This window comes from Planococcus sp. BI3 (genome assembly GCF_056680115.1).
This window is the reverse complement of record NZ_CM155266.1, coordinates 2,963,311-3,019,880: the sequence shown is the minus strand read 5'-3', so window position 1 is coordinate 3,019,880 and position 56,570 is coordinate 2,963,311. Positions and strand designations below refer to the sequence as shown.

Sequence of the window (56,570 nt, the reverse complement as noted above, 5' to 3'; positions counted from 1 at the left end):
ACAGATCCACACCAAGCTCTTCCAGCCGCTGCTGCTTTTTCTCCAATGGCATCAAATAATCGACTTGCACTTTGCCTTTCGACAACACACTTTTCGGGTGTGGGAAAAAGCTCATGACCGACAACGGCAATCCCAGCAAGTCCGCTTTCTTCTTCGCTTCTTCAATCACGGTCCGGTGGCCTTTATGCAATCCGTCAAAAAATCCAAGGGCGATGACATGCGGCAGAAGCTCAAGCTGGTGCTGACGCAGATTTGCGTAATCGATTTCAATTGTTTTCATGAGAGTTCGCCTCTTTTCCCCTTATTTTGCTTCGATGGTGATATTGTTCAATTCCTTGTCCTGCACTGAATCTCCCCAATACGTATTGCCGACTGCCCGATCTTTCATCGTCCATTCCACCGGCTCCCAGTCGGGTTCGAAGATCAAATAGCCGCCGGTGAAGAGTTCTACGCGGAAACCGCTGCCCGGATCCATGACGTACAAGTAAAGCGCCTGTGAAATGCCGTGTTTTCCTGGACCGATGAACTCGATATTGTTTTCGCTGAGAATATCCGCCGCCCGCAGGATATCCTGTGAATCATCGGACCAATAGGAGATGTGATGGATGCGGGCCGGTGACGGCAAGGACGGCTTTTGTGCAATGGCCACATCGTGCACCAATTGCGTAACGCTCATCCAGCCTGCAATGATATCTCCATTGTCGTCCCGCAAATACTCACGCATATTGAATCCCAGCTCCTTCAGGAATTCGTAGGTGATGCCGGCATCCGTCGTCGTGTGGATATTGACGTGGTCCAAGCGTCTCGGTGAAATCCCTTTTGCCCAGGCTTTGTAAGTCTGGTTTTTCAAGACCGATTTCCGGTGTTCTTCCGGTGCCGGGCGCTCGATATCGTAATACAATTCAAACGTATGGCCGCTTGGCAGCTGGAATCGGATCGCTTCGCCGATGCCAGGCGTTTCACCAGCTGCGTAATACTCCACTTTCACGCCATCTTTTTCCAGCAGCTCCCGGAATTCCTCGACGTCCTTACGGTTTTTCGTCCGCCAGCCGATGTATTTCACATGGCCGCTGTCCCCTTTTTCAATGGATAAGGTATGGTGCTGAAAATCTCCCCATGCCCGTAAATAATGGACGCCATCAATTTCAGTCGTTTCTTCAAGCCCGATCACTTCTTTGAAGAAGTGCAGGGATGCCTCTAAATCTGGTGTCACCAACGACACATAGCCCAATTTTGCAATTTCCGGATTCGCCATTTTCTTTTCGCCCCTTTGTATGCGTTTACAATTATTTCTCTCTGACTAATAAAATTTGTAGAATATACTGAAATATTACACAAATCATTTCTAGCATACTAGAGTAGAAATTATCCGTATTGAAGGTTGTTTTCCGGTAATTTTTATTAGTTTTTCAAACAGAATCGTTTTGATATCGAATAAAATGCAGAAAAAAACGCTGTAAAGAGGGTCTCTCTCCAGCGTTTCCAATTTTTTCTATATTAACTGCTCTTTATTGAGCCTTCTTCGCCGCAAAACTCTGGGCAACATCATAAATCAAATCTTCCTGCCCACCCACTGCCTTCATGCGGCCGAGTTCCACGAGGATATCCCGTTCATCGACACCGAACTTTTGTGCGGCTGTCTGTGTATGGAGCAAAAAGCTCGAGTAGACGCCCGAATAGCCCATGATCAGGCTGGAGCCGGTAATTTCCTGTGGCCGCTGCATGAACGGGGCTACGACTTCATTCGCCACATCCATGATTTTGTATAGATCGATTCCGGTATTATAGCCGAGGCGTTCCAGAACCGCCACCATCACTTCAGTCTGTGTGTTGCCGCTGCCGGCGCCAAGCGCGCGCAGGCTGCCGTCGATATAGGTGGCACCGGCTTCAACCGCCGCTACGGTATTGGCCATCGCCATCGACAGGTTGTTATGGCCATGAAAGCCGATTTCACAGCCCACCGATTGCTTTAATGCCGTAATTCGTTCCGTCACTTCATGCGGCAGCATATATCCCGCCGAATCGGTCACATAAATCACTTCAGCACCATAGCTTTCAAAAAGCTTGGCCTGCTCGACGATTTTCTCGACACTCGCCATATGGGCCATCATGAGGAAACCGACCGTCTTCAACCCCAGTTCCCGGCCAAGTGCGATATGCTGGGCCGCAACGTCCGCTTCCGTAACATGCGTCGCCACACGGACCATTTTCGCCCCGGCTTTCACTGCCTCCTGCAGGTCTTCTGTAATGCCGATTCCAGGAATCAGCAGGACCGATACTTTTGACGTTTTGCAGACATCCGCTGCCGCCTCGATCAGCTTCAGCTCGTCCACTTTCGACAATCCGTATTGCAAGGAAGAGCCGCCCAGGCCATCGCCATGGGATACTTCGAAATAATTGACGCCTGCCAAATCCAGCCCTTTAGCCGTATCGCGGACATGCTGTTCCGTAAATGCGTGCTTCATTGCGTGACTGCCATCCCGAAGTGTCACGTCCAGTATTTCAAATGACCGTTGCGTCATTGGATTCTCCTCCTAAACCTCTGCAGCCATCAGCTGCTTCGCCATTTCGTTTGCCACTTTCGCCGCTGCTGCAGTCATGATATCCAAGTTGCCTGAATAAGGCGGGAAAAAGTCGCCCGCCCCTTCCACTTCCAAAAAGACCGAAACTTTACGGCCGTCAAATTGCGGTTCCCCACGCAGACGATAGCCAGGCACATAGCTTTGCACGTCCTTCACCATGTCATTGATCGATGCGATGACTGCCTGTTCCTGCCCTTCGTCAGCCATGAGCGCGTGAACGGTATCCCGCATCAGAATCGGTGGTTCTGCCGGATTCAGGATAATGATCGCTTTGCCTTTTTTCGCTCCGCCCACCTGCTCGATCGCCTTAGAAGTAGTGTGGGTGAATTCGTCGATATTGGCACGTGTTCCCGGACCTGCACTTTTGCTGGCGACGGTTGCGACAATTTCTGCGTATTCGACTTCCACTACACGGCTGATGGCATTGACGATCGGAATCGTCGCCTGCCCGCCGCAAGTCACCATATTCAAGTTCGGTTTCTCAAAATGCTCATCCAAATTGACAGTCGGCACAGTGAACGGACCGATCGCTGCCGGTGTCAGGTCAATGACTTTTTTACCGGCGGCCACCAACAGTTCGCTGTGATGTTGATGCGCTTTTGCAGATGTTGCATCGAAAACGATATCGACAAGCTCCAGTTTTTCCATCAAGCCGTCAATGCCGTTCGCCACCACTTCATAGCCGCGGTCAGCCGCACGCTTCAACCCTTCCGATTCCGGGTCGATGCCCACCATGACGCTCATCTGCAACGCATCGCTGCGCTCGATTTTGTACATCAGGTCCGTTCCGATATTGCCGGATCCAATAATGCCCACTTTCAGCTTTTTCACACCCGCTCACCTTCCCTTACAAACGATACCGACACATCGCCAAGTTCCCCGAAGTCAGCTGTAAAATTTTCATCCGCTTCAAAAGGAACCGCTTTTGACAACGCACCCGCCAGGATAAAATACCCCGCACGCAAAGTGATGCCGTATTCCGCTACCGCATTGGCAAGCCAGGCTACCGCTTTTGCCGGATGTCCCATCACCGCTTCACCAGTAGCTGAATCAAACCAGTCGCCATTTTTATAGGCGTTCATTTCGACAGCAGCCAAATCCACATCTTTCACATAGGTCCGTTTGCTGCCGAATACCGCTCCCGCTGAAGAACCATTGTCTGCGACGGTATCTTCAAACTTGAATTTCCAGTCTTTGATGCGGCTGTCGATGATTTCGATGGCTGGCACGACGTAGTCAGTAGCTGCCAGGACATCTTCCACTGTGACATTCGGCCCCTTCAATTCATTCTTCAGGACAAAGGCAATTTCAAACTCGACTTTCGGCTGGATAAACTGCTCCACATTGACAGAGCTGCCCTGCCCGAAAACCATCGAATCCAGGATATGGCCATAATCCGGCGTATCCACATTGAACATGTCCTGCATGACTTTGCTGGTCAGCCCGACTTTCAAGCCTTTGATTTCTGCGCCCTGCTCTACTTTTTCCTGAATCTGAAGCAATTGGATCTGGTAGGCCTCTTCAACAGAAATCGCTTCTGTTGAAGAGGTGAATGGAGCAATTGGTGCTTTGTTTTTTTCAGCTTGCTTCAGCTTTTCTGCCGCTGCTTGAATATCCATCGAATTCCACTCTCCCTTATACGACTGGTGCTTTTTCGGCTAACGCATGGTATTGGCCGCTGAAGTAAATCAACGGATTGCCTTCTTCTATTTTGAGGTCCAGGACTTCGCCGATCAATAAGGTATGGTCTCCTTCGACATGTTCCGCAACCAGTTTGCAGCTGACCTGTACTAATGCTTTCGGAATGACTGGATTGCCTGCCAACTCACCAAATGCGACTTTGCTGTCGTCTTTTACCTGCCCAGCAAACATACGGGAGTAATTTTCCTGATCCGCAGCCAGTATATTCACCGCGAATTTTTGGGATTCCTGCACTTTCGCCAGGAAGCGTGCCTTGTGCCCGATTGATACGACCACCAGCTTCGGTGTCAATGAAACCGACATAAAGGCATTTGCTGTCATGCCGGCCGGCTCGTTTTCAAACTCTGTCGTCAACACGGTAACTCCTGTTGTGAATTTGCCCATTGCATCTCGGAATAAACGATCATCCATGATGATTCCTCCTCTATTTTCGGTTTATTTTTCAGGCTTTAATGGTCGGATTATTTTCTGTCTTGGTATCTGTCTGGTCGCCCCAGTAGGTGAAACCAACGTCCATTTCGTCAAGTGTCCAAACAATCGGCTCCCAGTCCGGTTCAAAGATCAGGTAGCCGTTGGTGAAGATTTCAACACGCACTCCACTGCCTGGATCGATGGCGTAAATATACATGGCCTGCGAAATGCCGTGCTTTCCTGGCCCTACAAAATGAATGCCGTGTTCTGTCAGGATATCCGCTGCCCGCAGCAGATCCTGCGCATTGTCCAGCCAATAGGAAATGTGGTGGACTTCATTGGTGGAAGCGGCATTCGGGTCATGGCTGATGGCGATGTCATGCACTAGTGCTGTGACACTCAACCAGGCGCCAACCAAACTGCCGTCCGGTGCCTGTACGCATTCACGCATTTGGAAGCCCAGTTTGTCCATCAGGAAATCTGCCAGTTCATTGGCTGGCAAGGAAGACAGCAAATTGACATGATCGATCCGTCTCGGCGATACACCGCGCGCCCATGATTTATGCGATTGGTTTTTCAGTACTGAACGGCTTTTCGGATCTGCCAGGGTTTTTTCCATATCGTAATAGATCTCCAATGTATGGCCGCTTGGCATCTTGAAGCGGAACGCTTTGCCTTGGCCGGCTTCGATGCCTTCTTCGTTCCACGTGACGGGAGTGCCTGACTCTTCCAGAATTTTCGCAAAGCCTTCCACGTCCTCCGGTTTTTTCGTGCGCCAGGCAATATGGTCCAGTTTCGCTTCGTCTCCCTGACGAATGGTTAGGGTATGATGTTCGAAATCGCCCCACGCCCGCAGGTAATGGACGCCGTCCCGCTCTTCCGTTTCCTCTAAGCCCAATATTTCTTTAAAGAACCATAAAGATTTCTCCAAGTCCGTTGATACTAATCCAAAATGCCCCAATTTTGCGATTTCCGGTTTGCTCATCCCAAATTCCTCCTCTTGAGTCCCTTTATATACTGAAATTTCAATCTTATTTATTTAAACGAAATACGTATTCGGCTCCTGGCCGCACATGACTCTGCCGTATGTCTCGATCAAGCTGGATGGTGTGATGAAGCCGTGCAGGTGCATCGACAGGAAATCTCGGTAGACCAGTTGGAACAGGTTGTTGTTATAGGAGAACACCGAACCGGCTCCTTCTGTCAGCAAGTCGATCGCTTCTTTGCAGAGTTGGTTGACGTAGCCGAAATCAGCTTTCATGCGGATGCCTTCCTCCATCGTCAATTGCAGTCCCCGAACAGAATAATCATCCAGCATATCGACCGCCCGGTACAGATGAAGCTCAGCCGAATCGATTTTCAGCTGCGCTTGCGCCACTTGCATGTGGGTGATCGGCGCTTCGCTCATTTTTGCATAGAAAGTATTGCCGATGCCCGCTTTTTCGACGCGCTCCATATGAAGATCCATCGCCGCCTGCGCCAGTCCAAGTGCAGGAGCCACAATCGACAAGGTCAATGAAGGGACAAAAGGCGTCTGATATAAAGGAATGTCACGCAGCTGCTCGATCATGTATTCCCCTTGTCTCGCCAGGCGATCCAGCGATACGCGGTGCTCCGGGAGGAAGACATTCTCGACTTTCACGCTATTGCTTCCCGATCCCCTCAAACCCATGACATTCCAGTCATTCAGAACCGTCACTTCATGTCTCGGCAGCACCATGATGGCCATTTCCATGCCGCCTTTGCCGTCATCCACTGGGAATCCGAAATAGAACCAATCGGCATGCGGGCTGCCGGACACGAATGGCCACTGCGCTTCTTTAATCATGTAGCCGCCTTCCGTTTTCTCGATTTCACATTTGATCGGTTTAAAGTTCCCAGCCAAGATGACATCCTGTCCTTCACCAAAAATTTCATCGAGTGCCAATTGGCCGAATGCATAGGAAATCATATAATCCCGGATATTGCTAAGTGATACGAACCAGCCCGCCGAACCGTTGCCGCGGGAAATTTCCGTCACCACTTCTGTATAGGTGCGCATATTCGTCTGGTAGCCTCCGAAGATTTCCGGACGCAGGACCTTCAACAGCCCATTGCTGCGCAGCTCCTCAATCACTTCATCAGATAATTCACTATTGCGGTCAATTTCCAAGCTCAGGTCCCTTAACTTCGGAATCAACGCAGTTCCGCTTTCCACCAGCATCTTTTTGGTATCTGTCGCCATTTGAGTCAATATAAACACCCCTTATCCAATTTTTATGCGCGGTTCAATACTTTATTGCGGTTGAAGAAATCCTGGGTCAGTTTGATGAAATTCTCTCTCTGTTCGATCTGTGCCCAGTGCCCACATTGCTTGAAGACATGCAGTTCAGCATTTTCCAGGTATTCCATTACGTATAGGCTGCTTGCCAACGGAACGAAACGGTCCTGGTGTCCATGGATCAGGAAGAATTCGTGCTTCATGCGTTTGAGCGCAGAAGGCGGAACCAGCATATCGGACAATTGCGTCTTCCCGAAGTTTTCTTCGTAGGATTTGCGTACTTCCGGACGGTTGAACAGCTCCATTCGTTCTTCTACAATGCTGTCCAGTTTGTCTTCCATGCCGGTCATATCATACAAGAACCAGCTCAATAAGTTGCGCAGCGCTTTGGCAGTCGGATCTTTGTGGAAGTTCGCCAGCTTGCTGAGTTCCGGTGTCGGTTCAGTCAAACCGCCGCCAGCGCCCATTAAGACAATGCGGTCGAAACGGTCTGGTGTGTCCATCGCCAGGAACAGGGAAATGACGCCGCCCAGTGAATTGCCGACCAGATGAACCTTCTCCAGGTCCAATGCATCCATTAAATTCAATACCTGCTCGATTCGCCAGTTCATCCACTGCGCTCCGTTGGCCGGATACTCTGTCGGGTGATCCGTTTCGCCAAATCCAAGGATGTCAGGAGCTACAACATGATAATTCTCAGCGTATTCCGCCAGAACACCTTGCCAGTTCGAACTTGCACTCGCTCCAGGGCCGCTGCCATGAAGGAAAAAGATCGTCTCGCTATTGCCGGCTCCTCCCTCGTGTATAAATGTTTCATATGCACCTGTCTGGACTTTCCGTTTCGTGATTGTCATTCTGTCCACCCCTTAAGTAAAATTTTAGATAATTATATTCAAGCTTCTTTTCTACAGATTCAGTCTGTATTTCCTTATTTTATGGTCAACTAATATTTCAGTGTGTCTATACGTAATCCTTTTCCGATAAAACCCCAAAGCTTCTGTTTTCTGCTTGCAGCCTCCCTTCCATCTTCCGATCCATTCCATGTCCGCTTCAGTAAAACGCTTACATTGTTCTTGTAACTGATTCTATGCGGAATAAACTAAACTTTCAATGATATTTGAAAACTCAATAAATAGTTATCTAATTCCATTCGGTTTTCTGTATATAACCTACTAAAAACGGTCTTGATATCTGCAAGATTCAATCCATATGTCCGTATTTACCAATAATAAATTGCGCAACCCGCTTCAAATGCTTTTTCATCAGCAGCTCTGTCAGCTTTGAATCCCCATCGCGCAGCGCATAATAAATCATGCGGTGCTCAGCCTGCGACTGTTCACGGTTGGCTCCCCGAAACAAGGTTTCGGAAGCATTAAGGTAATTCAGGTAATCCCAATTGATTTTATTTGTCTGAAATGCATAACTATTGTTGGCTGCCCGGCAGATCATTGTATGGAAATCCCGGTTCAAGTTTTCGTAATCACCCGGTTCAATGGAAGGCTGTTCCATCGCTTCGAGCAGTTTCTTCAATTCCTCAAGCTGAAGCTCGTTGATGGATTTAGCCGCCTGCTCTGCCAGAAAGACATCGATATTGACGCACAGCAACAGCCTTTCCTGCACTTCCCGGGCATCTGGCCGACGCACAAAAACACCGACCTGCGGCGTAATGGTGATATAGCCTTCCCGCTCCAAACGCGACAACGCCCGGTGAATCGGCGTGCGGCTCATCACCAACTTTTCTGCCAGACGATTGATGCTGATCGCTTCTTTGACGGAGAATTTCCCCTCAATGATCATTTTCTTGATTTGCTTGTATGCCTGCTCTTCTTTCATAGTTATGGCCCCCCGCTTTATTTATGTAATGTTCAGACTTTAAGTTGAACTATAGTCGGCAATTCTCTCACTTGTCAATAACGCATTTTGGCAAAAGCAGCCAAAGGTTTTCAAAGAAACTGCTTGATTGTCCAAAAATCAAAGACAGTCTCCAGCCATGCTATACTGAAAGGACTCACTAGTGAAAGGATGATTCTTTTGTTTGAACTGACACATTTCAATGCCCAGGGCCGCGCCAAGATGGTCGATGTCTCTGATAAGAAAGACAGCGTCCGCACAGCCCGCGCCACCACTTCCGTTCTGCTGAACAAAGCAATTTACCAGCAGATCAAAGAAGGCACCAATAAAAAAGGTGATGTTTTCGCCGTCGCGCAGGTAGCCGGCATCATGGCCGCCAAAAATACTGCCCAAATCATCCCGATGTGCCATCCGTTAGCTCTTAGCGGCGTCGATATCGAATTCCAATGGAATGTCGATGAAGATGCCAATCATTTTGAAGTCCTTCTGACAGCAGAAGTTAAAACGAAGGGGCCAACAGGTGTCGAGATGGAAGCTCTCACAGCCGCTTCCGCTGCTGCTTTGACGATCTACGATATGTGCAAAGCCGCTGGCAAGGAAATGGTCATCGGTCCGACCATGCTGCTCCAGAAAACCGGCGGGAAATCAGGCGATTACGCACGAGGCTGAAGAAGCAAAGTTACAGGGCTCAGCATCGCCGCTCCATCAATTCCGCAAAAAAAGCCTATGGATCCGTCAGTTGTGACGGATCCATAGGCTTTTAATTTTTACTGATTGGTGAACCTTTTTCCTGTCAGCCGTAATTATGCGTGCGGCTCATGATGCTTGGTCAATTCAGAGTGGATGTGCTGGATTTCCGGCAGGATCAGCCGTTCCATTGCCAGCTTTACAGCCCCACGGGAACCGGGGAGGACAAAGATGGCTTTGTCATTGGCCACACCGGCTGCAGCACGGCTTAACAGTGCTTTTGTACCGATGTCTTCAGAAAAACTGACGTAACGGAAGAGCTCACCGAAGCCATCAATTTCCTTTTCAAAAAACGGTTCAACCGCCTCCAGGGTAACATCGCGTTTGGCGATCCCTGTTCCGCCGGTTGTGACAATCACATCAATCTCATCCCTCTCTAACCAGTCGGAAACGACGACACGGATGGCCGCTATATCATCTTCCACTATGCCGTATTCCACAAGTTCCAATCCTTCATTTCGGGCAAGCTGCTGAACAAGCTGGCCTCCGGTATCCGTTTCTTTTGTGCGCGTATCGCTGATCGTCAATACCGCTATACGCACCTGTTGGCCCCCTTGGAACGATTCCGACATACAAACTCCTCCTCTGGATTACCCGAATACTTGATGGTATAATTTCCGGCCTTCCGCTACATTATGGACGCCGTGAATCAGCAGCCGGCCATTGCCGAACAGCACCATGCGGTGATGGAAAACCTTTAATTCGACGAAATAAGGCGTCCGCTTCACCCCAGCCTCTAAACGCCGGCCAACTTTTTCCGCATCGTCCAAAGTGATGGGGCGGTTTGGGTCAGGCAAAATCTGCACCGCGTCCCGGCCGCATAAAACGGCATAGAAATTCACTCCTGTTTCGTTGAGCGACGGAAATACTGCGTCTTCTCCGCAGGTTTTGCAGGCAGGATCCTTGATGCGCGCCACGCCGATATCCAGCTGGCTGTTGTCCCATAAGTTGAAATGATGAATCTTTTTCCGCATCGCTTCGCGGTTGCCGCTCAGCCATTTCAATGCTTCTGTGCATTGAAGCGCGGCCGTCACTTGGACCGCTGGCGAAATGATGCCAACCGTATCACAGGTTTCATTGATTGCTGGAAGTACCGGCAGCAGGCAGCGGAAGCAGGAACTTTCCCCTGGTATAAAGGGAAAAACCACTCCCGAACTGCCGACACAGGCACCGTAGATCCAAGGCACGCCATATTTTACAGAAGCATCATTGATCAATAGACGGGTTTCAAAATTATCGGTGGCATCCAGGATCAAGTCACTGACAGCCGCCAGTTTCTCCATCCCCGCTGCATCCAAATGCTCCAGATAAGTGAATAAACGCAGATCGCTGCGGATAGCTTTCAGCCGTTGTTCCGCCGCCGCCACTTTTGGCAGCATCTGCTGGGCATCCGTTTCAGTGAAAAGCTGCTGGCGCTGCAGATTCGATAACTCTACATAGTCACGGTCGACGAGGTGGATGGTCCCGATGCCGGCACGTGTCAGTGTTTCTGCGATTGCCGACCCTAGAGCTCCGCAGCCGATGATGGTGACAGTTGATAAGACAAGCTTTTGCTGGCCGGTTTGGCCGAGCGGCTTGAATAAGACTTGCCTTGAATAGCGTTCATCCATGTTGATTCCCACTTTCCTGCCGCTTGATGGTCCAAACGGTTTCTTCATTAGTATCACTCTATCATGCCCGGCCCAAAACTGCAGTCAGCATCAACCTACCGTCTGCTCTGTCATCTGTCCTCTTTCAATCCGTATGATCCGATCTGCCAGTTTTTCGGCATCGGCAATCCGATGTGTCACAAAGATGATCGGGATTTTCCATTGCTGGTGAATCCGCAGCAATTCATCCTGGCACCGGTCACGGTTGGCATCATCCAAAGCCGAAAATGGTTCATCGAGCAGCAGGATATCCGGCTGGACGGCCATTGCACGCGTCAACGCGACACGCTGCTTTTCGCCGCCTGAAATCTGGTGCGGGTATTTGCTCAGCAGGCCGGTGATTCCCAGGATTTTTGTCAGTTCAGTAATGGACGATAGATCCGTCCCCCGCGACAGTGCATACAGAATGTTTTGTTCTACAGTCAAATGCGGAAACAGCGCGTAATCCTGAAACAAATAGCCGACTTTTCGCTTCTGGATCTTCAACGGTTTTTGTCCTTCGCTATAAAAATCCCGGCCGTTCAATAAAATTTTTCCGGCATCCGGATGAACGATGCCCGCCAGGCAATTCAGCAACGTGGTCTTGCCTGAACCGGAAGATCCGACAAGTGCCAGGATTTCCTGCCCCAGCTCAAACTTCATCTCTAAGTTAAAATGGTCCAATTGTTTCTGAACATCCACTTCCAGCATCTGCTCACTCCCTGCCGATTCGTATTGCGTTCTTTTTGCGCCAGTAATTGACCCAGGTGATGGCGGCTACCCCGAGCGAGGAGATGATCAGCACCCAAAACAGGGCTTTCTCCATATCCCCTGCTTCATAGGCGAAATAGATCGCCAGCGGCACCGTCTCCGTAACTCCGGGAATGTAGCCGGCAATCATCAAGGTGGCGCCGAATTCACCGATTCCCCGTGCAAAAGCCAGAATTAAGCCTGCAAGAATGCCCGACCAGGCAAGCGGAAACGTGATGGTCCGGAAAATCCGCCATTCGGATACGCCCATCGTCCGCGCAACATTTTCCCAGCGCGGATCCACTTTTTCAAAAGCGGCAAGAACGCTTTGATACATCAACGGCAAAGATACCACAAACGAAGCAATTGCCGCTCCAATCCACGTAAAGACCACACGAAATCCGAACCACTGCTCCAATAGGATGCCAAGTGGGCCGTTGACACCGAACAGGACAATCAGACCGAAACCGATGACCGTCGGCGGAAGAACCAAAGGCAACAAGATCAGCGCTTCAACAAGGCTCTTGCCGAAAAATTCGCGTTTGTTCATCAACCGTGCAAGTGCCAGGCTGACCACAAATACAAATAATGTCGAAATGACCGCGACTCTCAGCGATAACCAAAGCGGAGACAAATCATAAGGCATCATGGGGCTGCCTCTATCGGCAAAAAGCCGTATTCTTCAAGAATGGCCTGCCCTGTTGGACCGGTTACGAAATCCAGAAAAGCCCCCGCAGCCTCCTGTTTTTCTGAAGCTGCTACGATGGCTCCGGGATAAACGACAGGATTCTTCTGTCCAGGCAGCTCAAGCGTCGCTTTTATTTCCCGGGAAATAACGGCATCCGATGAATAGATAATGCCAAGACCTGCATTCCCGCTTTCCACATAAGTCACGACTTGCCTGGCATCTTTGGCATAGATAAGGCGCCCTTCAAGCGGCAGCCATAAGCCCTGGCTTTCCAATGCCTGCTTTGTATAATCCCCGACCGGCACACTGTCCGGCTCTCCAATGGCTATGGTTTCTTCAGTACCCATCACTATTCCCGCAAAATCCGCTGTTTCCGGAAATTCTTCCAAAGAAGCCAGGACCAGGCGATTTTCAGCAAAAGGGATCATGCTTTCCGATTCTATGAGTTGCTGCGATTCGAGAAGATCCATATCCTTCACACTGGCCGATAAAAATAAATCGGCAGGTGCTCCCTGCTCGATCTGGCTTCTCAGCTTGCTGGATGACCCGTAATTAAAGGACAGATCAATATCCGGTTCCACCTGTTGAAATTCCGCTTCCATCTTTTCCATCACTTCTGTCAGGCTAGAGGCGGTCGACACCAAAAGTTCACTGCCGTTATTCCCCGATGCGTTGCCGCAGGCGCTAAGCAGGATGGCTATGCTTATAATGCTAATCATTTTTTTCATTAAAAAGGCTCCTTAATTCGTTTAACATTCCGCTCACCGATCATTTTAATTTTCTACATACTCCCAGTATAACGCCAGCCGAAGAGAAGCTGAATTATTTCACTAATAATCTTGTGATAAACAGAACATTTAGGTAAAATAAAGAGGAACTTCAATTAGTGAAAAGTTCCTCTATTTCCACTGACCGCTAAAACCTGATAAATCGTGCAAAAATCAAATACGCTACATCCTTATCAAGAGAGGCAGAGGGAATGGCCCGATGACGCCCGGCAACCGCCAGTTAACTTAACTGGAATGGTGCCAAATCCAACAGAACCGCGATGTTCTTAAAGATGAGGAAGAGAATTTCACCTGCAGGCCACCACTCTTCCCTTTTTCAGCGGAAGAGTTTTTTTATTTTAAGGAGTGATCAAATGAAATTGAGCAAAGCTGAACAGATTAAACGAACACGGGTACCTGTAGCAGATCCCGCACTGGCTGAACGCCTGCCGCCTGGGCAAGTCCTGACCGAGCGCTTTCCGGTCCTGACTGAAGGCGAAGTACCGGTATATGACATGGCCACCTGGACCTTGAAGATCTTTGGGCAGGTCGATAAAGAAGTTACGCTGCATTACGACGACTTATTGAAATTGCCCCAAACGACGGTGACCCGCGACATCCACTGTGTTACGCGCTGGTCCCGCTTCGATAATACATTTACAGGCGTCAGCTTTATCGACCTGATGAAAGAATTGGGTGTCACACCGAAAAGCGGCTACGTGATGCTTCATGGTGACTATGGCTACACGACCAATCTTGCGCTGTCCGACCTCGACCGGGAAGATGTGCTGCTTGCCCATTCACTTGACGGCGAGCCGCTGACTGCCAAACACGGCTATCCGTTGCGCTTCGTGGTGCCCCATCTGTATTTCTGGAAAAGTGTCAAATGGGTCCGCGGCATCGAGTTCATCGACGAAAACCAGCCCGGCTTCTGGGAACAGAATGGCTTTCACATGAACGGCGACCCGTTCCAGGAAGAGCGATTTTCCGGCGAAGACCTGGAGATTCCAGAGGACGAGTGGGAGAAAAAGGATTTCGACTGACTCCATCCAGCTGTATGATTCCAGGACAACAGCGCTGTTGCTTAGAGAGATAACTTGCATCAATTCCGAATTTTTTTTGCGTATTCTTTTAAAGAACCCATCACCCTTTTTTGCGAAGGGTGATGGGTTCTTTAGATTATAGATAAAATTTGTGGCAGTTTCTGATAATTCCACATGCCTACTAAGACAAAGACGGTATTTTCCCCCACAGAAATAGGCTCCATCGATGTATGGAAATATGCTACTACCTCTTCTATCTCAACATTTTCGGCATCCACTCTTTCAAAATACTTATCTTCTGTTAGGCCAAGACTGGTTGCCCACTCATAAAAAGTGGAAAGTTTTTTGCCGTCTACATAAACTTGTCTCTCTTGTATTTCTGCCGTTTCCCCTGGTAATCCAATGAGGTGTCCCAGCGGTTCAATGTCTTCTGAAACCATTAAGTTTTCATGTATGGACGTATCTAAATCATGATTTCCTCAATCTATCATGAAGGGAATTCTATAAAAAAAGAGCCCATCGGTGGCATTTACACCGTTCGGCTCTCTGATTTTAAGATTCTGTAGCAGTCAATTGTTTCTTTTTGCGAAGTGACTTCGGAATATAAATACAGTACGGTTCACTTTCCATATAATCTCCCGTTATATTGAATGCTCTCGATCTGGATCCCCCACATACATAACGAAATTCACATACACCGCATTTCCCTTTATACTTATCGGGATTTCGTAGATTTTGGAACACTTCTGATTCACGATAAATCGTCGCCAGGGGCGTTTGCCGTACATTTCCTGCATTTATTGGCAACAGTCCACTTGGAAAAACATCGCCGGTATGAGAAATGAACACAAATCCATTTCCGTCATTAACGCCTTTAGGTGCACGGCCGAGACCGTCTATTTGTCCGGTCTTTCCACTCATTAAAGCATCTTCATATTCAATGGTGTCATTATTAGTGGATTTTTCACGCATTTTGTTTTGAATAACTACACGACGATAATGTTGTGCAGCAGTCGTTTTTATATCAAACGGCACTCGTTTTGACAATTTATATAACCACTGTAATACTTTTTCATGTTCTACAGGTGAAATCATGTCACTCTCTTTTCCTCGTCCAGTAGGCACAAGGAAAAACACACTCCATAATACACAATTAAGATTTTCTACCATCTCAGCCATTTCCTCTAGATAGTCCACATTGTATCTTGAAATCACCGTATTGATCTGGAGAGGCATTTCTAATTCATGCAAGTAGCTGATTGCATTCATGGTTAAATCAAATGAGCCGGCTGTCCCCCGGAAAAAGTCATGAGCTTCTGCACAATGTCCATCGATGGAAAAGGCCCACCTGGATAGTCCAACGTCTTTCGCTTTTTTCATAGCTTCTTTCGTGACATTCGGCGTTGCCGAAGGCGTCATGGAAACACGTACCCCTTTTTTCACAGCATATTCGGCAATTTCAAAGACATCTGGCCGCATCAATGGATCACCGCCAGTAAAAACAAGCATTGGATTATTCATATCATAGATATCATCAATTAATTTTTTACCCTCATCCAGCGTTAACTCACGGGGATCACGAAAGTATTGAGCCTCAGCTCTACAGTGTATACATTTCAACTCACAGGCGCGCGTCAACTCCCAAATAACGATGAAAGGATTTTCATTGTAATCTTGAGAAAACATTCTAGGACCTCCTAATTTAATTATCAGAGTAAGTATAGAATTCATTTGCGGTACTGTATGTGATATATTTCACACTTTTTGAATCTCCATCTAGAATACGCCATCGGATAAACGCAAATTACCGGCTCCAATCCTTCCAGGGGCGCAACAAACTTCTATTATTACCCTGAAAACCTAATCCTTCAGTTCTAAGTGCGTTTGTACAAATGAATCATCATATTCTTCACCTATTTAAATTTCATTTCATTTGCTGATTGATGATTCAGGCGTGCGGAATGGAAAAGCGCGAAAAGTAGTGCCTATCCAAAAATCCTTTTTTGAAAAAGAAAAACAGAAAGTGTGATATGCGTCACTAACAATTTTTTTTGTTCCGTTATGATTGGAATGTACAGAAGAAAGCGACCGACAATTCAGAGGAGGAAAAATAAATGATGACTCTACCCATTTCTACTAATACTTTGGTAAAAGAGATCGTAAATGAATTACCCAAATCGAGTGATGTGTTCAAGCGTTTTCGTATAGATTTTTGTTGTGGCGGCAACATTTCATTAATGGCTGCAGCAGATGAACAGAATGTAGATGTATCCACCTTATTAGATGAATTAACTATTGTTTTTGAAAATAGTACGCCTGCGGATAAGAATATGGATGTTTGGTTGGAATCCGACACTGAAACCATCATCAACCATATAACGGAAAATATTCATCGGCCATTGATGACAGAGTTAGCTGAGCTTAGCCCATATGTAACTAAAGTTTTTAAGGTACATGGTGAATCCCGTCCAGAACTAGTTAGAGTTAAAGATTTATTTTATGAATTTAAGAGAGAAATGATTGAGCACTCTGCTAAAGAAGATACAATCGTCTTCCCCTTAATAAGAAAGCTGGCAGACAACTCAGTCGAAAATCTAGAAGAGACCGTCAACTATATTAGAGAACTTGAAAAAGAACACGACCATGTTGGCGCTATTCTAAAAGAACTTAGAGAAATCACATCTGATTTCACGCCGCCAGTTGACGCATGTGGAACTTATCGTCTCGTATACAAACGCCTTGAATTGCTTGAAGGAGAAACTTTCATGCACGTCCACTTAGAGCAGAATATTCTTTTCCCAAGATATATTTAATAATCCTCTTTAAAAGGCTGCAAAAAATTAGCTGATATTCCATCAAAATCTCAGGGAACTGATGGGAATGGAGGCTTCTTTTTTTAGTCTTCCGGTGACAGGTAAGGGAGTACGGAGGGTCTTCTTAAGTTATTGAAGACGCCACACCTTTCGTGCTTCTTCCTGCGTCCGGAAACTATTGCAGTCAAATAAATTGATCGTAAATGGAAAAAATCAAAAGGACTGATATTTTATGGGCAAACAAAAGAATATCGTTATTGTGGGAGGAGGAATTGCTGGACTTACAGCATCTTATTATTTGCAAAAAGAAATAAATGAGAAGCAACTTCCCTATCAAATCAAGCTCATTGAAGCGAGCGGTCATCTTGGGGGCAAAATTAAAACAATTAAGAAAGATGGCTATATGATTGAACGGGGTCCAGATTCCTTTTTAATCAGAAAACAGTCTGCGGCACGCTTAGTGAAAGAGGTAGGTTTGGAGCATGACTTAGTTAAAAATGGAACGGGGCAATCCTTTATTTTGGTGAAAAACAAACTTCATAAGATGCCAAGTGGTTCATTTATGGGGATTCCAACTGAAGTGAAACCATTTTTATTTTCCGGTCTTTTTTCCACTAAAGGAAAATTACGGGCTTCCTGTGATGTAGTTTTACCAAGAGGTGAGCAAGCAAGCGACCAATCGCTAGGTGAATTTTTCCGGAGACGATTTGGTGATGAATTAGTCGATAATCTTGTAGAGCCTCTTCTTTCTGGTATCTATGCTGGAGATATCAACAAATTAAGCTTAATGGCAACCTTCCCCAATTTTTATCAACTGGAACAAAAACATCGCAGTCTTATTCGAGGTTTACAAATTTCAATGCCGAAAAAGGAAAAAACCAAAAAGTCAAAACCAAGCATGTTTTATAGTTTAAAAAACGGACTGCAGTCATTAGTGGAAGCCGTCGAAGAGAAACTGGAAGATGGTACTGTGATGAAGGGCGTTTCTGTAGAGAAGATCGAACGAAAAGACAGTAAATACTATCTGCAATTAGAAAATGGTGATAGTTATATAGCGGATGCGGTCATATTAGCCACTCCAGCATTTGCTATGCAAAAGATGTTTCACCAACATAAGTTCATGGTTCCAGGAAATGAATTGGCACCACCATCTTCTGTGGCAAATGTAGCTTTGGCATTTGACGGTTCAGTCATACAAAAAGATTTGGATGGGACTGGGTTTGTGGTTGCTAGAAATAGTGACTATCGAATCACTGCATGTACATGGACTCATAAAAAATGGCCAATAATGACAACACCAAAAGGCAAAGTGCTTTTACGGTGTTTCTTAGGGAAACCAGAAGATCAAGGTGTAGTTGATTTATCAGATCAAGAATTGATCGACATTGTAATGAATGATTTGAGCAAACTCATGAATATAACTCAGAAACCAGAATTTTCAGTCGTCACAAGATGGGCAAATGCCATGCCGCAATATACGGTTGGGCATACTGACAGGCTTAATAAGTTGATTGGGCAAATGAAAGAGGAAATTCCAGGGGTATATTTGGCCGGAGCGTCTTATCGTGGGATTGGTATTCCAGATTGCATCGATCAGGGTGAAGCTGCGGTTGCCAGTGTCCTTCAATATTTAGAATCCTAGAAAGTAAATCCATGGGGTGTACTTTCTGGGATTGTTGTTTTTAAACTAACGCTTACACCAATTCTTCCAATCTTTTCTTATTGACGACTAAGTCACCTTTGGCATTAGTTGTAATTATTTTCAACTTTTTAAGTTGGCTTAAAGTTCTGCCGACCGTTTCTCTGCTGGAGCCTATCATATTGGCTAATTGCTGATTGGTGAAGTGTGTATGGAGTGTAATGCACTCTTGATCTAGCTTGCTGCCATGGGTATTCAATAACCGCAATAACAACATGACAATTTGATCAAAGGTATTGTGAAGAATTTGTTCTTCTAAACGTTTTTGCAAATCTACTATTAGATCACCTAATACTTTAAATAACTTAACGCTCGTACCCGGATTGTTGTATAAAAACTTTTCGAATAAGTGAATCGGTATATAAATCAACTTGGCGTCTGCAGCAACTTCAGCATTTGCTGGGCAGTTATCTTGTCGGAAAAATCCTTGATGAGGGAACATTTGCCCAGGATTGAGTATATTGACAATCTGCTCTTTTCCATGCAGGTCAGTTTTATATATTTTTACGGCTCCCTGATCAATGAAATAAACGTTGGTAAGCGGATCATCCTGAAAAAATATATGGGTGCCTTTCTTATATGTTCTCGATTGCGCCAATTCAATAATGGGTGACATCTCTGCGCTCGTTAAATCTTTGAATATAGTGAATTTCTGCAACAAATCCTGTATTGTCTGTGAACTCATTTTGCTCGTCCTTTCTAAATACACATCCAATGTTATCACGATACCCCCTACTTGTGCCCGGTTTGCATTTAATTTAGCGATGTTAGTAACATCATATGCAACTGTTGAGGGATTTCACATCAAAAGGATAAAAATCATCAATTATGAAATGAACTGTTTTAGGGGACATAGAACCGAAACATCGAGATTACAACCAGGATTCTTTTGTCGTTATTTGGGAATCATGGAGAGCATAGCTCATTGTGATCGCGCATCCAAAAGCAACAGAAAAAAAGAAGGCTGAAATTGAGGTGAAATAGAGTGAAATTATATATGGCAAAGCAACATGGTGCCTGGGCAATGTTAGTTGTTCCCTTTGTTTTAGGGATGGTAGCTGGCGGGTTCCATTGGCTGCAACTAGTTCTTGCAATAGGATGGGTATCTCTCTATCTATCGACATACCCTCTAGTGCAAGCAATAAAAAAGAAAAAAGTTAAATTTCATCTGACCTGGTTTTATCGGTACTTTTTTACAGCAATTGTATTTATTATTCCGGTCGTTGTGATGAAGCCTTCAATAGTAATCGTCGGGTTGTTGATGCTCCCCTTCTTTTTATTGAACATGTACTTTGGAAAACGAAATCAAGAGAGGGATTTCCTGAACAACATCAGTGCAATAGTCGCTTTTTCTCTAAGCTCGATTGCTACTTATATGCTTGGAGCGAACCAAATTGACACTCAAGCTTGGGTAATAGTAGGTGTATCCATACTATTCTTCGTTGGCAGTACATTTTTCGTAAAAACCATGATACGGGAAAAAAAGAATCAAAATTTCCGCTGGTTATCATGGCTCTATCACAGCCTAGTCCCTATAGCTTTTCTGCTTATAGGAAAATGGGTGATTGCTCTTGCATTTATCCCCAGTTTAATCCGAGCTGTTGGAGGACCAAGAATAAAAATGCGGCCTATGAAAATGGGCATATTAGAAATAGTTAATGCGGCAATCTTCTTTATCATCATGAGTATATATTTTTATTAAAATGGTCTCTGGGACGTGATATTTGAGGAAGAGTAGACTGGTGCCATTCAGCAAGGATTTTTTCAGTTGAAATCGTCTTTTCTCGGTGGATTGCCCATTCCAATCAAACCGGCTCTTTCAAAGAGAAGGATAACCGGTCCAAACTTTATTTTGCGTAATATTTCAAAGAACCACTTTTAAAGACAAAATGGAGAGAAGAGGTGCTTTGATCAGCCTCTTCTCTCCATTTTTCTATTTGTGCAGCCTTCGATAACTCAATGCTATGTAAACTAAAATTTTTTAGAATGGAGTTTACACTTTTACAACCATCTACTACAAAGTGCGTGTTTGATCATTCTCAATTAGTTTAAAATGAATACCAGACGATTCCCCACTATCGATATGATTAGGAACATCTGATAAATCGAGTAATTCGTTTATATGGATAGATTTTTTTTGATTAGCTTCTATTGTAATACGGTACGGACCCGCTAAATTCATAAGTGATTCCATTCGTACATCGTCTTCCTTGAAAAATGAATCTATAAATTCTAATTCAAATGACACAGCCTCATTACTTCGATTATGTAATACCAGATTGCATTCCCCATTCATTTCTTGGTCTATAGACTCGAAATTGCATTGACCATTACTATCATATGATATGGCTGTAATGCCACTTGCTAAGGTTTCTTGATATGTCGTGATTAAAAAATCCGGTAAAAATGTATATACCAGGACAACTATGAGTAGTGCTCTAAATTGGTATTTCTTCATGCCGATGAAAAGTAAAATTAAAGCGATTATAAACAGAACGGATCCCAATATCCCAAGTGAAATATATCCGTCTTGATTCCGAATTGGAAACGACATAAAGGTAGTGCGTGCCTCTATCATTAAATTATTTGGAAAAGGAAAAAATAAATACATACATATACACAAAAGAACAAACGAACTAAAGAGCGCTAATTTATTTTTTACCATTCCATCCCTGTTTTCCATCTTGTCTTCCCCTCCATAACGTAAAGATATGTAAAATTTTTTCTAAATCCAATCGAGTACGTATACTTCTTTTCTGCTTACCAATTTATACACTGCAGTAATTACTTATTAATCCAACATCTTCTTAATGCGTTTACAACTCAAAAGCCTATACTTTATTCTAAATATTGAAATATTTGTTAATTCAATTATACCTTGTACATTCTTCTACACAATAGAGAAAATTAAATCTATCCCTCTTTCAAAACCGTTCATAAAATATACGTCTACGAACAAAAATAAAAGAAGCTCCTTCTATTAATAGGTCTTGATATGTAAAATATGCACTTCACAATTTCGACGCTAAAAACGTCTGGAATAGTCTTTTGAATGTATCATTTCTCATAGCAAGTTCACTTTCACTTCATCTAAATCAATGGAATGAGGAAGCTGAGAGGCATAGAAGCTGGCCGTAAGAGCGATCTGTTTGTTACATTTTATGGAGGCCACACGCCCTCTCTCCCGTCGTGCCATTGAAAACCTGGTGACCAAATACACCGCTGCATTTGCTCAAGGAGAGGGTATGAGTCCACACAAACTTCGCCATAGCTTTGCGGCCGATTTCATTCGCAACGGTGGCAGTATTGTCCTGCTTCGGGATCAGCTAGGTCACAGCAATATCGAAACCACATCCTTATATACGAACCTGTCCAATAAAGGCAATGAGCAAGTGCTTACTCGTATGGCAGCAAATCGTACTCGACAAAACAAAGCGGACGGAGAGTAAAAGAAAGGAGCCACCTTTGTTACAGTGGCCCCTTCCTCTGACTTCATCTGTATTCCCCTGCTGTTTATTACGATTTTGCGAACACTTGAGGAAGTTTTCCCTTACTTATCTTGGATATTCACAAAGCTCAATTAACGTTCCATCGGTTGATATAGGATTAATATAAATGAGTCTTCTTCCTCGAGAGTTTGTACGTAGAGTATCCTCTAGAAAACGAACTCCATTCTTACGGGCCTCGAGTATTGCTTCATCTAAATCATCAACCCTGTACGCAAGATGATGAACTCCTTTTCCTTTTTGCTTCATAAAGCGGGCAATCGGAGAATTCTTATTTGTTGGTTCCAGTAATTCAACAATTTTATCAGCAGTTTCGACAACAGCGACATGTACTTCAATACCAACCGTATCACTTGTATAACGGTCTATCAAAGAACCGTTCAATACATTCTGATAGAAGGGCAACGCCTCATCGATACTTCTTACAGCAATTCCGACATGATCTAATAGATAGTCCAAAACAAATCCCCCTCTGATCCTTTCTCTTCAGTGTAACTGACTTTACTGTCCAACTTCCAAAGTTCTTCTGAATTTTATTCGTTGGCTTCAGTTATAGCGGGTTTGACGATTACTTCAACTTCCACTTCGCCTTCCGCCCTGACTTTATCATCCCCGTATTCTTCCATCAGCTTTTGTCTTTGAACGGTGGTACGTCCATTACTACAATTACGAACACATTAAACAAAAAATGGATGCATAACTAAAACTCTAACTTTAAGGGGTCACTACCCTACCGCAAACCACCGTGGATCTGTTGGTTTACTGGAAGAAGGCGATGCGATTTTAAGGGAAATTTTCGAAAGCGAGCATATGGCGCAATTATGGAACCGGTATCAGAAGCAATACCCATATGCTGCGGACATCACCTGGCAAGCGATTGAGCAGGCAGTGATTCATTTGTGGAAAATGAGTCATTAAACCTATTAGTAGATAAAGCAGTATTTCCTTGAATTGAGGGAATGCAGCTTTATCTATCACAAGCCTCTATTGTCTTTAAAAACTGAATTGTATAGAGGAGCGGATATGTCCCGTTATTGAAAAAAATACAAACGTAAATGCAGAAGCCACCTCCCCCAAAGAATCGGAAAGCAAAATCAAAAATAGATACTTCCAATAGAGAATTGAATCCTAGAGCGACTAGAACCTCTCACGCCTCTTAATAATGTGAACCATAGTAGTGATTTTAATATTCTTCTTTTTAAATCATACCTAACTAACCATTGGTCATTAATTTTAAAAACCCTATTCAATAGGGTTTATTAATTCTAGAATATGTCACTAGACAATGAGGTCGTTATGAAAAGAACATTTGTATACATAAAGAATTTTGATCAATAATGGAAACAATACGGACTGGCTGCTGCTGAACAGCGTGAACTGGAACTTCAATTGCTGATGGACTCAGGTCAAGGAGCTGTCATCACCGGTACAGGTGGTCTACGGAAAATGCGTTTTTCTCCCGGAAGTGAGAACCAAGGAAAAAGTGGTTCTTATCGGATCATCTACCTGGATATCCAAACGTCTTCCCATACGATTCTGCTTCTAATTTAGGCAAAGAACCAACAAGCAACGTTAAAACCAGATCAAAAAAAGATACTAAAGCAATTGGTAGATCAGCTGAAAAGCTCGTATACTTTCGAAAGGATGGATGGAAATGAATGAAAATCAATTTTTTGATGACCTGAAATCCAGTTTAGGCCAAGCCATTGACTATGCGGAAGGCAACCAATCAAAGGCAAGAACAAAAACCGTAGCGATTAAGGAATTGGCAACTTTTTCTGCACAAGACATCAAAAGTCTTCGTTTGCAGATGAATTTAACGCAAAAGTCATTCGCAGCTCTTATAGGGGTGTCAGTCAAAACAATCGAATCGTGGGAACATGGCACCAACCAACCTAGCGGTGCAGTTCGTCGACTCTTAGAAATTTTGAGCAATCAACCGCACGTAGCAGAAGAACAGAAAATCGTCTCTGTCTAACCCAACCGTCATTAATCGATTTAATTTAGTGGAAAAAGACTGGCAGGTTTTAATAACCTTTTTAATTGAGGGACACAAAAATATAATTAAAGCACCAAATAGACCCCTAATTAGTACTAGAATTAGCGGTCTATTTTTTATTGATATGTAAGGATTTATGGCGACAGACTTTCATCCACTGGTCCTTGAAAATTTTCCTTTGGTGATGTTTTTAATCTTGCCATTCAAAAACCTTTGATAAGATCTTTCACTGAAATAATCATATTGAGATGGTCCATATTTCTTGAGCAAAAATTCAACGGCTTCGTCATAAGACTTCGTAAGTAGACTTTCGTACTCTTGGTATGCACCCATCAAATTCCTCCCACACCACTAAAGTTTTTTCTCATATCAATTCCAAGTATGTTTTACATTTCGTAAATTGCCTATAAATTTTATAGAGGGTTCTCTGTTCTTCTACAAGGTGAGCGCTTTTCCCATAAAAAAACTCCCAAGCGGCTTAATGCTGGGAGTTTGAATCTGATTTTTTCTGTTTCCATTCAATGTATCGTTTGATGTCTTTCGGTAACCAAAAAACAATTGGAAGAAACGCAATCAAGTAAAATTTTGAGTTTGTATCGGGAACCCAAAAATAAATAGCGATCAAACATAGTCCAAATATCGCATAAGATATTAAAAATGATTTGCTTCTCATACTAATCATACTCCTTTCATTAACCACGACCTTGCGTTATATAAGATTTGATTTTGTAAGTACGTAAACCTGTGTAGCTGCTGTATCTCCAAACTTTCAAATGTTCGCGGTGCTCGACTTTGAACCCACCCAGTAACTTTGTATCTGTTCTGGCGGAGAAATAACCAACCTTAACATTCCACGTAATAAGTAAGGCGGCGACAGCACCAGCTACTCTCCCCACATAAGGAATATAACTTAAAATCAATGTCGTAATTACCGTTGCGGTAGTTTTCGCTTCAAAAGTAATTTTATAGTTTTTCCACGGTCCATTACGCCAAACATTGTATTCAACTGCCGCTGCCTGAACCATTGAATCAGGAGAAGCAGCTAAGTCGGTCGTCGACCGAGCGACTGAATCAGTCGAAGTTTCAGAAACGGCAGGTACCTCTTCAATTTCCATTTTGTTTAATAATTTCAATTGCTCTGTTTCTTCTTTTTTACTGAGGAAATCAGCTTTTAGCGAAATAAAATCTTCTGTCGCTTTATCTTGAACAGTAACCATAACCCCTTCATCGGTTTCAACTGTCAATTCGAAAGTATCACCTTTGTCCACCTTATCGGCTCTTTTTAGTGGTCCGTCGTCAACTTCACCTGATGTTGATGCCAATACTTGATTATTAAAGCCGAACACCGAAAACACCAAAACCATTGCTAAAAAAATTAAAAAGATCTTCTTCACTTTATTCTATTTCCCTTTTTCGAATTTTGCGAATTTTATTTGTTGTTAGATTAAAAAATACCATCATATTCCAATCAAGTAAATATGTATAAGGGACTATTTGGGAAAATTCTACTAAATAACCTATTAAAAATAAAAGTTGGAAATAAAGGGATTTTTCATTGAAACGCGGAATATCTTAAAAAAGAAAAGACTATTAGAAAATATCGATAACTAACAGTGAATAAACGATGGTTTCATTTTATAAAATGTTTTTGTCGCGACGGGTCTAAAAAAAGGCTTTCAACATCTATCAAAACTATATATAAAAAATCTAACAAACTTTTAACGGGTTCTGTTTTGGATCGCAAATATTAAAATCGTATAACAAAAAGACCATCGGCTCGTAAGTTAACCCGTTCACTTCAGGAACGTAAAATCGCAATTGAAACACCAAATAGTTCTCTAATTAACACTACAATTAGTTGTCTATTTTTTATTGATATATAAGGGTTCTTAGCGCTTTTTATTGTTTTAAACTTTGAATTAACAACCGACTTAGTCGACTTACAATAATTATTGTAAGTCAACTAAGTCTTGCGAATTGGGATGATAATTTGTATGTTAAAAGGCCGTCAAAAGAAAAACGCGAACTGAGTTCCGCCAGTTCGCGTTCTGGTTTATAACATACTTATAAAAACAAAGAAAATATGATGAAAATTTCTTAGACGACCTAACTCTTCAAAGCACTATAGTCAAAAGAAAGAAGAGCACTGCCAAGGAAAGACGAACGCTTAAAAATCTTAACGAGGTCTTCTGTTTTCTTCTTCGAGAATTTGAATTCGCTACTTTTCTGTTACTTTCTGGAACGGCTTACGCGTTGGACCACAAAGAAAAGTACCCCAATCACCAAGACGATCCAAAACAGAAAGGAAAGTAGAAAGGATTGACTAGTAGGCTGTTCATCGAATCGCTTCTCTCTAAAATCCCGTGCATTTCTTCAACTGTCTTTTTCGATTCTCAGAGCACAGTAGAATCAAGTTTTTGAATGTATCTTTTTTTAAGTAATTCCAGTTTGTTTGATTTTTCTCAGTAAGTCAGTGGAATGGAGGTTTTGAATGTAACTTAATTGCTATTAAGTTACATTCATTTTATTTAATTTAGTTCCCTCGATCTTTATCAAACCATTCTTCTCCATTCCACTCGGGAACCATTCCACCTATCGCAGGGAGCGATATTTCTGGATCAGTTGATTGAATAAAACTCAATAATACTTTTCCTTCAAGTAAGAATTTCCAGGAATTTATCTGAATGATTTCTAATACATCAATGGCCAAATCAGGATGTTTCGCAAGGAAGGACTGATAATGAGTGAAAATCAACAGAATGCCCGTATTGTTTATTGGTAAATCAGATAGACAATCACTAAACGCATCTAGATTTTCACCGTAGTAAGCTGGAAAATTCAACTTCCTCGCAACTTCTTTATGGAAAATCTCTTCATCCCATTCTCTACAATCAAACCGGATTATCTCAAACCCTTCAGCTTCGATTTTCCTACTGTTCTTATCTAAAATATCTGTTTTAGCATACAAAACTATACTGCCGTTGAGCATCATCTGTTTCCAAGTAGTTGATTGCACATCCAATTTTTCTAACCCCTTTTCTCACTTAATCTTGAAAGTATTTTTGAAATCCTATCCCTACGATTCTACTTTTCAAGTTTCTTAAGAATTAAGGATTTGAATGTAACTTAATTCACAATAAGTTACATTCACTTCTCTGTATCTAGCCTTTTAGTACAGATTTTTCTTTTTTTAAGAATATCCCTATAAGCAAAATTATTATGCCTATTACACTTCCAATAAATTCAGCGATATAAAAATCTCCATCACGTATAAAACGGATCAGGAAACCTCCACCAAAAATAAGTATTATTAATAATCCTAAGCTTATGTACAAATATCGGTTTTTCATATCGTTCCCCTTTCTTTTTTATAAAACTTGGTCATGACGTAAATCCATAATAAAAAAGAAATACAGATACTCATTTCCATATTATTACCATACCAAAAATATCCAATATTTTATATTGATAGCAAAGTAAAAGATTGGATATTTTTTATCTGTGAATGTAACTTAACTGCACATAAGTTACATTCATTTCCCCTAAATTAGCGCCTTTTATTTGTTCCAGATCCTCGCCCATAAACTTCGGGTGTCTTTTTTAGGCGTTAGTGGTTCTGGTTCAATTTCTTCTTGCTGTGAGGACGATTCTAGCGAATCTAGCTCTGGTTCTTCGGGCATTGGTGCAGCTAGTTGTTTCGGATTCTCTTTTATCCGATCCAGTTTATGCTTCATTTCTTCCAAGACTTCCACAAACAAAGAATCACGTTTTCGCATCTCTTCTTTCAGACTTCGGTTCTCTTCTTCAAGGTCTTCCAATTTCTTTAATATAACGGCTGTCGCGGCGGTGTGCTTGTGACGCCGTTTTTGGGCGTTATTGTAGATGCACCTTTTAAGCCTTCAGCAGCTTCTCTGACAGCATTCTCAAAAGTTATGTCACCGCTTTTGTGACCGTCAGACTCCCGTAGCGCCGCGACCTCTGTGACGGTGTAAATTCGGCTGTTGCTTTTGTTTCTTTTGAAGAGAATACCTTCCGATTCAAAGCGAAGGCTGTATTTTCGGAACGTTGAAGGAGAAATATTTAATTGCTTACATACTTCGCTGGGGGCCATCATCAGTCGCTCACCAGCTCTTTTGTTTCATGTTATAAGAGTCCGATCAATCCTGCATCCTCTTTTTCAGGAAAAGGTTACTAGAAAAATAAAAAAGAAGACGCTGCGGGCCAGCACCTCCTACGCTTTTCTTTTATGGACTTCCGATAACTCCTGAACTCGTCCTGGATTGATAGAATTGAAACGAGTAAATTCTAACGGGTAAGCACCGTCAGCTGCTGATAAGCGGATCTTGTTCAGAATGGACAGATCAATCAGAGTGGTACCGTGGAGAAAACTTCACCTCTTAGTTAGAGGTGAAGTTTTTTAATTTGAGGAGGAATCTCATGGAATATGTTGAAAGCAGAAGCCGAAGCAAATACATGATCGGGGTGATTACTCTTCTATCATCCGCGATTTTCACCGCATTGAGCCAAATTTATTATGCAAACCGGGTACAAGCTGTTCATCCTTTTTTTTTACCGGTGTCAGCTTTTTTATCACCACGTTTTATTTTCAGTGGTTCGCCCGCAAGCAAAAATTGCCTCATCACTGTCCTAAAACCAAGCTACCTTTATTGAAACTGAATCTTGCTTCTGCTTTGACATTTATGGGGTTTTATTTTACATTGAAGTACATTGAGCCCGCTATCGTCAGTTCATTGGAAATGGGAATCGGTCCTTTATTTGTCATCTTTATTGCCCTTATTCAAAGACAACGTGTTAAACCGGCGAATTGGGCCATTGCCATTGGGACCTTGTCTACGACTTTGCTGTTGGTCTATGCAGTGTTGACTGGCCAGTCGGCTACAGCTATGCAATGGAATATGAACGTGGTTTTAAGTGTTATTGCGAGTATTGCTTGTGGATTAGGCGCAGTTTTATGCTCGATTTACTCCAAGCAGTTAAGTAATTCCGGTTGGACCAGTTCCATGATTCTATCCAAACGATTCTATGGCATTATTTTGTTATCGTTCTTTTCTACATATGATTTGATCTATGCCTACTTATTGGAAAATATACTATGGATTTTGGCTGTCACCTTTTTGGGTGTTTTAGTACCCATGTATTTACTGCAAAAAGGAATTCAATACTGCGAAACGTTTTTAGTCATGATGTCGTTATGCTTTATCCCAGTGATTGTCTTTTTCTTTCAGTTTTTTGACCCGAGACTTCAATGGTCTGGTCTGACTTTACTAAGCGTTCTGTTGTTGCTTGGGTTAGGGCTAATGAGTGTGTATGTCGAAAGAAAAGCTTAATTCATTTCTTTATAAAAGCGATATCTCTCATAACACGCTGAATTAATATCTCCAAGTTAAAATAGCTGAAAATCGACAAAAAGAACGTCCGTAAAGGTGGCAACACACTTTACGGACGTTCGCTAAATTACATACACATTTACGAACGCTTTTCCCGTGAGTGAAGGGAAACAATCGCTTTACGGGATAAATATTGTAAATTTGGCTGCATACAGATTCTTTTTCTCTGTCCGTTTTTTGCATCCCTTGTTGGCTTGCCCTTTTTTTAAGAAATACGTCACTTGGCCATCCTTCTATGTGCATGATTGATTTTCCGCTTCATGGAGGAAACAGTAACCCCTCTCTTTTTGGAAATCTACGTTAGAATAGAAGATAAGTACATTACTTAGCAGGAGGAATCGCAATGAAGTTTGGCATCATCGGAACAAATTGGATCACTGACCGTTTTATTAAAGCAGCAAAGCAACACCCTGAATTCATCATCGGAGCCATCTATTCCCGGACATTAGAAACCGGGAATGTGTTTGCGGCAAAGCATGACGTTGAAAATGTCTATACGGATATGGAAGCCATGTTCAGCAGCGGGGACATAGAAGCGGTCTATATCGCATCTCCCAACGCTTTCCATGCCGACCAAAGCATCCTGGCCATGGAGCACGGCATCCACGTCCTGTGCGAAAAGCCTGCAGTCACATCAGTCGAGGAAATGGACCGCGTCATCGAGGCTTCGCATGCCCACAACATCACCTTTATGGAAGCCATGAAATCTACGGTGACCCCGTCTTTCCTTAATTTGAAAAAGAATATGGAGAAGATCGGGCCGATCCGCCGCTTCGTTTTTCATTACAATCAATATTCTTCACGCTACGACAATTACAAGAATGGCATCATCGAAAATGCCTTCAAGCCGGAACTTGGCAACGGAGCGAAAATGGATTTGGGCGTTTACGGTATTGCGCCAGCCATCCATTTAGCGGGTGCACCCCAGTCGGCGATGAAGAATAATTATTTATTGTCTACCGGTGCCGATGGCCAAGGCAGCATGATCCTGAACTATGCGGGCATGGAAGCCATTATCATGTATTCGAAGATTTCGGATTCGTTCATGCCAAGTGAAATCCAGGGCGAGAATGGCCTCATCGAAATCGACCGCATCAGTGACCCGAAGCGCATCATCATCAAATACAGAGATGGCGAAACTGAAGATTTGTCTGTAGCGCATGAATTCGATACGATGTATTATGAGCTGGCGGAGTTTATGGATTGTGTGAAAAACGGACAGTTGGAGTCAGCCATCAACACGCACGCCATTTCACGCGAAGTGACGAAACTTCTTACGTAAAACGCTTATTTCAGAGGAAGCAATCCTCTTTGCTCCACCCGAAGCGATAGGTAAGATCTATATTTAACCAGCAAAGGAAGTGCCTTATGATAAAAGGAATCATATTCGATTTTGACGGGTTGATTTTTGATACGGAAACACATCAATACCGGATTCTCCAGGAAATGTTCAGCGAATATGGCAGTGAGCTGCCGCTTGCGCTGTGGCAAAATGAGGTCGGCACAGACAGCGGATTTTCGCCATTCCACTATATGGAGCAGCAGATCGGGAAGCCTGTGGAGCATGCGCTTCTCGAAGAACAGTATGAAGCAAAGTTTCTTTCAACTTTATCCCTGGAAAAAGCCCGTGACGGTGTAGAGGATTACCTGAAGGTGGCGCAGGAGCTGGAGTTGAAAATCGGTTTGGCGTCCAGTTCCAGCTACCGCTGGGTTTCCGGCCATCTGAAGAATCTTGAGCTGTTCGATTATTTCCAGTGCATCCAAACCTCCGATCATGTGGAAAAAGTGAAGCCCGATCCCGCTCTGTATATCCAAACGGCGCAGGGCTTGGATCTGCATCCCGAAAACTGCCTGGTTTTTGAGGATTCCGCCCACGGTGCAACAGCTGCCAAGCGGGCTGGCATGGGCTGTGTCATCGTCCCGAATACAATCACCAGCACGATGGATTTCTGCAAGGTTGAGCACCGGCTGGATTCGATGGCGGATATGCCTTTGACGGAGCTTCTTGAATACGTGGCTGCATTGAAAATAGAGCGTTAAAACTGAAAAGATGGCTTCTGGTTGAATACCAGAAGCCATCTTTTTTGCTTATAATCATTTCCTCGGACACTTCTTAATTTCGGTAGAATTTTTGTGCCGATCAAATTGAAGTTACTGTTCAGCTCGGAAACCAACCAATTGGCTCAACATTTAATCGCGTATTGATTTGCTTCGTTTCCTGGAAATCTTCCATTCCGTATTTCCCTAAACTTCTTCCAATGCCGCTTTGTTTGTATCCACCCCAAGGAGCTTCTACATAAGTCGGATGATAATCGTTGATCCAGGTAATGCCCGCTCGGATTTTTTTAATAACCCGTAAAGCTTTTGCTCCGTCATTGGAGAATACGCCGCCCGCAAGACCATAATCCGTATCATTGGCCAATTGAATCGCTTCTTCTTCTGTCCGGAACTTCTGAATGGTCACAACAGGTCCAAAGATTTCCTCACGAACTATCCGCATATCATTTGAAACGTCTGTAAATACAGTTGGTTTAATGAAGAATCCTTTATCAAGCCCATTTTCAGTTAAACGATAGCCGCCAGCCGCCAATGTTGCGCCTTCCGCTTTCCCTATTTCGATGTAGTTTAAAATGCTATTCATTTGCGCTTCGCTTACAATCGCGCCTACATCAATGCCCTCTTCCAAGCCAGGACCAACTTTGATTTTATTCGCCCGCTCCACATAGCGTTTAACGTACTCATCGTAAATGCTTTCTTCCACTAAAATACGGCTGCCCGACGAACATACTTGGCCAGCTCCGAAGAAGATTCCAAAAAGCCCATAATCCACAGCTGTTTCAAAGTCAGCATCAGCAAAGACGATGTTTGGAGATTTACCGCCCAATTCGAGTGAAATTTTCTTGAGGTTCCCAGCAGACGCACGCATAATTTCACGGCCTACTTCTGTACTTCCAGTGAATGAAACAACATCCACATCCATACTTTCTGCAATTGTCTGGCCGATGACGGAACCGCGGCCCAAGACCATATTTGCCACCCCTTTAGGGATACCAACTTCTTCCATGATTTCAAACAGCTTCATTGCTGTAATAGGCGTTACTTCTGCCGGCTTGTACACTATTGAGTTCCCAGCTGCGAGGGCAGGTGCGATTTTCCAGACACTCATCAAGAGTGGAAAATTCCAGGGAACGATTAAACCCGCTACACCTACCGGCTCTTTTACAACGATTGCCTGTACATTATCAGGCACTTGGTACGTTTCACCTTCAGGATGTAAAATCATGCCCGCGTAATAACGGAAACAAGTGGCCGCATCAGCGATGTCAGCTTCCGCTTCATCTTTACGCTTGCCGTTGTCCATTGTCTCTAAAATCGTCAGTTCTTCTGCACGCTCATCGATTTTAGCTGCAATCGCATTCAGGATCGCTGCCCGCTCATGCGTTGTTTTGCCGGACCAGATGCCACTTTCAAATGACACACGGGCTGCCAGGATCGCTTCTTCTGTCTCTTCTTTACTTGAGCGCGGCGCATGGGCGATCACTTCCTGGTTTGCCGGATTGATGATCGCACATGTCTCCCCGGATTCCGCCAATCGCCATTCCCCATTAATATAATTTTTCAGTTCCAATACACTTGTCAATACTGTCATTTCAGTTTCCCCCTTGTTTGCTTAGGATTAAATTTTAATCGCAATTTTTTCATTTTTGGCGCGTGAACAACAAGCCAAAATAGAATTTCGGCTTTGGCGGTCAGCTTCTGTCAAGAATATATCGCGGTGAAGAACTTCACCTTCTGAAACTTCTAATTCACAGCTGCCGCAGCCCCCTATTTTGCAGGCGTAGGGCGCTTCGATTCCTGCTTTCAGCAAGGCGTCCAACAATGTTTCATCTTCTCCGACATGCAAGGTTCTGTCGCTATCGATAAGTTCAACCATGAAGGCATTTTTCGGGCCGTTATCTTGGGCGCTGGAGAACAGCTCAAAATGAATGGCTTTTGCGGGATATCCATACGATGCGGCTGCATCCCGATAATCCTTCACCATGCTTACCGGACCGCAGAAATAGACATGTGTCCCAATGCGATGATTCAACATGGCAGTCGGTGACATCTTTTGCGGTTGATCGGCCCGTGAAAAGTAGAAATGGCACCGGTCGCCATATTCTTCTTTTAATTGCTCGTAAAATGCACATTGCTCTGCTGTGCGCGCAGTGTAGTGGAGTTCGAAAGTCTGCCACTCCTCCAAGTCTTTGGCCATTGTCAAAAATGGGGTAATGCCGATACCGGCAGCATAAAAGACATGATGCTTCGCCTGGTAACTCAATGCGAAATGGTTTCTCGGGAAACTGATTTCGAGCACTGTACCAACGCCGACTTCCTTATGCCAATAGATGGAACCTCCCGTTGAATGATCGTCTTTCCTGATGGCAATCTCGTAGAAATTCCGTTCCGGCGGCGGACTTACAAGAGAATAGGCTCTTTCCAGAATTTCTCCATCTTTTTGCAGAAACGTTTTTATATGAGCCCCTCCCGCAAACGCCGGCAACAGCAACTTATCTATTGGCGCAAACCGAAACCGTTTGACGAACTCCGTCTCTTGAGTGATTTGAACAACTTTCACCAGAATGTTCCCTGCGACTCTCATCTTTTTCAACTCCCCACTGTTTGTCGTTGTTCAACAGGTATAAACGGATAGCCTATATATCCTTTTCTTAACTTTGAAAAGAATGGCCCTACTTCTAAATGCGCGCTGCACTGACATTCCACAGTCGATTCGTTGAGTGGGATTTCAGAAGTAGTAAAACACTTCATACAGTAGATGAACCGCTTTTTTTGATCGGTTACGAGTGTTTGGATTTCCTCTTCCCATGCCCCTTCATCAACAACCAGCGAAAAAATTCGGTAAGCAGCATCCCATCGGGCGACAATACAAATTTGCGTCCCCATTTTTTGGGAAGCCACAAACTCACTGATCTGCCGGCTGGAGGTTTCTTCTGAAACCTCCAGTGAGACTGCAGGAACCTGATCTGTTTTTTGCAGTAGCGCCTCGGCTTCTTGCCGGCCGCTTTCATCAAACAGCACTGCAATTTTCGTTCGTCCAGGCAGAAGAGAAAATGCATCAACTAATGTAGGGGATTGATCGAATAATACCGGACGGCTGTACATAGAACCCTCTCCTTTACGCTTCGCTTTCTTTACTTGCTTTTATTTTTTCATCTTCTCTTCGCAGATATTCAACGGTTTGCGGCAAATAAGGCGCAATCCCTTTGTACTCTGCCATCGGTTCTGGAATGTCCTGCAAGACGCTGTAAGTCATATCAAACCATTCTTGCCGTAATTTCAGATCCTCCATCGGCAGGAACTGTGTATTCAACACAAATAAAATGGCATTGCTTCTCGGCATCCGGTAAAACTTCTGCTCTTCTACACGAAGCCGGACAAGTTCACCGGCATTTTCAGCCGTGATCAAGTCTCTTTCCGGGGACCACACATCCATTGTTTCGTAGTTGACGTCCCATCGGTTGGCCATCAAGTTCCAATTGATCCGTGTCCAAGGTTCTCCCGCTTCAATCGAGTGCAGGAATTGCCGAACCCGGTCGGCCAGCTGGTCTCCTTTTCGAGAAACGAAAGGAACAGGACCATGAATCTCGTTAAAGGACATGCCTTTATTCCAATGAGCCGAAAACAAGGCCGCATAAGACACCTGTCCGACTTCCAAATAGTAATTATCGTCACGCTGTACCATCAAGACAAAATCGTTATGGAAATGGCGTCCGATGTAATCGAAAGGTTCAAGTTCCAATGTGCTGGAATCACCAAACACAAACGACTCTTCCTCTCCTAATATATTGTTTTTGAATGTCCAGCTTTGACCATCTTTCTTTACTTCAAAATACTGTGGATAACGGCTGACAGCCATGTCAACCAGCATTTCCAGCACTTCCCACTGCATTTCATGCGTGTGTGGAAATGACTGGAACCGAACGTCCGGCTGCTCATCCAGCAGGCGTCTTTTAGCACGGATCTGCAGTTCATACTCCGGAGTGATCTCCACGCAATTTACATTTTGCAGTTTTTTCAAGTCATTGGAATAGCGGTAATTTCCAGAAGTGAAGGGAAATGGGAATGTCGACAAATCAGTTGTTTTAAAATCCAGGCTTTGTGTGAACATATTAAATTTCTCCTTTCGAGGTTAAGGGATTATCTATATCTTGAGCAGATAGATCAATCGCATTGCTGACTTGATCGACTTCATATTTGAAAATGTATTTTGCGGATACATAATAGGAAACCAATGCAGCAAAGTACGTCGGGATTCCTGCTGACATGTATAAAAACAAATTGCTTGAATTGAATGTAAGCGGATTGTACAAGCCCCAGTAAACGAGGATACTGACTCCAATCGCGACCAGTGCGGATGGGTTTACCCCTTTCCAGTACGTGTAATTCCCTTCAGTATCGTATAGGTGCCGTAAGGAAATTTTCTGCTTTTTAACAAAGAAGTAGTCAGAAATGATAATTCCGCCCAGGCTCGCCATGATGAAGGAAATGACCGCGATAAACGATCCGAAAGCGTTATAGAATGTAGCGCTCAATAATAGGAATACCGTCGGAATCGTTGTTCCCATTGAAAAGAGCCATGTTTTTCTCGGATACAGTGTTTTAAAGCTGACGGCCTGTGAATACATAAGGAAAATCGCTGCACCTACATTAGCTACTGTCAGCAACAACAAACCGATCAGCCCAGCATATGGACCTGCAATCGGCATCATCCAGCTTGCTGGAGACAGCGAACCTGCTATCAGCGTCGACAGGGCCGCAACAATCGCCGCCAAAGAAACGATGACCCCATAGCTGTAGAAACCAGCCTTGAATGCGTGCTTTTCATTTTTGGCAAGCCTGCTGTATTGGCCTAAATAAGGCAGCCATGAAAATCCTAACCCGATATTGATTTCCAAAGCGATCGCGAGTGAACGTGAATTTGTTTCAAAAGGTTCGACCGGAAGCAAAGAATTCAGAGCCGGAATGTGCTGGCCAAACACAATGATTGCGATAAGCCCAACCAAGAAAAGAATGAAGGCTGGAACTGCAAAAAGATTAAACTTCCGGATGGCTGCTGGTCCGCGTACTGTTATTAAAAACGTGACTGCAAACAGCAAGATCGAAAAGAATGGAGTCCCCGTCCCTGGACTGGTGAAAAAAGATGGCATACTCAGCCAGGCTGCAACTTCCACCAAGGCTTCACCGGCCATGAATAATGCAATCGCAATGTAACCCAGTGTCAAAACCAAAAATACGAAGAAAAAGACATTCGCACCTTTATAGCCCAGAGAACTCCGAAAACCGACGAATGTATCGATTCCATACCTGGCGAAAAACAGAATAATTGGGGCGATCAAAAACATCGGGAAGGCATTTCCAAAAAGCGTTGCGGCGAAGGATTGGGATGATCCCAGCATACTTCCTGTGTAGGCCCCGGTCAGGAGCCCAAAAGCCGATAGCCCGACGACCACTTGAACGAGTATTAAATCCGTAAAACCGAAGATGCGCCCTTTTTTGTCTGTGGGCAAAAACCCGAATGCAACATCATTTGTTACAGCAGATGTTTGTTTTGGCATTGAAACTCCCCCTTTGTTGGCATTTTCTAGTATTGGTAAAATACTTTTTGCATGGTATTCTAGCGTTAGATGACTGTGGCAGCTAAAAATAGTGTAATCATGCTCATAACGAGTATCACTCCTGCGGCATCTTTCCATTGAGCATGTTCCGTCTTATCGTTTCCATTATCTTCGTATACTTGAATTCTTTTTTCTAAATCTTCGTACATGCCTCGGATAAACGGGTCATCAGATCGAAGATTTTGTTCGTATTTGCTTAGCTCTTTCATACATGTCCCCCCATTAATTGAATTTCTAAAATGTATACTTACTACATAGCAAGAACCGTGCCAAGTGTGAAAGCGCTTTAAATTCTCATTACTTAAAATAATTATTATATTCTGATTCATTTATGAAATTTATATTCAATTCTGAAATTTCGAATAGGAGAAATGAAAAATGGAATGGAAATCGGTTTTACTTCAACTCTATGATTATCTGATTGTCACCACGACTGATGGCAGCATCTGTTCTGCAGACGGCAATGGCCCTGCTTTTCCCGCCACTGTTTCTGCCTATAAAACAATAGAAGAACTGGAGGTCAAATTGTTTACGGAAGGTGTTTATCCGCAAGTTGATGAAGAGGTGAAAAAGCAGGTTTTCCGGCAAACTACGTGGATGGGAATAGACGTACTGACAACCGTTTTTAAAGAAAAAAACCATTTTTACTTTGCCTATACACATCTGGTTCCGGCTTTTACTGGAATGCAAAATCGTCAGCCAATCGACTTCCAGTCTTCCTCATTCATTGTGAACAGCCAGCCGATGGAAGTAGTCGCGTCTAAATTAAAGAAAGTGGCAGCAGTAGGAGTAACGGTTCTTTTGCTTGGAGAATCCGGTGTCGGAAAAGAAATGGCAGCAAAAACGATACACAAAATAGGCAATCGTGCTGATAAACCGTTTATTTCCATCAACTGCGGAGCTATACCGGATAACTTATTGGAAAGTGAATTGTTCGGATTTGTCGACGGAGCCTTCACGGGTGCAAAAAAAGGTGGGGTCGAAGGCAAATTCCGCCAAGCACATACCGGTATTCTATTTTTGGATGAAATCGGCGAGCTGTCGCTGTCGCTGCAGGTGAAAATTTTAAGGGCGCTTGAAGAACGGGTCATCACCCCTCTGGGCAGCAGTAAATCCTATCCAGTCGATATCCAAGTTATTGCAGCAACCAATCGGCCGCTTGAGGAAGCCGTAGCACAGGGAGAATTCCGGGAAGATTTGTTTTACCGGTTGAATGTTGTGCCGATCATGATTCCCTCTTTGCGTGACCGGGTCGAAGAAATCCCTTCTCTCGTCCAGCACTTTATCCAGAAGTTCAATGCGCGTTATCAAACACAAATCAGTTTTTCTCCCGATGCATTGGATTATTTATGTCTGCAGCCATGGCCAGGCAATATTCGGGAGTTGGAAAACACGGTCGACCGCCTTATTGTCCTATCCAATTCATCAGTTATTACAAGCTCATTGATTGAGGAAATTATCCCTCCTGCGTTTCCGGCTCGAGTCTCCAGCCCGATGATCAGCCAATTGATGCCACTCCAGGAAGCCGTGGATATATTGGAAGAAGAGTTGATCACCATGGCGATGGAGCAGTATAAATCCGTTAAATTGGCTTCGAATATTCTGGGGATCAGCCAGCCAACGATGAGCCGGAAATATAAGAAAATCAGGGAAATGCAAAAGAACGGCGGCGGTTCGCTCAGCAAGCGGAGAATTCTGGAAGAACAGCTGAACAAACATTTGCGTTCCATCACCATTGTCACAGCTGTTGCCATCTCTCCTGAAGAAGTGTGGACGGCCATGGAAGACACAAAGAATGCAGCACTCCGAGCCCCGCTTTCCCAAAAGTTCACCACAATCCTTGAACAAGAAGGCGGAATCAAATGGGTCTTCGTTTTCCAGATGCAAAAAGACGGAAAAGTGATTCATGTAGCTGCCTCTGACGGGTTTGTCCTTGAACCGGGAGAAGAATATATCGGTCCGCCTGAAGTGATGAAAGTCATTTACGAAGCGTTTAAAGGAAGAAGCGGCGTCACCCCCCTCTACGAAGACGAGTATGGGGTATGGAAAAGCAGTATTGCCCCGCTATACGATGAAGCCGGGAAGATCATGGCCATCATCGGATTCGATTACAGCGAAGAATATGTAAACAGTGAATTGCAGCGCCTCAGCAAGCAATTGAATATCACCCTGTAAACACTGAGAGGATAATTCCGCAAAAAAGAAGGGGGAAGATTGAAGGGATGACCATCCCTCAATCTTTCTCCTTCTTTTTAGTTTGCCTTCCATCTGTTGAACTTAACTATAACGAACTCTCTTGGCAGAGTTGCTGATCAATAATTCTTCTCTGTATTTCGCAACGGTTCTTCTGGATATCTGAATGTTTTCCTTGTTCAATAGGGCCACAAGGTTTTGATCGGAGTAGGGTTTTCTACTGTCTTCCGATTGAATGATCCCTTTTATCCTCGCCTTGATCCGGAAAGTGGAATCCACTGTCCCTTCCGTATTTGCTAAACCTTTGATAAAAAGTGTTTGCATCCCGAATACTCCACAAGGCGTTTGGATGTACTTGCTTTTAATGGCCCTGCTTATGGTCGATTCATGGACTTCCAGCAGCTCCGCTGCATCTTTTAACCGCATGGGTTTCAGAGCCGCTATTCCTTCTTCGAAAAAGTCTGCCTGCAGTTCAACAAGCAATTTCGCTAACCGGTAAAGTGTTTTATCCCGCTGCTCCAGCCCTTGGATTAATATACTGGCATCTTTTAGATTCGCCTTTAAATATTCCTTTATTTGTGGGTCGCATTCTTTTATCATCTGTGCGTAATAATCGTTGATTGATATTTTAGGAATATGCCGCCGGTTCACGCTCACACCCCACTCTTCTCCAACTTTATCTGCAATGATGTCCGGGATGACGTACTCGATGGCCTCATGTGCTATTTCCTGCAGCGGTTTTGGGTTAAGCGTTCTAATATAATCAACGGCCGCCTGAACTTCTGCTTTAGGCTTTCCGCACAATCCTGCTATTTTCTTCAAAGCACCTTCTGCAAGATCCTCTAGATGCTGATCAACAATTTGATAAGGCAAGCTGCATTCGGAATAATCCTGCGCAATTTGGATCAGCAGACATTCTTTCAAATTTCTTGCTCCGATTCCGACTGGCTCAAATGTCTGAAGCAGCTGAAGAACTTTTTCTGCAGACTCAATCGCCATGTCAAACCTTTCGGCTGCAGCTTCCAAAGGAATATCGATATACCCTGACTCATTTAAGTTATGGATGTAATAGAGAAGCAAGTTGTGTTCAGTTTCGCTTAAATAACTACTGAACGGAATTTGTTCCGTCAAATATTTTTCTATATCCATACTTCCTGGATCGGCAGGTCTCTGTGCATCTATATAGTCTTCATTTTTATGTTTATTTGAATTGTTTGAAGTAGACTGATTCTTCAAAAGAACCAATTTCTCAATAGTTTTAGCCCCAACTTGATATTCCTGGTACTCAATATTCAATAAAGGATTTTCTGACACTTTCTCCGCTAAGCAGGCTTGCAGTTCAACTGCCGACATCTGTAAAACCTGCAGCGATTGCTGCATTTCCTGTGTCATTTTTAACGCCAAGTTTTGTTTGATGTTCACTTCCAGCTGCAATGTCATCAACTCCTTATAAAATATTGCTAATTTTATAATAGTATACATCGACAACTTTTGCTGAAATTTATTAACGATATGTTTTGGTCTGGTGATGCGTTCTATGCAGAAAACAGACAATCCACAAAGGAATTGTCTGTTTTCTATTTATTTAAATACCGTCATGGTAATCATCCCATCAAAAGTTTACTTTAGCGGGATCAATGTAGGGCTACAGCTTCGTTCAGGTTTTGCCCAACTTCCACGTATTGATAGTCGTGTGCTTCAGCCACTGCTTTATAAGTGACTTTCCCATCGACAACGTTTATTCCTTTTGAAATCGCCACATTGTCCAGGGCTGCCTGTTTGTAGCCTTTATTGGCTATCTGCACGCCGTACGGAATGGTTGCATTCGTCAAAGCCAAAGTGGAAGTGCGGGCTACTGCGCCTGGCATATTAGCTACAGAGTAATGCAATACGCCATGTTTGACGTATGTCGGATTGCTGTGCGTCGTGATATGGTCAACCGTTTCAATAGAACCACCCTGATCGATTGCGACATCCACAATGACGGCTCCCGGCTGCATCGTTTTGACCATTTCCTCCGTTACAAGCATTGGCGCACGGGCCCCGGGAATCAAAACGGCTCCAACCAATAAGTCGGCCTCTTTTACCGCATTGGCGATATTTAAGCTATTCGAAGCCAAGGTCTTCAATCGCCCATCGAATTGATCGTCCAGCTGGCGAAGGCGGTCCATGTTGACATCAAGAATCGTCACACTCGCCCCTAATCCAACAGCCATTTTCGCAGCATTGGTTCCAACGATGCCGCCGCCGATGATGACTACATTGCCGGGTGCCACCCCAGGGACGCCGCCCAACAGGACGCCTCTTCCTCCTTTTGGATTCTCCAGGAACTGCGCCCCGATTTGAATGGACATCCGGCCCGCAACTTCACTCATTGGCGTCAGAAGCGGAAGTGCTCCATTATCGAGCTGAATCGTCTCGTAAGCAATGGCGGTGACTTTGTTGTCGACAAGCGCTTTTGTCAATTCCGGTTCTGGCGCTAAATGCAAATACGTATAAAGAATCTGCCCTTCACGGAAATTCTTGTATTCCTCAGCCACCGGCTCTTTCACTTTGATCACCATTTCTGCTGACCATGCCTCTTCGGCTGTTTTAACAATAGCTGCTCCAGCATTTTGATATTCCTCATCCGTAAAGCCACTGCCGGATCCTGCAGCGGTTTGAATCCAGACCTCATGCCCGTTATTTTTAAATGCGGTTACTCCTGCGGGTGTCATCCCGACACGATTTTCATTGTTTTTAATTTCTTTCGGTACGCCAATAATCATCCGTTTCACCCCACCTTAATAATTTTGGTTAAAGACCACGAGCTTAAGTTCAGTCATTTCTTCAATTGCGTATTTGACGCCTTCACGTCCGACGCCGCTTTCTTTTACGCCGCCATACGGCATATGATCGACACGGAATGTCGGAATGTCGTTTACCATAACGCCGCCAACGTGCAGCTTTTTGGTCGCCATCAATGCTGTATGGATGTTTTCGGTATAAATTCCGGCCTGTAAACCGTAATGCGAATCATTTACTTGGCTAATGGCTGCTTGCACTGATTCCACTTTATTGATGACAATAATCGGCGCAAATACTTCTTGGCAGGAAACCTTCAACTTTGCATCGACTCCAGTCAAGATAGTCGGATGTAGAATATTCCCTTCCGCTCTGCCTCCCGCCGCAACCGTCGCTCCGCCTTGTTTCGCTTCTTCGATCCAGGCAAGAGCACGTTCCACATCTTTCGAACTGATCAATGCCGAGACATCTGTTGATGGATCTTGGGGATCGCCGAGTTTCAAACGGTTGGTAGCTGCGACCATCTTCTCTACGAACTCTTCATACAAATCCTTGTGGACGTAGGCACGCTGCAGCGAAATACAAACCTGCCCTTGAAACGCAAAGGCTCCAGATACACAACGGGCGATAATTTTATCAAGATCGATTCCACTGTCGATGATGACAGCTGCATTCGAACCAAGTTCCAAGGTCACCCGTTTTAAACCGGCTTTGTTGCGGATGCCTATGCCGACAGCCGGGCTTCCGGTAAACGAAATTTTCTTCACTCTGTCATCCTGGACCAATGCTTCACCGATCACCGCACCGCTCCCGGTCACGACATTCAATGCCCCCGCCGGCAAACCGGCTTCCTTGAATACCTCCGCTAAAAATAGAGACGATAAAGGCGTTTGTCCGGCCGGTTTTAAGACGACGGTATTTCCGGAAGCAATCGCGGGCCCCACTTTATGGGCAACCAGGTTCATCGGGAAATTGAAAGGCGTAATCGCCCCAATCACCCCTAGAGGTTCACGGACCGTATAAGCAATCCGGTTCTCCCCACCTGGAGCGGCATCCATCGGAATCGTCTCCCCATGGATCCGTTTTGCTTCTTCGGCCGCAAATTTGTAGGTGGCAATTGTCCGATCGACTTCTGCGCGGGCTGTATTTATCGGTTTGGCTGCTTCTTGTGCAATAATGCCTGCCGCTTCATCCGCACGTTTTTCGAGAATTTTTGCTGCGTTTTCTAAAATTCCAGCACGTTCATGCGCGGGCATTTCCGCCATCGTTTCCGCTGCCCTGGATGCAGCGCCAATCGCCTGATCCACGTCTTCCGCGGTTGCGAAAGCGACTTGAGCAATTTCTTCATTGCTGTAAGGAGAGTAGAGAGGCTTGTAGGTTGCAGTCTCAACCCATTCCCCATTGATAAATAGTTGTTTCTTGACGGTGATTGCTTCAACCTGTGACATGCATGTTGCCCCCCTTATATTTTTACAAGATTATTTTCAACAGCCGTAAACGTCTCATGGATAATGTTAGCCATCGCTTCTACTTCTTTTTGCGTAATGGTCAACGGCGGCGCGAATACGAGTGTATCCTGGCCATCAAATACAACCGACCGGAAAATCAGCCCTCTTTTGGCTGCTTCGGCTACCAGCTGCGGCACTAGAGGCGACGCGAATCTCTCATTCGTCTCTTTGTCTTTGACCACTTCAATCGCCCCGATCAACCCCAACGTCCGGACTTCTCCAATAATGTCATGCTGCTGCTGAAGCTTGGTGAATTCTTCGAGCATCACGCTGCCCATTTCTTTGGAATTGGCGATCAAGTTTTCACGTTCAATAATTTCAATATTCTTCAATGCCACCGCACAAGCCATCGCATGCCCGCTGTATGTGTATCCGTGTAAAAGCGTACCCGTCGAAAGCTCAGTGAATTCTTTATGGAGAGGTTCGGAAATCATGACGCCCCCTAATTGCGCGTAACCGCTAGTCACGCCTTTCGCAAAGCACATCATGTCCGGAACGACATCATAATGTTCAATGCCGAAGTATGTTCCTGTCCGTCCGAATCCGGTGATCACTTCATCGGTGATGAACAAAATCCCGTGCTCGTCACAGATGCTGCGGACTTCTTTAAAGTATCCCTCAGGAGCGATATGGACACCCCCGGCCCCTTGGACAGGTTCAGCTACAAAAGCCGCCACCGTATCGGCACCTTCCCGCTCAATCACTTCCCGTAAAGATTCAGTTGAAAAGTTTTCAGCATAATGGAAATCAGGTGCGATGGACGTTGTAAAATCACGGAACGGTTTTAATCCGGTTGCACTTGTGGCTCCCATCGAAACACCATGATAAGATTTTGTGCGCGAAATGATTTTCTGGCGATTCGGCTGGCCTTTCAGCACCCAGTAATGGCGCGCCAGTTTATAGGCGGTATCATTCGCTTCAGAACCGCCTGAAGTGAAAAAGGTCGCCGACAAATTTCCTGGTGCAATTTCTGCAAGTTTTGCTGCCAGGCGGATTGCGGGTTCATTGCTGAAAGTCGCAAAGCAAGAGCTGAAAGCCAGCTTCTTCATCTGGTCAGCAGCCACTTCCCCGATTTCTTCACGGCCGTGGCCGATATTGACATTCCAAAGTGAAGACATGCCATCAATCAATGTCCGCCCACTCATATCCGTTAGATAGATGCCGTTTCCTTCTGTAAAAATAAATGACGCCCCTTTTTCCTGTTGCTGGCCAATTGGTGACGTAGGGTGTAAAAAGTGCTTTTTATCTAATTCCATCAATTCCTGAATTTCGTTTTCTCTATTCATTCATAACAGCTCCCTTTGGTATAAGTGTTTTGTAGGTTCATTACTTATACAGCAAGTTTCATGCCAACTCTTTTCGAACGAATTGAAAGAATATTTCCTGAGTTTTGATTCAGATTCGAATTAATATGATATATTTGATTCGAATCTGAATTATTTAACAGATTTAATTTATTTCTGAATCAATTCTTGAAGTGTTGAAATAAGGAGGGATTTTGTGGACCGCGAATTACTGCAAACCGAGCTCAATAAAATCATTGAAACATCAAATAACAACATCACGGTCACGGACCAGGACGGCATCATCCTGCGTTCGAACCCCAACCACTGGTCCATCTATGGAATTGAACCCAACCAATACATCGGGAAATCGGTTTATCAACTGCAAAAAGAAGGGATTTTAACTCCCTCCATCCATGCCAGGGTTCTCGAAGATAAAAAACCTGTCCAAATCCTGCAGAAGACCAAAACAGGGCGGACTGTCATGGCAACCGGCTTTCCCGTGTTCGATCATAACGGCAAAATCATCAGAGCCATCAGCTATAGCCAGGATCAAACCGAAATCTTCAATTTACAGGAGCAATACAAAGGCTTGGAAAAAAAATTAGTCAGTTATCAAACTGAAGTAGAGGAATTGAGAGGAAAAGAGTCGGATTATCACGGCATCCTGTATCGAAGCCCTTCCATCGAGCAGATTGTAAAAACGATTTACAGGGTTTCCAAAACAGACGCTTCCGTCCTGTTGCTTGGACCTTCGGGTGTAGGGAAAAGCACCTTCGCGCGTATGCTCCATGCCCAGAGCAACCGAAAAAACGAACCGTTCATAGAAGTGAATTGCAGTACCATCCCCGAAACTTTATTTGAATCGGAAATGTTCGGTTATGACCCCGGTTCGTTCACCGGCGCCAGTAAACACGGCAAACAAGGCTTGATTGAACAGGCAGAGCAAGGAACCCTCTTCTTGGATGAAATCGGGGAATTGCCTTTAACGATGCAATCCAAACTGTTGCGCGTACTCCAGGAAAAAAAGGTGATGCGGATAGGCGGCAAGAAAGAAAGGCAGGTGAATTTCCGGCTGATTACAGCGACCAATAAAAATATCGAGGAAATGGTTGAAAAAGGTGAATTCCGCTTAGATTTGTTTTACCGCATCAATATCATCCCGCTTCAAATTCCACCTTTAAAAGAGAGAAAAGAAGATCTCCCTATTTTGATCAATCATTACGTCCAAAACATCAACGAAAAATATCAGCTGGCTAAAAAATTCCATGCCAGCACCTATGATGTACTCACCCAGTACAATTGGCCTGGAAATGTAAGGGAATTGGAAAATATCTTGGAACGGGTTATTTTAACTGCGGATGAGGAAACGATTTTCCCTGAACACCTGCCTGCAAATTTGAGAGGTTCCAGTCTCCCTCTAAAAGACTGGGCCCTTTCAGAAGCCGAAAATGTTGAGACCGGGGAATATCATGATTGGAAGACTGCAATCGAGAAAACTGAAATCCACTTATTGAGGAGAGCAGTGGAATACTGCAAAACCACCTATGAAATGGCCGAGTACCTTGGCATCAGCCAGCCATCCGTCGTCCGTAAGCTAAAGCAATATGCTATAAACAGGAAATGATAAGCTAACCGTTTTTTATAGTAAAGAGCCGATTAAAGATAGGCTCTTTAATCGGCTCCTTGTTTGTAGTTGTCAAGATTTTCCATGCAGAGACAGAACTGCTCTTCTCCTATTCAACTTACCTGTGTCGCCGCAATACCGAAAAAAGATCCCGGATCGTCAGAAAACACCACCCGTTCAAAATGAGCCTGGAATCCCGCTTCCGCAAGCAGCGCTTCCCATTCCGGCATGGAAAACAAGCCGGCTTTCATGCTGTCATGTTCATGCGTAACCTGCCCATCCTCGTCCCGCATAAGGTAAGCGTATTCCGTCTCCAACATATGGTCATCCGGGTCGCTGTCGTAGGTCCATTCCAAATACCGCATGCCCCGTCCGTCCTTATCGACTCCGCCATGGTTCGTCCGCGGCTCGAAGGTTTCCGTATACTCATCCGGCATGATGAACAGCAGGCCATCCGGCTTCAGATGCTTTTTGGCATTTTTCATGACCGCCAGAAGATCTGCTTTATCCGTGAAATAGGTGATGGCATCGTGGATGAACACCAGATCAAATTGGCGGCCAAGTTCAATCGTCCGCATATCCCCCTGCTCATGCGGACAATCCGGATTCAGCTGGCGGCTGACTTCCAGCATGTCCGGCGACAGGTCCGTCAAAGTCATCGAAAAATTCTTTTTCAGGTAAAAAGCATTGCTTCCGCCTCCTGAACCAAACTCCAGCGCTTCTTTGACTGCAGGATGATACTGCCAGATGATCTTCAGGAAAAGATGGGCTTCTTCTTCGTATTCCGTATGCGGGGACAACAGCGGCCACCATTCTGCCAGTTCCTTGTACAGCTTCATGCGGACTCACCCTTCCGATTTTTCTTTTATTATATAGCGATGGAGGAAAAACTGCAGAAAAAAACGATTCCAGTAATAAAACCCGGAATCGTTTTTCATCAAACTTCTTTAACCACAGTATAAGAATACAGATCGTGTGGGAATTTCTCACCTTCGTAGGCGTCGTAATGGGCGCGGTCTTTTAAATAGACGAAGGGGCTGACCGTATCGCGGTGCACCATGCGCTCCAAAATCTGTTCAGGTGCCGGTTCGCCGCCCGCTTCATTTTGGACTTCGATGCCCATGATTTTTTGGCCGACCGTCTGGCCTTTCAGCCTCATCTGGACGTATTCCAATCCCCAGAAAATCGCTGATGGGGATACTACTGTATAGAGGAAGCTGCTCTTCGTTTTTCTTTTCAATAAAGGCTCCACCGCGAATGATACCGCAGTGGAAATTGCTGTATCGATCAATAAAGCTTTCGCGCGTTTTTTCGTCAATCCATTCATTATGTTTATCCCTCCAGTATGAGTAGTAGAGTAAAGGCTAAGAAAATGGTTGATGACGCTGACCATTCGTACCAATAACGTTCTTCTTTCCGGTGCAAATACCATTCCCCCATTCCCCGAAACAGGGTCTGCAGGAAAAACAAAGCGGCAAACGGGGTGATCCGGGCAATCAACAAAATCCCGGTGCCATCGCCTTTCATGTAGATGGCCGCCACAGCTGCTGCAAATCCGGCAAAAATAGCCAATTCCAGCAGGATTCCATAGACGTTCCTGTCTTTCAGAAAAATACTTCCCGGCGGCATTTTAATGCCGCGTTTTTTTCTAAGATAGATTCCGATAAAAAGAAAATACGCCGCAAATAGGACGGCTAGCCCGATGATCGTGACTGAATGCATGGGAAAACCTCCTGAAAAGTGTACTCCTTCATTTTGGACTTATTCCCCTTCTCCCGTCAAGATTGGAATTTACTTCCTTTTTTACATTAACAACTTAAGATTCATCTGGCTCTATGATAAAGTGATGACAGTAGATTGGAGGGAACATCATTGACCATCAATACTGATTCTCTCGTCACGTTTATCCTCATATGGGGAATTCCAGCGGTTATGATAAGCTGGGCCTATCTGAAGATGGACAAAGCTGACCGGAAGTCGGCAAAAGAAGATTTCAAGTCCATGCCTTTTATTTTTGCTTTCGGATTTGGCGCAGGAGGAATTTTCCTGATCCATCTGGGAAACTTATTCACGTTTGATCTGTTGAAGATAATAGGAATTGGCTTATTGGCTCTCGGCGGACTTTATGTGACAATCGATTTGTGGAAGACCAGTAAAATGAAGAGCCTGTTGATGGTAGCGCTTGTATCTTATCTGGTTTTCTTAAATCTCAGCTGACAGTTTGCCCAAGCATCCTTCAGGGAACTCATAAGTTAATGGACCAGGAGGAAAAGGAGTGATGACTGTGATCTTTTTACTTGTTTGGCTGCTGCTGGTTGGCTACGCCGTATTTCTGGCACCCGGCGGCGATACCGACCCCATCATGGCAGATATATTCAGTGGCAATTTCGGGGAAATCGATCCGCTGGTGTTTGCCGTCTTCAATTCGCTTGGCTTGTTTCCCATGGTATTTTTGACTTTGCTGCTGCTGAATGACCGGCAAAAATGGCCGGCTTGGCCGTTCGCGCTGCTGTCTTTCGGCGTCGGCGCATTCTCGCTCCTGCTGTATTTCGCATTTGGCGACCGGAAACCGGAAAGAAGGCTGCGGACACCCGGCCGGCTCGTGCGCTTTCTCGGTTCCCGCTTTTGGCTGATCCTTCTGATGCTGTCTTGGGCCGCGAATACCCTGACGCTGCTGCAGGGTTTTTCACTGGCCGCCTACCGCGAAGCGTTTTTCGCATCGGGCCTGGTCTCTGTCATGACCGTCGATTGGTTCGTGCTGTGGGGCTTGTCCGTTTACGCCCTCCACCGCTTCTATCCAGAGGCAAAGCGCAAGGCGCTCGCCTGGATTCCGATTCTCGGACCGGTGCTGGTGCTGTTCCTCAATAAAAAAAATCAGGCACTATAAAAATAAGGCCGGTACGCTGCAATCTGCGTACCGGCCTTATTTATTTCTGCTTATTGAGCCGTCATGCCGCCGTCCACCACAAACTCCGAGCCTGTGGAATAGCTTGCTTCGTCAGACGCCAGGAACAAGACCATATTGGAAACTTCTTCCGACTGTGCCACGCGTTTTAACGGAATATGTTTCGAAAATTCCTCAACAGCCGCTTTGGTGTCTTCCTGCACAACCATCGGTGTCGCGATGACGCCTGGATGTACCGAATTCACGCGGATGCCGTAGTTGGCACATTCCATCGCTGCCGCTTTGGTCATGCCGCGGACTGCGAATTTCGTGTCGGTATAGCCGATCGCACCAGCCACCAGTCCGTTCATGGATGAAATATTGACGATCGAACCGCCGCCCGCTTTTTGCATGGACGGGATGACTGTTTTCATGCCAAGGAATACGGATACCTGATTGATGTCCACAATGCGGCGGTATTCTTCCTCGGTCGTCTGCAAGATCGATTTCGCCATCGTGATGCCGGCATTGTTGACCAGCACGTTCACCGGACCGAATGCTTTTTCCGCTTCTGCTACCACTGCTTTCCAGTCTTCAGCGCTTGTGACGTTCTGCTTGATGAATAATGCATTGTCTCCAAGTTCTTTTGCCAAAGCCTGGCCTTTTTCTTCGTTCAAATCCGTCAGCACGACCTTCGCGCCTTCTTCGATGAATTTTTTCGCGTGGGATGCGCCCATTCCCTGTGCCGCCCCCGTAATGATTGCCACTTTGCCTTCTAAACGTGCCATTTTCTGTTCCTCCTAAAATTATCTTAAACTCACTCTAAAATAAACTACATATGTAAGTTAACAGACAATCAATCGGTTTGTCCATACATAAAGATTCATGTCATACTTAATCTACAAGCCTGTCCATTTTTCGGACACAACAGGAGGAGTTCAAGATGAAGGGCACAGAAGACCGCCGCATTGTGCGGACCAAAAAAAAGCTGAAAACAGCATTGCTCGAGCTGATGGAAGCCAAAGAGCTCCAGCAGCTCACCATCACCGAAGTCGCCAAACATGCCGACTGCAACCGTGTCACCTTCTATTCCCATTACAAGGATTTGAATGAGCTGCTTTCCGCCGTCGTCGAAGAGCATCTGGCTGGCCTCGTCAGCAATTTCAAAAAAAGTTTTCAGGACTTGCAACGCTTTTCCTCGACAGATGTCCAGCGCCACCTGCCCATCTTCGAATACATTTACGCGCATCAGTTTATTTTCCGGCTGATCATCAAAGGCGAAGTGCTGCCCGGCTCGCAGAACCAATTTTGCGAAAGCCTGGTCCAGGTCGCCGCCACCGAGCTGCGCCTGGAGGAAGAAAGTGATTTGGATATGCCCGCGCTCAATTATTTCATGACTTACGGCAGCCTCGGATTCTTCCTGTACTGGATCAAACAGGATTTCAAGGATTCCCCTAAAATCATGGCCGGGAAGCTAGCCACGCTGCATGGCAAGATGTACAGAGGCGCGGTTGTAGTGGAAGATGAAAAACGATGAAAAAGGGCTGGCCCATAAGTCCTCAACATAAAATCGCTGGAGAAAAAGGATTGATTTTTCTCCAGCGATTTTTACTTTCTATGAAGGTTTTCCCTGAAAATAGCTTGCGGATGCCAGTTGCTGTCGTGGGATAAGGCCTTCTTATGGATTTTATTTGAAAAGAAGAATGGTTTTATTCCATTAGTAGAGCTTACCGTCCAAGTTGGATGAAATACAGTCCAAACTCGGCACAATACTGTCCGTGAGCTAAAATGCTTCCGGAATGAAGCTTCAGTGAGTTATACACCAATGATTTCGGGGTCTTCTTCGACAAGATCACTTGTGGATATCTTTCAAAAATTGCTCCATCAGGTGGGCAAGCCGTTTGATCTCTTGAGATGCCACGCCAGCAGCAAGGTGTTTTCTTAGTCTAAAATCATGTCGAATTTTCCCACTGGCATTCTCCCGCTTTATCTAGACAAGCGCTGCTGCCCATGCGGCTATTATATGGACGAGCAAGTGGTGGAATTGATGTTCATTTCCACCGCTGTATTCAGTCAAAAAAGACGTCACGGTTATCCCCAAACCACCAGCCAAAAGCGGCACTAACTGATGAAAATACCGACTTATCCCGTATGGCCTTGGATATGTGGATGGTTTCGCGCCAAAACGGGGATAACTTTGCCCTTTCGTCATTCTTTCGGGTTTATCCACATGTGGATAAGATGAAGCGAAGGCTTGCCGTCTATGGAACACAAGAGGGAAAAGCCGGGATTTCCCCTCGGGCTTGCCTATAGATTCCGAATTGCTTGACTGCAGCTATGACGTTAGTGGATACTGCTTCCCAAAAACTGAAATAAGCATCCAGGCGGGTGTAAAAACTGCGCTGTCCGGATTTTTTTAGCGTAGAATAAGAGAAACAACTCTTCGGGCAGGCATCTGGTATTTTTTCATTTGGGAAAGAGGTGCACGTGATGGAACAGGACAAGAACAAAAATGCGTTGAGCCATGCAGCTTCCTGGTTTGTGAAATGGGTGCTGAACAACAAAGCGGTATCTGTATTGATCATTCTATTATTGCTTATGCTGAATTTGTTACTGTTGCCGAAAGTGAGCTTTGTCTTCCTTCCTTTTATCGCTTTTTTTGATGTCATGGGATTGCCGCTGATTATGGGGGGTGTCCTGTATTACTTGCTGAACCCGTTTATTGACTGGATGGAAACGAAACACATCAAGCGCATTGGCGGTATTTCCATTGTTTTTGTGGTGATCATTGGCTTGCTTGCCTGGGGTATCGCGACCTTGATTCCGATCATTCGGGAGCAGACACTCAGCTTGCTGGAAAATTGGCAGGATTATTTAGCCACTTTCATCTCTCAGATTGATAGCATTTTCCAAAGCGATATCTTATCGCAGCTGCAAAAACAATTGACCGGCAACGGAGACAGCCTGTCCACTTCCATCACGGAACAAGCAGATGAAGTTGTTGGCACGACCGTCACCGGCATCGGCAGTGTCTTCGGTGTTCTGTCGACGACCGTGCTGGCCGTCATCACGACCCCCTTCATCCTTTTCTACCTCTTGAAGGACGGCCATCAACTGCCTTACCACATCATGAAGCTTGTCCCATCAAAAATGCGGGAACATACCTATGTCCTGCTGCGCGAAATGAATCTGCAGATCAGCCAGTACATCCGAGGCCAGCTGATTGTTGCCTTTTTCGTCGGCCTAATGTTTTGGATCGGCTTAAGCATCATAGGCCTCGAGTATGCACTGACGCTTGGAATTCTCGCGGGTGCCTTAAACTTGATTCCATTTCTGGGTACCTTTATCGCCCTGGTGCCGATCGTCATCATTGCTCTCGTAGTCCACTCGCCTATCATGCTAGCCAAAGTGCTGATTGTCTTTTTTATTGAACAGACGCTGGAAGGACGCGTCATTCAGCCGCTTGTTCTTGGAAGCAACTTAAGTATCCATCCCGTCACCATAATCGCCGTCCTGTTGACGGCTGGAAATCTCTTCGGCATTCCCGGCGTCATTCTCGGAATCCCGGCTTATGCCGTCAGTAAGGTGATTCTCGTCCACCTGTTCACCTGGTACCAGACCTATACCGGACTGTACGATGATGATTATAATCCGGCGCCCAAGCCGCTGGTTTCCGAAAAGAAAAAGAAAAAGCAGCTGAGCCTGAAAAAGAAGTTGAGGTAAATCAAATCGGGCTGCTGAAATATTTATGATTCCCGTCATATGAGTATATGAATGTTGAAAGACAAAAAAGCCTAATCCCTCTGTTTCTTGGACGAGGAAGTAGGCTTTCTATTTTTTATACAACTGATCGCTGTGAAGCTTAGCGATTTTTAAAGTAAAATTGACGACTCAGCTTAAACTGCCAAATCAATTGATAAAAAGTCAGGCAATGACTGTTCACGCTTGTCGAGCATGATCTGTTCGGTCTTGACGCCCTGCTCACGCAGCAATTTGATGTTCTCCATGAGGAAGTCGTCGCTTCCGACAACATAGTAAAGTCCTTCTTTGTCTGCTGCAAGCTTCTTCACTTTTTCATAATAGTCGCTGCGGTTATCGACGAATTGTGAGGTGAACTTCTTGTCAGGTGCGGATTCAAAGACATTCGTGAACAGGAAATCTTTTGATGAGTCGATATTCAAAGAATGGATTTGATTGACGTTGTCGGCACGCTCGAAATAATCCAGCACAAGCGGTCTGAACGTTGCCAGGCCGACACCCGATGACAATAGGTAGACATTTTTGTCTTCTCTTTTGAGCGGGACATTCGAATGCGTTTTAAAGATTGCCACTTCGTCGCCGACTCCAAGGTTTCTTAAAGCCGCTTTAAACTCAGAACATTGCTCTCTGATGCGTGTCGTGATGCCGATTGAATTTTCATGCGGCAATGTGGAGATGGACATATGGCGGATCAATCCGCGGTTTGGTTTCTCTCCAGCGTTGAACCCTTCCAAAGCGAAATGGGTATGGGAACCTTCCTGCCAGGTAAAGCCTTCTGGGAGGTCGAGAAGGTATGTTCTGACCTCAGGTGTTTCTTCAATGATTTTATTGATTTTCGTCCAGTAGATTTGCATGACCTATTTCCCCCTCAATGATCTTTCTCTATTACCTTCTACTATACTACAAGTGATAATTGTTCTCAATTAAATGTTCTTTATTCAGTAAGAGGATAACTGACAACCCAGCTTTATTTATACTTATTCAGTAGTTTTTCTGGAATATGGCAATAATCAGTGGGGCATCTGGCTAACCGGTCCTGATGTTCTTCTGCACTTCTCACATAGTTTGTAAGCGGCAAAACTTCGACCACGATAAGATCCGAATCATTTCTTTCATCAATAAATGCCTTCGCCTCTTTTAAATGGGCGGACTTTTCACTGTAAACGCCTGTCCTGTATTTCTCGCCGATATCCGCGCCTTGTCTGTTCAAACTGGTTGGATCGATGATTTCAAATAAATACTCCATCAAATCGCTGATTGTTACAACGGTCGGATCAAATGTGGTTTTTACACATTCGGCATAGCCATCGTAATCACTCTCGAGCAGAGAACTTGTTCCATTGGCTCTCCCTGCTTCTGTGGACTTGACGCCGGGCAAGGTTTTGATGAAAGCCTGCACTCCCCATAAACATCCGCCTGCCAAATAGACTGTTTCCATAGTGATCCTCCTCTTTGCGTAAAATCAATTAAAGTAAATATACCATTTTCCTGTGGGAAGCTTATTTTAAATGCCGAATCTCAGAAAGTACAAAGCCATCCCAACCTCTCCGGATTGACGGTATCCACCTTAGAATGGTAGATTTTGTATTCAAGCAGTTTTGCTGCAAAACTAAGGTACTGGAAGGGGAAATTAACATGAACTCATTCAAAGCCATCAGAATCAAGAAACAGGAAGACCAGGTCGTCTATGGCTTGGAAGATGTAACCACAGATCAACTTTCCGAAGGGGATGTCCTGATCAAAGTTGCTTATTCTTCAATCAACTACAAGGATATGCTGGCTGTACAGAAAAATTCAGGGGTCATCCGGAATTACCCGATGATTCCAGGAATCGACTTGAGCGGCACTGTCGCCGAATCGAGAGACGAGCGCTTTACAGAAGGCCAGGAGGTTATCGTGACCGGCTTTACGATGGGCATGAGCCATACAGGCGGCTTTTCAGAATATGCGCGCGTCCCTGCAGAATGGATTGTGCCATTGCCAGAAAATATGAGCTTGAAGGATGCCATGGTATTCGGCACGGCCGGATTCACTGCCGCCCTCTCTATCCTTGCACTTGAGAAGAGCGGGATGGACGTTGCGGAAGATCCGCAAATACTGGTGACGGGTTCAACCGGCGGCGTCGGCAGCATCGCGCTGCAGATTCTTGCTAAAATCGGCTATACGAATGTATCTGCCTTGGTGCGGAAAGAGCATCAGGCCGAAGTCGCCAAATCACTCGGCGCGGCAAATGTCATTTTTGCAGACGAGCTCGGCGACGCCAAGAAGCCACTCGCCAAGACTCGATTCGATTATGTAGTGGATACGGTCGGCGGAGATGTGACTTCTGCATTGATCCCTCAGATTTCTTACGGCGGCAGCATGAGCATGTGCGGAAATGCAGGCGGACTCCCAGTGAACACCACTGTGTTGCCGTTCATCCTCAGAGGCGTCAGCCTGCTCGGCATCGATTCGGTCAACGTACCGATCGAGAAGCGCCCAGCCATTTGGGAGAAGATGGCCAACGACTGGAACATCGCCGAAACGACGCTGGTGAACGAGATTTCACTGGAAGAATTGACCGATGCGATCGACGCCATCAAGAATGGCCAGCATCTGGGACGGACCATCGTTAAGTTGTAGGTTCAGGCTGAATACACAAAAAAAGCGGAGGGGCTGATTTTAGCCCTTCCGCTTTTTTCGTGTGTCCATGCTATTTTCCTTTTGCTTCTTTCCAGTCATGCAATCCTTCAATTTTCAAACTGATTAACTATGATTTTCACTTCCAGAATCATCTATTCAGTAATTCGTCCACTCGTTCAGTGAGCAATTCCTGAAAATAAACATGATTCTTCCCCGGAGTTAAATCGATCAATCTTATATCATAGTCATTCAAGTCATAATTATGATTTTTTTGCTCTGAATCTTGAGGATAAATTGCCCATGCTTCAAAAACCGGCTGTTTATCAATTTGTTTTACCAAGTCATCATTAAGCACCTTCGTATTAGTTTTCATACCTTCAG

The 56,570-nt window shown here is 44.7% G+C and carries 58 protein-coding genes, 1 pseudogene and 1 riboswitch (2 of these 60 only partly in view); of the genes and pseudogenes, 18 read left to right on the top strand and 41 right to left on the bottom strand.

Features of this window, described 5'->3' with window-relative positions; translation table 11 throughout:
• The 10 genes from AC1MEO_RS15155 to AC1MEO_RS15110 form a co-directional block, all read right to left on the bottom strand.
• Positions 1 to 280, bottom strand: the 5' portion of a protein-coding gene (locus AC1MEO_RS15155) for an adenylyltransferase/cytidyltransferase family protein (RefSeq protein ID WP_480331761.1). It extends 518 nt beyond the left edge of the window; the window shows 280 of its 798 coding nt (coding positions 1-280); its start codon is at positions 278 to 280; its stop codon lies off the left edge, out of view.
• Between the two features lie 21 nt (positions 281 to 301).
• A complete protein-coding gene (locus AC1MEO_RS15150; RefSeq protein ID WP_480331759.1) occupies positions 302 to 1,255 on the bottom strand; it encodes a VOC family protein in 954 nt (317 codons plus the stop codon).
• 253 nt (positions 1,256 to 1,508) lie between these two features.
• Positions 1,509 to 2,522, bottom strand: a complete 1,014-nt coding sequence (gene dmpG / locus AC1MEO_RS15145; protein ID WP_480331757.1) for a 4-hydroxy-2-oxovalerate aldolase — start codon at positions 2,520 to 2,522, stop codon at positions 1,509 to 1,511.
• A 12-nt stretch (positions 2,523 to 2,534) separates the two neighbouring features.
• Positions 2,535 to 3,413 carry an acetaldehyde dehydrogenase (acetylating) gene (locus AC1MEO_RS15140; RefSeq protein ID WP_480331756.1) on the bottom strand — a complete coding sequence of 293 codons (879 nt, stop codon included), beginning with the start codon at positions 3,411 to 3,413 and terminating at the stop codon, positions 2,535 to 2,537.
• Entirely contained in the window at positions 3,410 to 4,201 is a 792-nt protein-coding gene (locus tag AC1MEO_RS15135; RefSeq protein ID WP_480331754.1) for a 2-keto-4-pentenoate hydratase, read from the bottom strand. Before AC1MEO_RS15135 ends, AC1MEO_RS15140 begins: the two co-directional genes overlap by 4 nt.
• Positions 4,202 to 4,217: 16 nt before the next feature.
• Positions 4,218 to 4,694, bottom strand: a complete 477-nt coding sequence (locus tag AC1MEO_RS15130) for a flavin reductase family protein (RefSeq protein ID WP_480331752.1) — start codon at positions 4,692 to 4,694, stop codon at positions 4,218 to 4,220.
• 31 nt (positions 4,695 to 4,725) lie between these two features.
• Positions 4,726 to 5,679: a VOC family protein gene (locus AC1MEO_RS15125; RefSeq protein ID WP_480331750.1), complete on the bottom strand. Its 954-nt coding sequence runs from the start codon at positions 5,677 to 5,679 to the stop codon at positions 4,726 to 4,728.
• Positions 5,680 to 5,733: 54 nt separating this feature from the next.
• Complete coding sequence (locus AC1MEO_RS15120) at positions 5,734 to 6,918, bottom strand: acyl-CoA dehydrogenase family protein (RefSeq protein WP_480336121.1); 1,185 nt, start codon at positions 6,916 to 6,918, stop codon at positions 5,734 to 5,736.
• A gap of 32 nt (positions 6,919 to 6,950) precedes the next feature.
• Positions 6,951 to 7,808, bottom strand: coding sequence for an alpha/beta fold hydrolase (locus tag AC1MEO_RS15115; RefSeq protein ID WP_480331749.1), 858 nt, complete (start codon positions 7,806 to 7,808; stop codon positions 6,951 to 6,953).
• Positions 7,809 to 8,154: 346 nt separating this feature from the next.
• Positions 8,155 to 8,787: a GntR family transcriptional regulator gene (locus AC1MEO_RS15110; RefSeq protein ID WP_480331747.1), complete on the bottom strand. Its 633-nt coding sequence runs from the start codon at positions 8,785 to 8,787 to the stop codon at positions 8,155 to 8,157.
• A gap of 198 nt (positions 8,788 to 8,985) precedes the next feature.
• Here AC1MEO_RS15110 and moaC point away from each other — a divergent pair, with 198 nt between their 5' ends.
• Positions 8,986 to 9,474: a cyclic pyranopterin monophosphate synthase MoaC gene (moaC, locus tag AC1MEO_RS15105; RefSeq protein WP_480331746.1), complete on the top strand. Its 489-nt coding sequence runs from the start codon at positions 8,986 to 8,988 to the stop codon at positions 9,472 to 9,474.
• Positions 9,475 to 9,608: 134 nt separating this feature from the next.
• Here the strand turns inward: moaC and AC1MEO_RS15100 are convergent, their stop codons facing one another.
• The 5 genes from AC1MEO_RS15100 to modA form a co-directional block, all read right to left on the bottom strand.
• Positions 9,609 to 10,124 carry a MogA/MoaB family molybdenum cofactor biosynthesis protein gene (locus tag AC1MEO_RS15100; RefSeq protein ID WP_480331744.1) on the bottom strand — a complete coding sequence of 172 codons (516 nt, stop codon included), beginning with the start codon at positions 10,122 to 10,124 and terminating at the stop codon, positions 9,609 to 9,611.
• Between the two features lie 18 nt (positions 10,125 to 10,142).
• Positions 10,143 to 11,162: a ThiF family adenylyltransferase gene (locus AC1MEO_RS15095; protein WP_480336119.1), complete on the bottom strand. Its 1,020-nt coding sequence runs from the start codon at positions 11,160 to 11,162 to the stop codon at positions 10,143 to 10,145.
• Positions 11,163 to 11,252: 90 nt separating this feature from the next.
• Positions 11,253 to 11,891 (bottom strand): ATP-binding cassette domain-containing protein, encoded by a 639-nt coding sequence (locus AC1MEO_RS15090; RefSeq protein ID WP_480331743.1) that lies wholly within the window; start codon positions 11,889 to 11,891, stop codon positions 11,253 to 11,255.
• Positions 11,892 to 11,895: 4 nt separating this feature from the next.
• The gene (modB, locus tag AC1MEO_RS15085) at positions 11,896 to 12,579 is read right to left on the bottom strand and encodes a molybdate ABC transporter permease subunit (RefSeq protein WP_480331741.1); all 684 of its coding nucleotides are present in this window, start codon (positions 12,577 to 12,579) and stop codon (positions 11,896 to 11,898) included.
• A complete protein-coding gene (gene modA / locus AC1MEO_RS15080) occupies positions 12,576 to 13,346 on the bottom strand; it encodes a molybdate ABC transporter substrate-binding protein (RefSeq protein WP_480331740.1) in 771 nt (256 codons plus the stop codon). The genes modB and modA overlap by 4 nt, the downstream gene beginning before the upstream one ends.
• A gap of 227 nt (positions 13,347 to 13,573) precedes the next feature.
• Positions 13,574 to 13,685, top strand: a riboswitch (SAM riboswitch).
• Positions 13,686 to 13,765: 80 nt separating this feature from the next.
• Between modA and AC1MEO_RS15075 the strand changes: the two genes are divergently transcribed.
• Positions 13,766 to 14,428, top strand: coding sequence for a sulfite oxidase-like oxidoreductase (locus tag AC1MEO_RS15075; RefSeq protein ID WP_480336118.1), 663 nt, complete (start codon positions 13,766 to 13,768; stop codon positions 14,426 to 14,428).
• A 131-nt stretch (positions 14,429 to 14,559) separates the two neighbouring features.
• On the opposite strand, the gene AC1MEO_RS15070 is transcribed toward AC1MEO_RS15075, so the two are convergent.
• Both AC1MEO_RS15070 and AC1MEO_RS15065 read right to left on the bottom strand, forming a co-directional pair.
• On the bottom strand, positions 14,560 to 14,868 hold the full coding sequence (locus tag AC1MEO_RS15070; protein ID WP_480331738.1) for a S26 family signal peptidase: 309 nt from the start codon (positions 14,866 to 14,868) through the stop codon (positions 14,560 to 14,562).
• A gap of 112 nt (positions 14,869 to 14,980) precedes the next feature.
• The gene (locus AC1MEO_RS15065; protein ID WP_480331736.1) at positions 14,981 to 16,114 is read right to left on the bottom strand and encodes a TIGR04053 family radical SAM/SPASM domain-containing protein; all 1,134 of its coding nucleotides are present in this window, start codon (positions 16,112 to 16,114) and stop codon (positions 14,981 to 14,983) included.
• A gap of 428 nt (positions 16,115 to 16,542) precedes the next feature.
• Here AC1MEO_RS15065 and ric point away from each other — a divergent pair, with 428 nt between their 5' ends.
• A complete protein-coding gene (ric, locus tag AC1MEO_RS15060) occupies positions 16,543 to 17,241 on the top strand; it encodes an iron-sulfur cluster repair di-iron protein (RefSeq protein WP_480331735.1) in 699 nt (232 codons plus the stop codon).
• Between the two features lie 232 nt (positions 17,242 to 17,473).
• Positions 17,474 to 18,883, top strand: coding sequence for a protoporphyrinogen oxidase (gene hemY, locus AC1MEO_RS15055; RefSeq protein ID WP_480331734.1), 1,410 nt, complete (start codon positions 17,474 to 17,476; stop codon positions 18,881 to 18,883).
• A 52-nt stretch (positions 18,884 to 18,935) separates the two neighbouring features.
• On the opposite strand, the gene AC1MEO_RS15050 is transcribed toward hemY, so the two are convergent.
• The gene (locus tag AC1MEO_RS15050; RefSeq protein WP_480331732.1) at positions 18,936 to 19,625 is read right to left on the bottom strand and encodes a Crp/Fnr family transcriptional regulator; all 690 of its coding nucleotides are present in this window, start codon (positions 19,623 to 19,625) and stop codon (positions 18,936 to 18,938) included.
• A gap of 300 nt (positions 19,626 to 19,925) precedes the next feature.
• Here AC1MEO_RS15050 and AC1MEO_RS15045 point away from each other — a divergent pair, with 300 nt between their 5' ends.
• Positions 19,926 to 20,642: a YwiC-like family protein gene (locus tag AC1MEO_RS15045; RefSeq protein WP_480331730.1), complete on the top strand. Its 717-nt coding sequence runs from the start codon at positions 19,926 to 19,928 to the stop codon at positions 20,640 to 20,642.
• Positions 20,643 to 20,954: 312 nt separating this feature from the next.
• Here the strand turns inward: AC1MEO_RS15045 and AC1MEO_RS15040 are convergent, their stop codons facing one another.
• On the bottom strand, positions 20,955 to 21,623 hold the full coding sequence (locus tag AC1MEO_RS15040) for a hypothetical protein (RefSeq protein WP_480331728.1): 669 nt from the start codon (positions 21,621 to 21,623) through the stop codon (positions 20,955 to 20,957).
• Positions 21,624 to 22,101: 478 nt separating this feature from the next.
• Between AC1MEO_RS15040 and AC1MEO_RS15035 the strand changes: the two genes are divergently transcribed.
• Complete coding sequence (locus tag AC1MEO_RS15035) at positions 22,102 to 22,389, top strand: tyrosine-type recombinase/integrase (RefSeq protein ID WP_480336116.1); 288 nt, start codon at positions 22,102 to 22,104, stop codon at positions 22,387 to 22,389.
• 105 nt (positions 22,390 to 22,494) lie between these two features.
• On the opposite strand, the gene AC1MEO_RS15030 is transcribed toward AC1MEO_RS15035, so the two are convergent.
• Positions 22,495 to 22,905 carry a VOC family protein gene (locus tag AC1MEO_RS15030; protein WP_480331727.1) on the bottom strand — a complete coding sequence of 137 codons (411 nt, stop codon included), beginning with the start codon at positions 22,903 to 22,905 and terminating at the stop codon, positions 22,495 to 22,497.
• Positions 22,906 to 24,100: 1,195 nt separating this feature from the next.
• Between AC1MEO_RS15030 and nadS the strand changes: the two genes are divergently transcribed.
• Positions 24,101 to 24,424 (top strand): NadS family protein, encoded by a 324-nt coding sequence (nadS, locus tag AC1MEO_RS15025; RefSeq protein WP_480331725.1) that lies wholly within the window; start codon positions 24,101 to 24,103, stop codon positions 24,422 to 24,424.
• Between the two features lie 177 nt (positions 24,425 to 24,601).
• Here the strand turns inward: nadS and AC1MEO_RS15020 are convergent.
• From AC1MEO_RS15020 to AC1MEO_RS15005, 4 genes and pseudogenes are all read right to left on the bottom strand, one after another.
• A pseudogene (locus AC1MEO_RS15020) lies at positions 24,602 to 24,778 on the bottom strand (SAV1803-related protein); the annotation flags it as partial.
• Positions 24,779 to 25,137: 359 nt separating this feature from the next.
• Positions 25,138 to 25,839 carry a hypothetical protein gene (locus AC1MEO_RS15015; RefSeq protein ID WP_480331723.1) on the bottom strand — a complete coding sequence of 234 codons (702 nt, stop codon included), beginning with the start codon at positions 25,837 to 25,839 and terminating at the stop codon, positions 25,138 to 25,140.
• Between the two features lie 1,139 nt (positions 25,840 to 26,978).
• Positions 26,979 to 27,461: a barstar family protein gene (locus AC1MEO_RS15010; protein ID WP_480336114.1), complete on the bottom strand. Its 483-nt coding sequence runs from the start codon at positions 27,459 to 27,461 to the stop codon at positions 26,979 to 26,981.
• A 145-nt stretch (positions 27,462 to 27,606) separates the two neighbouring features.
• The gene (locus AC1MEO_RS15005) at positions 27,607 to 27,795 is read right to left on the bottom strand and encodes a hypothetical protein (RefSeq protein WP_480331721.1); all 189 of its coding nucleotides are present in this window, start codon (positions 27,793 to 27,795) and stop codon (positions 27,607 to 27,609) included.
• Positions 27,796 to 28,882: 1,087 nt separating this feature from the next.
• Between AC1MEO_RS15005 and AC1MEO_RS15000 the strand changes: the two genes are divergently transcribed.
• From AC1MEO_RS15000 to AC1MEO_RS14985, 4 genes are all read left to right on the top strand, one after another.
• Entirely contained in the window at positions 28,883 to 29,116 is a 234-nt protein-coding gene (locus AC1MEO_RS15000; RefSeq protein ID WP_480331719.1) for a hypothetical protein, read from the top strand.
• Positions 29,117 to 29,163: 47 nt separating this feature from the next.
• Positions 29,164 to 29,793: a hypothetical protein gene (locus tag AC1MEO_RS14995; protein ID WP_480331717.1), complete on the top strand. Its 630-nt coding sequence runs from the start codon at positions 29,164 to 29,166 to the stop codon at positions 29,791 to 29,793.
• Positions 29,794 to 30,196: 403 nt separating this feature from the next.
• Positions 30,197 to 31,135, top strand: a complete 939-nt coding sequence (locus AC1MEO_RS14990; RefSeq protein ID WP_480331716.1) for a Gfo/Idh/MocA family protein — start codon at positions 30,197 to 30,199, stop codon at positions 31,133 to 31,135.
• A gap of 86 nt (positions 31,136 to 31,221) precedes the next feature.
• Positions 31,222 to 31,893, top strand: coding sequence for an HAD family hydrolase (locus AC1MEO_RS14985; RefSeq protein WP_480331714.1), 672 nt, complete (start codon positions 31,222 to 31,224; stop codon positions 31,891 to 31,893).
• 118 nt (positions 31,894 to 32,011) lie between these two features.
• On the opposite strand, the gene AC1MEO_RS14980 is transcribed toward AC1MEO_RS14985, so the two are convergent.
• The 6 genes from AC1MEO_RS14980 to AC1MEO_RS14955 all read right to left on the bottom strand — a co-directional run bounded on the left by AC1MEO_RS14980 (position 32,012) and on the right by AC1MEO_RS14955 (position 37,738).
• A complete protein-coding gene (locus AC1MEO_RS14980) occupies positions 32,012 to 33,502 on the bottom strand; it encodes an aldehyde dehydrogenase family protein (protein WP_480331713.1) in 1,491 nt (496 codons plus the stop codon).
• Between the two features lie 27 nt (positions 33,503 to 33,529).
• Positions 33,530 to 34,495: a PDR/VanB family oxidoreductase gene (locus tag AC1MEO_RS14975; RefSeq protein WP_480331711.1), complete on the bottom strand. Its 966-nt coding sequence runs from the start codon at positions 34,493 to 34,495 to the stop codon at positions 33,530 to 33,532.
• Positions 34,496 to 34,500: 5 nt separating this feature from the next.
• Complete coding sequence (locus AC1MEO_RS14970; RefSeq protein WP_480331709.1) at positions 34,501 to 35,016, bottom strand: hypothetical protein; 516 nt, start codon at positions 35,014 to 35,016, stop codon at positions 34,501 to 34,503.
• 13 nt (positions 35,017 to 35,029) lie between these two features.
• Positions 35,030 to 36,022 (bottom strand): heme-dependent oxidative N-demethylase family protein, encoded by a 993-nt coding sequence (locus AC1MEO_RS14965; protein ID WP_480331707.1) that lies wholly within the window; start codon positions 36,020 to 36,022, stop codon positions 35,030 to 35,032.
• 1 nt (position 36,023) lies between these two features.
• Positions 36,024 to 37,469 (bottom strand): purine-cytosine permease family protein, encoded by a 1,446-nt coding sequence (locus tag AC1MEO_RS14960; protein ID WP_480331705.1) that lies wholly within the window; start codon positions 37,467 to 37,469, stop codon positions 36,024 to 36,026.
• 65 nt (positions 37,470 to 37,534) lie between these two features.
• A complete protein-coding gene (locus AC1MEO_RS14955; RefSeq protein WP_480331703.1) occupies positions 37,535 to 37,738 on the bottom strand; it encodes a hypothetical protein in 204 nt (67 codons plus the stop codon).
• Positions 37,739 to 37,907: 169 nt separating this feature from the next.
• On the opposite strand from AC1MEO_RS14955, the gene AC1MEO_RS14950 reads away from it, so the two are divergent.
• Positions 37,908 to 39,704, top strand: coding sequence for a sigma 54-interacting transcriptional regulator (locus AC1MEO_RS14950; RefSeq protein WP_480331701.1), 1,797 nt, complete (start codon positions 37,908 to 37,910; stop codon positions 39,702 to 39,704).
• A gap of 102 nt (positions 39,705 to 39,806) precedes the next feature.
• Here AC1MEO_RS14950 and rpoN read toward each other — a convergent pair whose 3' ends face one another.
• From rpoN to AC1MEO_RS14930, 4 genes are all read right to left on the bottom strand, one after another.
• Complete coding sequence (rpoN, locus tag AC1MEO_RS14945; protein ID WP_480331700.1) at positions 39,807 to 41,162, bottom strand: RNA polymerase factor sigma-54; 1,356 nt, start codon at positions 41,160 to 41,162, stop codon at positions 39,807 to 39,809.
• Between the two features lie 194 nt (positions 41,163 to 41,356).
• Positions 41,357 to 42,490 carry an alanine dehydrogenase gene (ald, locus tag AC1MEO_RS14940; RefSeq protein WP_480331698.1) on the bottom strand — a complete coding sequence of 378 codons (1,134 nt, stop codon included), beginning with the start codon at positions 42,488 to 42,490 and terminating at the stop codon, positions 41,357 to 41,359.
• A 15-nt stretch (positions 42,491 to 42,505) separates the two neighbouring features.
• A complete protein-coding gene (locus AC1MEO_RS14935) occupies positions 42,506 to 43,954 on the bottom strand; it encodes an aldehyde dehydrogenase family protein (RefSeq protein WP_480331696.1) in 1,449 nt (482 codons plus the stop codon).
• A 14-nt stretch (positions 43,955 to 43,968) separates the two neighbouring features.
• Positions 43,969 to 45,300 carry an aminotransferase family protein gene (locus tag AC1MEO_RS14930; RefSeq protein ID WP_480331695.1) on the bottom strand — a complete coding sequence of 444 codons (1,332 nt, stop codon included), beginning with the start codon at positions 45,298 to 45,300 and terminating at the stop codon, positions 43,969 to 43,971.
• Positions 45,301 to 45,514: 214 nt separating this feature from the next.
• On the opposite strand from AC1MEO_RS14930, the gene AC1MEO_RS14925 reads away from it, so the two are divergent.
• On the top strand, positions 45,515 to 46,924 hold the full coding sequence (locus AC1MEO_RS14925) for a sigma-54 interaction domain-containing protein (RefSeq protein ID WP_480331693.1): 1,410 nt from the start codon (positions 45,515 to 45,517) through the stop codon (positions 46,922 to 46,924).
• Between the two features lie 113 nt (positions 46,925 to 47,037).
• Here the strand turns inward: AC1MEO_RS14925 and AC1MEO_RS14920 are convergent, their stop codons facing one another.
• The 3 genes from AC1MEO_RS14920 to AC1MEO_RS14910 form a co-directional block, all read right to left on the bottom strand.
• Positions 47,038 to 47,763: a class I SAM-dependent methyltransferase gene (locus AC1MEO_RS14920; RefSeq protein ID WP_480331691.1), complete on the bottom strand. Its 726-nt coding sequence runs from the start codon at positions 47,761 to 47,763 to the stop codon at positions 47,038 to 47,040.
• Positions 47,764 to 47,861: 98 nt separating this feature from the next.
• Positions 47,862 to 48,251, bottom strand: a complete 390-nt coding sequence (locus AC1MEO_RS14915) for an RDD family protein (protein ID WP_480331690.1) — start codon at positions 48,249 to 48,251, stop codon at positions 47,862 to 47,864.
• 5 nt (positions 48,252 to 48,256) lie between these two features.
• The gene (locus AC1MEO_RS14910) at positions 48,257 to 48,646 is read right to left on the bottom strand and encodes a DUF4181 domain-containing protein (protein ID WP_480331689.1); all 390 of its coding nucleotides are present in this window, start codon (positions 48,644 to 48,646) and stop codon (positions 48,257 to 48,259) included.
• Positions 48,647 to 48,796: 150 nt separating this feature from the next.
• Here AC1MEO_RS14910 and AC1MEO_RS14905 point away from each other — a divergent pair, with 150 nt between their 5' ends.
• The gene (locus AC1MEO_RS14905; protein ID WP_480331688.1) at positions 48,797 to 49,141 is read left to right on the top strand and encodes a hypothetical protein; all 345 of its coding nucleotides are present in this window, start codon (positions 48,797 to 48,799) and stop codon (positions 49,139 to 49,141) included.
• Positions 49,142 to 49,202: 61 nt separating this feature from the next.
• Positions 49,203 to 49,811, top strand: a complete 609-nt coding sequence (locus AC1MEO_RS14900; protein ID WP_480336113.1) for a hypothetical protein — start codon at positions 49,203 to 49,205, stop codon at positions 49,809 to 49,811.
• A gap of 50 nt (positions 49,812 to 49,861) precedes the next feature.
• Here AC1MEO_RS14900 and AC1MEO_RS14895 read toward each other — a convergent pair whose 3' ends face one another.
• Complete coding sequence (locus AC1MEO_RS14895) at positions 49,862 to 50,596, bottom strand: glucose 1-dehydrogenase (protein WP_480331686.1); 735 nt, start codon at positions 50,594 to 50,596, stop codon at positions 49,862 to 49,864.
• A gap of 155 nt (positions 50,597 to 50,751) precedes the next feature.
• Here AC1MEO_RS14895 and AC1MEO_RS14890 point away from each other — a divergent pair, with 155 nt between their 5' ends.
• A complete protein-coding gene (locus tag AC1MEO_RS14890) occupies positions 50,752 to 51,345 on the top strand; it encodes a TetR/AcrR family transcriptional regulator (RefSeq protein WP_480331684.1) in 594 nt (197 codons plus the stop codon).
• Between the two features lie 953 nt (positions 51,346 to 52,298).
• The gene (locus AC1MEO_RS14885) at positions 52,299 to 53,531 is read left to right on the top strand and encodes an AI-2E family transporter (RefSeq protein WP_480331682.1); all 1,233 of its coding nucleotides are present in this window, start codon (positions 52,299 to 52,301) and stop codon (positions 53,529 to 53,531) included.
• A 173-nt stretch (positions 53,532 to 53,704) separates the two neighbouring features.
• Here AC1MEO_RS14885 and AC1MEO_RS14880 read toward each other — a convergent pair whose 3' ends face one another.
• A complete protein-coding gene (locus tag AC1MEO_RS14880; protein ID WP_480331680.1) occupies positions 53,705 to 54,421 on the bottom strand; it encodes a dihydropteridine reductase in 717 nt (238 codons plus the stop codon).
• A gap of 113 nt (positions 54,422 to 54,534) precedes the next feature.
• Positions 54,535 to 55,005, bottom strand: a complete 471-nt coding sequence (locus tag AC1MEO_RS14875; protein ID WP_480331678.1) for a peptide-methionine (S)-S-oxide reductase — start codon at positions 55,003 to 55,005, stop codon at positions 54,535 to 54,537.
• A 197-nt stretch (positions 55,006 to 55,202) separates the two neighbouring features.
• On the opposite strand from AC1MEO_RS14875, the gene AC1MEO_RS14870 reads away from it, so the two are divergent.
• Positions 55,203 to 56,189: a YhdH/YhfP family quinone oxidoreductase gene (locus tag AC1MEO_RS14870; RefSeq protein ID WP_480331676.1), complete on the top strand. Its 987-nt coding sequence runs from the start codon at positions 55,203 to 55,205 to the stop codon at positions 56,187 to 56,189.
• A 148-nt stretch (positions 56,190 to 56,337) separates the two neighbouring features.
• Here AC1MEO_RS14870 and AC1MEO_RS14865 read toward each other — a convergent pair whose 3' ends face one another.
• A protein-coding gene (locus tag AC1MEO_RS14865) for a DUF2357 domain-containing protein (RefSeq protein ID WP_480331674.1) crosses the window boundary here: on the bottom strand, positions 56,338 to 56,570 show its 3' end. 1,456 nt of this gene lie beyond the right edge of the window; only the last 233 of its 1,689 coding nucleotides appear in the window; the start codon falls outside the window, past its right edge; the stop codon is at positions 56,338 to 56,340.

What these genes read in the sequence shown, in the direction of transcription:
- AC1MEO_RS14910 (WP_480331689.1), bottom strand. Translation starts at nt 48,646, where the DNA reads ATGCATTCAGTCACGATCATCGGGCTAGCCGTCCTATTTGCGGCGTAT.
- AC1MEO_RS15040 (WP_480331728.1), bottom strand. Translation starts at nt 21,623, where the DNA reads ATGGAAAACAGGGATGGAATGGTAAAAAATAAATTAGCGCTCTTTAGT.
- AC1MEO_RS15120 (WP_480336121.1), bottom strand. Translation starts at nt 6,918, where the DNA reads ATGGCGACAGATACCAAAAAGATGCTGGTGGAAAGCGGAACTGCGTTG.
- AC1MEO_RS15090 (WP_480331743.1), bottom strand. Translation starts at nt 11,891, where the DNA reads ATGCTGGAAGTGGATGTTCAGAAACAATTGGACCATTTTAACTTAGAG.
- AC1MEO_RS15135 (WP_480331754.1), bottom strand. Translation starts at nt 4,201, where the DNA reads ATGGATATTCAAGCAGCGGCAGAAAAGCTGAAGCAAGCTGAAAAAAAC.
- AC1MEO_RS14970 (WP_480331709.1), bottom strand. Translation starts at nt 35,016, where the DNA reads ATGTACAGCCGTCCGGTATTATTCGATCAATCCCCTACATTAGTTGAT.
- AC1MEO_RS15115 (WP_480331749.1), bottom strand. Translation starts at nt 7,808, where the DNA reads ATGACAATCACGAAACGGAAAGTCCAGACAGGTGCATATGAAACATTT.
- AC1MEO_RS15005 (WP_480331721.1), bottom strand. Translation starts at nt 27,795, where the DNA reads ATGAAAAACCGATATTTGTACATAAGCTTAGGATTATTAATAATACTT.
- AC1MEO_RS15065 (WP_480331736.1), bottom strand. Translation starts at nt 16,114, where the DNA reads ATGTTTTCTCAAGATTACAATGAAAATCCTTTCATCGTTATTTGGGAG.
- AC1MEO_RS14975 (WP_480331711.1), bottom strand. Translation starts at nt 34,495, where the DNA reads ATGAGAGTCGCAGGGAACATTCTGGTGAAAGTTGTTCAAATCACTCAA.
- AC1MEO_RS14980 (WP_480331713.1), bottom strand. Translation starts at nt 33,502, where the DNA reads ATGACAGTATTGACAAGTGTATTGGAACTGAAAAATTATATTAATGGG.
- AC1MEO_RS14875 (WP_480331678.1), bottom strand. Translation starts at nt 55,005, where the DNA reads ATGGAAACAGTCTATTTGGCAGGCGGATGTTTATGGGGAGTGCAGGCT.
- ric (WP_480331735.1), top strand. Translation starts at nt 16,543, where the DNA reads ATGATGACTCTACCCATTTCTACTAATACTTTGGTAAAAGAGATCGTA.
- AC1MEO_RS15100 (WP_480331744.1), bottom strand. Translation starts at nt 10,124, where the DNA reads ATGTCGGAATCGTTCCAAGGGGGCCAACAGGTGCGTATAGCGGTATTG.
- AC1MEO_RS14885 (WP_480331682.1), top strand. Translation starts at nt 52,299, where the DNA reads ATGGAACAGGACAAGAACAAAAATGCGTTGAGCCATGCAGCTTCCTGG.
- AC1MEO_RS15035 (WP_480336116.1), top strand. Translation starts at nt 22,102, where the DNA reads ATGGAGGCCACACGCCCTCTCTCCCGTCGTGCCATTGAAAACCTGGTG.
- AC1MEO_RS14935 (WP_480331696.1), bottom strand. Translation starts at nt 43,954, where the DNA reads ATGTCACAGGTTGAAGCAATCACCGTCAAGAAACAACTATTTATCAAT.
- AC1MEO_RS14890 (WP_480331684.1), top strand. Translation starts at nt 50,752, where the DNA reads ATGAAGGGCACAGAAGACCGCCGCATTGTGCGGACCAAAAAAAAGCTG.
- AC1MEO_RS15125 (WP_480331750.1), bottom strand. Translation starts at nt 5,679, where the DNA reads ATGAGCAAACCGGAAATCGCAAAATTGGGGCATTTTGGATTAGTATCA.
- nadS (WP_480331725.1), top strand. Translation starts at nt 24,101, where the DNA reads ATGAATGAAAATCAATTTTTTGATGACCTGAAATCCAGTTTAGGCCAA.
- AC1MEO_RS14960 (WP_480331705.1), bottom strand. Translation starts at nt 37,469, where the DNA reads ATGCCAAAACAAACATCTGCTGTAACAAATGATGTTGCATTCGGGTTT.
- AC1MEO_RS14965 (WP_480331707.1), bottom strand. Translation starts at nt 36,022, where the DNA reads ATGTTCACACAAAGCCTGGATTTTAAAACAACTGATTTGTCGACATTC.
- AC1MEO_RS15050 (WP_480331732.1), bottom strand. Translation starts at nt 19,625, where the DNA reads ATGAGTTCACAGACAATACAGGATTTGTTGCAGAAATTCACTATATTC.
- AC1MEO_RS14955 (WP_480331703.1), bottom strand. Translation starts at nt 37,738, where the DNA reads ATGAAAGAGCTAAGCAAATACGAACAAAATCTTCGATCTGATGACCCG.
- AC1MEO_RS14920 (WP_480331691.1), bottom strand. Translation starts at nt 47,763, where the DNA reads ATGAAGCTGTACAAGGAACTGGCAGAATGGTGGCCGCTGTTGTCCCCG.
- AC1MEO_RS15110 (WP_480331747.1), bottom strand. Translation starts at nt 8,787, where the DNA reads ATGAAAGAAGAGCAGGCATACAAGCAAATCAAGAAAATGATCATTGAG.
- AC1MEO_RS14950 (WP_480331701.1), top strand. Translation starts at nt 37,908, where the DNA reads ATGGAATGGAAATCGGTTTTACTTCAACTCTATGATTATCTGATTGTC.
- AC1MEO_RS14900 (WP_480336113.1), top strand. Translation starts at nt 49,203, where the DNA reads ATGACTGTGATCTTTTTACTTGTTTGGCTGCTGCTGGTTGGCTACGCC.
- AC1MEO_RS14915 (WP_480331690.1), bottom strand. Translation starts at nt 48,251, where the DNA reads ATGAATGGATTGACGAAAAAACGCGCGAAAGCTTTATTGATCGATACA.
- AC1MEO_RS14985 (WP_480331714.1), top strand. Translation starts at nt 31,222, where the DNA reads ATGATAAAAGGAATCATATTCGATTTTGACGGGTTGATTTTTGATACG.
- AC1MEO_RS14880 (WP_480331680.1), bottom strand. Translation starts at nt 54,421, where the DNA reads ATGCAAATCTACTGGACGAAAATCAATAAAATCATTGAAGAAACACCT.
- dmpG (WP_480331757.1), bottom strand. Translation starts at nt 2,522, where the DNA reads ATGACGCAACGGTCATTTGAAATACTGGACGTGACACTTCGGGATGGC.
- hemY (WP_480331734.1), top strand. Translation starts at nt 17,474, where the DNA reads ATGGGCAAACAAAAGAATATCGTTATTGTGGGAGGAGGAATTGCTGGA.
- modB (WP_480331741.1), bottom strand. Translation starts at nt 12,579, where the DNA reads ATGATGCCTTATGATTTGTCTCCGCTTTGGTTATCGCTGAGAGTCGCG.
- AC1MEO_RS15070 (WP_480331738.1), bottom strand. Translation starts at nt 14,868, where the DNA reads ATGGTTTCAGAAGACATTGAACCGCTGGGACACCTCATTGGATTACCA.
- AC1MEO_RS14930 (WP_480331695.1), bottom strand. Translation starts at nt 45,300, where the DNA reads ATGAATAGAGAAAACGAAATTCAGGAATTGATGGAATTAGATAAAAAG.
- AC1MEO_RS15095 (WP_480336119.1), bottom strand. Translation starts at nt 11,162, where the DNA reads ATGGATGAACGCTATTCAAGGCAAGTCTTATTCAAGCCGCTCGGCCAA.
- modA (WP_480331740.1), bottom strand. Translation starts at nt 13,346, where the DNA reads ATGAAAAAAATGATTAGCATTATAAGCATAGCCATCCTGCTTAGCGCC.
- AC1MEO_RS14870 (WP_480331676.1), top strand. Translation starts at nt 55,203, where the DNA reads ATGAACTCATTCAAAGCCATCAGAATCAAGAAACAGGAAGACCAGGTC.
- AC1MEO_RS15000 (WP_480331719.1), top strand. Translation starts at nt 28,883, where the DNA reads ATGGAATATGTTGAAAGCAGAAGCCGAAGCAAATACATGATCGGGGTG.
- AC1MEO_RS14895 (WP_480331686.1), bottom strand. Translation starts at nt 50,596, where the DNA reads ATGGCACGTTTAGAAGGCAAAGTGGCAATCATTACGGGGGCGGCACAG.
- ald (WP_480331698.1), bottom strand. Translation starts at nt 42,490, where the DNA reads ATGATTATTGGCGTACCGAAAGAAATTAAAAACAATGAAAATCGTGTC.
- rpoN (WP_480331700.1), bottom strand. Translation starts at nt 41,162, where the DNA reads ATGACATTGCAGCTGGAAGTGAACATCAAACAAAACTTGGCGTTAAAA.
- AC1MEO_RS15150 (WP_480331759.1), bottom strand. Translation starts at nt 1,255, where the DNA reads ATGGCGAATCCGGAAATTGCAAAATTGGGCTATGTGTCGTTGGTGACA.
- AC1MEO_RS15130 (WP_480331752.1), bottom strand. Translation starts at nt 4,694, where the DNA reads ATGGATGATCGTTTATTCCGAGATGCAATGGGCAAATTCACAACAGGA.
- AC1MEO_RS14990 (WP_480331716.1), top strand. Translation starts at nt 30,197, where the DNA reads ATGAAGTTTGGCATCATCGGAACAAATTGGATCACTGACCGTTTTATT.